The organism is Bacillus proteolyticus, from assembly GCF_001884065.1.
Classification (GTDB): domain Bacteria; phylum Bacillota; class Bacilli; order Bacillales; family Bacillaceae_G; genus Bacillus_A; species Bacillus_A proteolyticus.
In genome coordinates this window covers 115343-173013 of record NZ_MACH01000142.1, presented here as the reverse complement: position 1 = coordinate 173013, position 57671 = coordinate 115343, and the positions used below count along the sequence as shown (strand labels likewise).

At 36.0% G+C, this 57671-nt stretch carries 47 protein-coding genes and 2 pseudogenes (2 of these 49 running past the window's edge); 42 read left to right on the top strand and 7 right to left on the bottom strand.

Annotation, left to right across the window (positions count from 1 at the left end; genetic code table 11):
* The 6 genes from BAQ49_RS26095 to BAQ49_RS26070 all read left to right on the top strand — a co-directional run.
* Positions 1-219 carry the 3' end of a response regulator transcription factor gene (locus BAQ49_RS26095; protein ID WP_071747662.1) on the top strand. It extends 459 nt beyond the left edge of the window, so 219 of the gene's 678 nt are visible here — the last part of the coding sequence; its start codon lies off the left edge, out of view; it ends in the stop codon at positions 217-219.
* A gap of 205 nt (positions 220-424) precedes the next feature.
* Complete coding sequence (locus BAQ49_RS26090; protein WP_071747661.1) at positions 425-1666, top strand: S1C family serine protease; 1242 nt, start codon at positions 425-427, stop codon at positions 1664-1666.
* Between the two features lie 113 nt (positions 1667-1779).
* Complete coding sequence (locus BAQ49_RS26085) at positions 1780-2193, top strand: CoA-binding protein (protein ID WP_071747660.1); 414 nt, start codon at positions 1780-1782, stop codon at positions 2191-2193.
* Between the two features lie 371 nt (positions 2194-2564).
* Positions 2565-4529, top strand: a complete 1965-nt coding sequence (gene parE, locus BAQ49_RS26080; protein ID WP_001062211.1) for a DNA topoisomerase IV subunit B — start codon at positions 2565-2567, stop codon at positions 4527-4529.
* Position 4530: 1 nt separating this feature from the next.
* Complete coding sequence (gene parC, locus BAQ49_RS26075; protein ID WP_071747659.1) at positions 4531-6954, top strand: DNA topoisomerase IV subunit A; 2424 nt, start codon at positions 4531-4533, stop codon at positions 6952-6954.
* A 273-nt stretch (positions 6955-7227) separates the two neighbouring features.
* Positions 7228-8259: an oxidoreductase gene (locus BAQ49_RS26070; RefSeq protein WP_071747658.1), complete on the top strand. Its 1032-nt coding sequence runs from the start codon at positions 7228-7230 to the stop codon at positions 8257-8259.
* A 25-nt stretch (positions 8260-8284) separates the two neighbouring features.
* Here the strand turns inward: BAQ49_RS26070 and BAQ49_RS26065 are convergent, their stop codons facing one another.
* Positions 8285-8878, bottom strand: a complete 594-nt coding sequence (locus tag BAQ49_RS26065; RefSeq protein WP_071747657.1) for a TetR/AcrR family transcriptional regulator — start codon at positions 8876-8878, stop codon at positions 8285-8287.
* 164 nt (positions 8879-9042) lie between these two features.
* Between BAQ49_RS26065 and BAQ49_RS26060 the strand changes: the two genes are divergently transcribed.
* The 11 genes from BAQ49_RS26060 (at position 9043) to BAQ49_RS26010 (ending at position 22363) form a co-directional block, all read left to right on the top strand.
* On the top strand, positions 9043-9936 hold the full coding sequence (locus BAQ49_RS26060; RefSeq protein ID WP_071747656.1) for an ABC transporter ATP-binding protein: 894 nt from the start codon (positions 9043-9045) through the stop codon (positions 9934-9936).
* Positions 9929-10735, top strand: a complete 807-nt coding sequence (locus tag BAQ49_RS26055; RefSeq protein ID WP_071747655.1) for a DUF2705 family protein — start codon at positions 9929-9931, stop codon at positions 10733-10735. The genes BAQ49_RS26060 and BAQ49_RS26055 overlap by 8 nt, the downstream gene beginning before the upstream one ends.
* 49 nt (positions 10736-10784) lie before the next feature.
* On the top strand, positions 10785-11156 hold the full coding sequence (locus tag BAQ49_RS26050) for a VOC family protein (protein ID WP_071747654.1): 372 nt from the start codon (positions 10785-10787) through the stop codon (positions 11154-11156).
* A 127-nt stretch (positions 11157-11283) separates the two neighbouring features.
* The gene (locus BAQ49_RS26045; protein WP_071747653.1) at positions 11284-11817 is read left to right on the top strand and encodes a sigma-70 family RNA polymerase sigma factor; all 534 of its coding nucleotides are present in this window, start codon (positions 11284-11286) and stop codon (positions 11815-11817) included.
* Positions 11818-11829: 12 nt separating this feature from the next.
* Positions 11830-12828, top strand: coding sequence for an anti-sigma factor (locus BAQ49_RS26040; protein WP_071747652.1), 999 nt, complete (start codon positions 11830-11832; stop codon positions 12826-12828).
* A 15-nt stretch (positions 12829-12843) separates the two neighbouring features.
* Positions 12844-13881 (top strand): LCP family protein, encoded by a 1038-nt coding sequence (locus tag BAQ49_RS26035; RefSeq protein ID WP_071747651.1) that lies wholly within the window; start codon positions 12844-12846, stop codon positions 13879-13881.
* 203 nt (positions 13882-14084) lie between these two features.
* Positions 14085-15347, top strand: coding sequence for a dicarboxylate/amino acid:cation symporter (locus tag BAQ49_RS26030; RefSeq protein ID WP_071747650.1), 1263 nt, complete (start codon positions 14085-14087; stop codon positions 15345-15347).
* 350 nt (positions 15348-15697) lie between these two features.
* On the top strand, positions 15698-17401 hold the full coding sequence (locus tag BAQ49_RS26025; protein ID WP_071747649.1) for a peptide ABC transporter substrate-binding protein: 1704 nt from the start codon (positions 15698-15700) through the stop codon (positions 17399-17401).
* Between the two features lie 305 nt (positions 17402-17706).
* Positions 17707-19422, top strand: coding sequence for a peptide ABC transporter substrate-binding protein (locus BAQ49_RS26020; RefSeq protein WP_071747648.1), 1716 nt, complete (start codon positions 17707-17709; stop codon positions 19420-19422).
* Positions 19423-19866: 444 nt separating this feature from the next.
* The gene (locus tag BAQ49_RS26015) at positions 19867-21561 is read left to right on the top strand and encodes a peptide ABC transporter substrate-binding protein (RefSeq protein WP_071747647.1); all 1695 of its coding nucleotides are present in this window, start codon (positions 19867-19869) and stop codon (positions 21559-21561) included.
* A gap of 82 nt (positions 21562-21643) precedes the next feature.
* Entirely contained in the window at positions 21644-22363 is a 720-nt protein-coding gene (locus BAQ49_RS26010) for a class I SAM-dependent methyltransferase (RefSeq protein ID WP_071747646.1), read from the top strand.
* A gap of 40 nt (positions 22364-22403) precedes the next feature.
* Here the strand turns inward: BAQ49_RS26010 and BAQ49_RS26005 are convergent, their stop codons facing one another.
* Positions 22404-22781: a hypothetical protein gene (locus tag BAQ49_RS26005; RefSeq protein WP_071747645.1), complete on the bottom strand. Its 378-nt coding sequence runs from the start codon at positions 22779-22781 to the stop codon at positions 22404-22406.
* A gap of 144 nt (positions 22782-22925) precedes the next feature.
* Between BAQ49_RS26005 and BAQ49_RS26000 the strand changes: the two genes are divergently transcribed.
* From BAQ49_RS26000 to BAQ49_RS25960, 9 genes are all read left to right on the top strand, one after another.
* Positions 22926-23261: a hypothetical protein gene (locus BAQ49_RS26000; protein ID WP_071747644.1), complete on the top strand. Its 336-nt coding sequence runs from the start codon at positions 22926-22928 to the stop codon at positions 23259-23261.
* Positions 23262-23538: 277 nt separating this feature from the next.
* Positions 23539-25635, top strand: coding sequence for a vWA domain-containing protein (locus tag BAQ49_RS25995; RefSeq protein ID WP_071747643.1), 2097 nt, complete (start codon positions 23539-23541; stop codon positions 25633-25635).
* Between the two features lie 81 nt (positions 25636-25716).
* Positions 25717-29079 carry a tubulin-like doman-containing protein gene (locus BAQ49_RS25990; RefSeq protein ID WP_071747642.1) on the top strand — a complete coding sequence of 1121 codons (3363 nt, stop codon included), beginning with the start codon at positions 25717-25719 and terminating at the stop codon, positions 29077-29079.
* A gap of 57 nt (positions 29080-29136) precedes the next feature.
* Positions 29137-29277 (top strand): phosphonate ABC transporter permease, encoded by a 141-nt coding sequence (locus tag BAQ49_RS25985; RefSeq protein WP_071747641.1) that lies wholly within the window; start codon positions 29137-29139, stop codon positions 29275-29277.
* A 515-nt stretch (positions 29278-29792) separates the two neighbouring features.
* Positions 29793-31169: a branched-chain amino acid transporter BcaP gene (gene bcaP / locus BAQ49_RS25980; RefSeq protein ID WP_071747640.1), complete on the top strand. Its 1377-nt coding sequence runs from the start codon at positions 29793-29795 to the stop codon at positions 31167-31169.
* Positions 31170-31287: 118 nt separating this feature from the next.
* Positions 31288-31536, top strand: coding sequence for a DUF1294 domain-containing protein (locus tag BAQ49_RS25975; RefSeq protein ID WP_000871335.1), 249 nt, complete (start codon positions 31288-31290; stop codon positions 31534-31536).
* Between the two features lie 105 nt (positions 31537-31641).
* On the top strand, positions 31642-32583 hold the full coding sequence (gene rarD / locus BAQ49_RS25970) for an EamA family transporter RarD (RefSeq protein WP_071747639.1): 942 nt from the start codon (positions 31642-31644) through the stop codon (positions 32581-32583).
* Between the two features lie 80 nt (positions 32584-32663).
* Complete coding sequence (locus tag BAQ49_RS25965) at positions 32664-33089, top strand: divergent PAP2 family protein (RefSeq protein WP_071747638.1); 426 nt, start codon at positions 32664-32666, stop codon at positions 33087-33089.
* Positions 33090-33191: 102 nt separating this feature from the next.
* Positions 33192-35045, top strand: coding sequence for a terpene cyclase/mutase family protein (locus BAQ49_RS25960; protein ID WP_071747637.1), 1854 nt, complete (start codon positions 33192-33194; stop codon positions 35043-35045).
* A gap of 73 nt (positions 35046-35118) precedes the next feature.
* On the opposite strand, the gene BAQ49_RS25955 is transcribed toward BAQ49_RS25960, so the two are convergent.
* Entirely contained in the window at positions 35119-35268 is a 150-nt protein-coding gene (locus tag BAQ49_RS25955) for a YfhD family protein (RefSeq protein ID WP_071747636.1), read from the bottom strand.
* 276 nt (positions 35269-35544) lie between these two features.
* Here BAQ49_RS25955 and fabG point away from each other — a divergent pair, with 276 nt between their 5' ends.
* Positions 35545-36285, top strand: coding sequence for a 3-oxoacyl-ACP reductase FabG (fabG, locus tag BAQ49_RS25950; protein ID WP_071747635.1), 741 nt, complete (start codon positions 35545-35547; stop codon positions 36283-36285).
* Between the two features lie 50 nt (positions 36286-36335).
* Here fabG and dhaS read toward each other — a convergent pair whose 3' ends face one another.
* The gene (gene dhaS, locus BAQ49_RS25945; RefSeq protein ID WP_071747634.1) at positions 36336-37820 is read right to left on the bottom strand and encodes an aldehyde dehydrogenase DhaS; all 1485 of its coding nucleotides are present in this window, start codon (positions 37818-37820) and stop codon (positions 36336-36338) included.
* 273 nt (positions 37821-38093) lie between these two features.
* On the opposite strand from dhaS, the gene BAQ49_RS25940 reads away from it, so the two are divergent.
* From BAQ49_RS25940 to BAQ49_RS25915, 6 genes are all read left to right on the top strand, one after another.
* A complete protein-coding gene (locus BAQ49_RS25940) occupies positions 38094-38372 on the top strand; it encodes a YhdT family protein (RefSeq protein WP_071747633.1) in 279 nt (92 codons plus the stop codon).
* 3 nt (positions 38373-38375) lie between these two features.
* Positions 38376-39809, top strand: a complete 1434-nt coding sequence (panF, locus tag BAQ49_RS25935) for a sodium/pantothenate symporter (protein WP_071747632.1) — start codon at positions 38376-38378, stop codon at positions 39807-39809.
* A 122-nt stretch (positions 39810-39931) separates the two neighbouring features.
* Positions 39932-40864, top strand: a complete 933-nt coding sequence (locus tag BAQ49_RS25930) for a nucleoside hydrolase (RefSeq protein ID WP_071747631.1) — start codon at positions 39932-39934, stop codon at positions 40862-40864.
* A 117-nt stretch (positions 40865-40981) separates the two neighbouring features.
* A complete protein-coding gene (locus BAQ49_RS25925) occupies positions 40982-42091 on the top strand; it encodes a serine hydrolase (RefSeq protein ID WP_071747630.1) in 1110 nt (369 codons plus the stop codon).
* Positions 42092-42267: 176 nt separating this feature from the next.
* Positions 42268-43776: an argininosuccinate lyase gene (argH, locus tag BAQ49_RS25920; protein WP_071747629.1), complete on the top strand. Its 1509-nt coding sequence runs from the start codon at positions 42268-42270 to the stop codon at positions 43774-43776.
* Between the two features lie 66 nt (positions 43777-43842).
* Positions 43843-44670 carry a GNAT family N-acetyltransferase gene (locus BAQ49_RS25915; RefSeq protein WP_071747628.1) on the top strand — a complete coding sequence of 276 codons (828 nt, stop codon included), beginning with the start codon at positions 43843-43845 and terminating at the stop codon, positions 44668-44670.
* A 35-nt stretch (positions 44671-44705) separates the two neighbouring features.
* Here BAQ49_RS25915 and BAQ49_RS25910 read toward each other — a convergent pair whose 3' ends face one another.
* On the bottom strand, positions 44706-45455 hold the full coding sequence (locus BAQ49_RS25910; RefSeq protein WP_071747627.1) for a (S)-benzoin forming benzil reductase: 750 nt from the start codon (positions 45453-45455) through the stop codon (positions 44706-44708).
* Positions 45456-45580: 125 nt separating this feature from the next.
* Here BAQ49_RS25910 and BAQ49_RS34355 point away from each other — a divergent pair, with 125 nt between their 5' ends.
* Both BAQ49_RS34355 and BAQ49_RS25905 read left to right on the top strand, forming a co-directional pair.
* Positions 45581-45820 carry a hypothetical protein gene (locus BAQ49_RS34355; RefSeq protein ID WP_425266559.1) on the top strand — a complete coding sequence of 80 codons (240 nt, stop codon included), beginning with the start codon at positions 45581-45583 and terminating at the stop codon, positions 45818-45820.
* Positions 45821-45921: 101 nt separating this feature from the next.
* Positions 45922-51744 (top strand): annotated as a pseudogene (locus BAQ49_RS25905) (DUF7507 domain-containing protein); the annotation flags it as partial.
* A 47-nt stretch (positions 51745-51791) separates the two neighbouring features.
* On the opposite strand, the gene BAQ49_RS25900 reads toward BAQ49_RS25905, so the two are convergent.
* Entirely contained in the window at positions 51792-52349 is a 558-nt protein-coding gene (locus tag BAQ49_RS25900; RefSeq protein ID WP_071747626.1) for a CatB-related O-acetyltransferase, read from the bottom strand.
* A gap of 139 nt (positions 52350-52488) precedes the next feature.
* Here BAQ49_RS25900 and BAQ49_RS25895 point away from each other — a divergent pair.
* From BAQ49_RS25895 to BAQ49_RS25885, 3 genes and pseudogenes are all read left to right on the top strand, one after another.
* Positions 52489-52830, top strand: a pseudogene (locus tag BAQ49_RS25895) (ASCH domain-containing protein).
* A complete protein-coding gene (locus tag BAQ49_RS25890; RefSeq protein WP_071747625.1) occupies positions 52827-53222 on the top strand; it encodes an NUDIX hydrolase in 396 nt (131 codons plus the stop codon). Before BAQ49_RS25895 ends, BAQ49_RS25890 begins: the two are co-directional and overlap by 4 nt.
* 86 nt (positions 53223-53308) lie before the next feature.
* A complete protein-coding gene (locus BAQ49_RS25885) occupies positions 53309-53929 on the top strand; it encodes an acetate uptake transporter (protein ID WP_071747624.1) in 621 nt (206 codons plus the stop codon).
* Between the two features lie 39 nt (positions 53930-53968).
* Here BAQ49_RS25885 and BAQ49_RS25880 read toward each other — a convergent pair whose 3' ends face one another.
* On the bottom strand, positions 53969-55039 hold the full coding sequence (locus BAQ49_RS25880; protein WP_071747623.1) for a phosphodiester glycosidase family protein: 1071 nt from the start codon (positions 55037-55039) through the stop codon (positions 53969-53971).
* Positions 55040-55348: 309 nt separating this feature from the next.
* Between BAQ49_RS25880 and BAQ49_RS25875 the strand changes: the two genes are divergently transcribed.
* The 4 genes from BAQ49_RS25875 to BAQ49_RS25860 all read left to right on the top strand — a co-directional run.
* Entirely contained in the window at positions 55349-55792 is a 444-nt protein-coding gene (locus BAQ49_RS25875; protein ID WP_071747622.1) for a flavodoxin, read from the top strand.
* A 16-nt stretch (positions 55793-55808) separates the two neighbouring features.
* A complete protein-coding gene (locus BAQ49_RS25870) occupies positions 55809-56708 on the top strand; it encodes a WD40/YVTN/BNR-like repeat-containing protein (protein WP_071747621.1) in 900 nt (299 codons plus the stop codon).
* Positions 56709-56924: 216 nt separating this feature from the next.
* Complete coding sequence (gene cspB, locus BAQ49_RS25865; protein ID WP_001179147.1) at positions 56925-57125, top strand: cold shock-like protein CspB; 201 nt, start codon at positions 56925-56927, stop codon at positions 57123-57125.
* Positions 57126-57324: 199 nt separating this feature from the next.
* Positions 57325-57671: the beginning of an exonuclease gene (locus BAQ49_RS25860; RefSeq protein ID WP_071747620.1), read on the top strand. It continues 499 nt past the right edge of the window; the window shows 347 of its 846 coding nt (coding positions 1-347); its start codon is at positions 57325-57327; its stop codon lies off the right edge, out of view.

Below are 57671 nucleotides of genomic sequence, written 5' to 3'. Positions count from 1 at the left end.
ATATTGACACATAAGGAGTTTGAGCTTCTTGTTTATTTAATGGAGAACAAAGGAATTGTGTTGTCGCGTCAACATTTATTAGATCAGTTATGGGGATATGATTACTACGGTGATGACCGAACGGTTGATACACATATTAAAAAACTGCGAAATAAGCTAGGAGATAGAGCGAAGCATATCGGTACTGTCATTCGAGTGGGTTATAAATTTGAAGAATAACCTTTAAGTTACTCTATGCACTTTAGCTTCGGGATATAGCAAATTTATACTCTCCTTTGTAGGTGGAATGTACAAAAAATACTTTTCTTGTCTACAATGATAGATAGGAGTATTTTTTTAATTGGATTTCACGATGAGTTCACAAGAAGGACACAAAAAGTGACTATACTGAAAGTACGAGTTCACCAGAGAGGGGAAATAAAACATGGGATATTACGACGGACCGAATTTAAATGAAGAGCATAGTGAAACGAGAGAAATGAAAAAATCAGGTAGTAAAAAAGGATACTTTTTTACAGGTTTAGTTGGAGCTGTAGTCGGGGCTGTTACAATTAGTTTTGCAGCACCTTACATGCCATGGATGCAAAATAATGGCGCGGCAGTTTCATCATTCAATTCTAATCAACAAGTGGAAGGTACGCTAGCCCCTGTTGTTAATAAAGCGAAGGGCGAAACTGATTTGCCAGGTATGGTTGAAGGGGCAAAGGATGTTGTAGTTGGTGTAATTAATATGCAGAAGACTATTGATCCGTTTGCGATGCAACCGGCAGAACAAGAGCAAACAGCTGGTACAGGATCAGGTGTTATTTATAAAAAATCAGGAAATAAAGCATATATTGTAACAAATAACCACGTTGTAGATGGTGCAAATAAACTTGCTGTTAAATTGAGCGACGGAAAGCAAGTTGATGCAAAATTAGTTGGTAAGGACCCTTGGTTAGACTTAGCAGTTGTAGAGATTGATGGATCTGCTGTTAATAAAGTTGCAACTTTAGGTGACTCTAGTAAACTTCGTGCTGGAGAAAAAGCAATTGCAATCGGTAACCCACTTGGATTTGACGGTAGTGTAACGGAAGGCATTATCAGTAGTAAAGAACGTGAAATCCCAGTAGATATTGATGGGGACAAACGTCCAGACTGGCAAGCACAAGTTATTCAAACAGATGCAGCGATTAACCCTGGTAATAGTGGCGGTGCATTATTTAACCAAAACGGTGAATTAATTGGAATTAACTCAAGTAAAATTGCGCAGCAAGAAGTTGAGGGGATTGGTTTTGCAATTCCAATTAATGTCGCAAAACCAGTTATTGAATCGCTTGAAAAAGACGGAGTGGTGAAACGACCAGCTCTTGGTGTAGGTGTAGTTTCATTAGAAGATGTGCAAGCTTATGCATTAAACCAATTAAAAGTACCAAAAGAAGTAACAAATGGCGTTGTATTAGGTAAAATTTATCCAGTATCACCAGCAGAAAAAGCTGGTTTAGAGCAATATGATATTGTAGTAGCATTAGATGATCAAAAAGTAGAAAATTCACTTCAATTCCGTAAGTATTTATATGAAAAGAAAAAAGTAGGCGAAAAAGTAGAAGTTACATTCTATCGCAACGGTCAAAAAATGACGAAATCAGCTACGTTAGCAGATAATTCAGCTACTAAGAATCAGTAAGGTGAAACATTAATTAGTAAGGTTATCCGCAAATAATGGATAAAAGAAAGTCTCTTTCATGTTGAAAGAGACTTTCTTTATCGGATATACTAAGGGAATAGGAGGGATTAATTATGATAATTGAAAACCCAACCCGTACGGAAATTGGTGAAGTATTGAAGAAAAGCAAAACGATTGCAGTTGTTGGATTATCAGATAAGCCAGAACGTACATCGTATATGGTTTCAAAAACAATGCAAGATGCGGGGTACCGCATTATACCGGTAAATCCAACAGTTGATGAAGTACTTGGAGAAAAGGCAGTTCCTTCACTAAAGGATATTAAAGAACATGTGGATATCGTAAACGTATTCCGCCGTTCAGAATTTTTAATGGATGTTGCGAAAGAGTTTGTAGAGATTGATGCAGATGTTTTTTGGGCACAATTAGGAGTACAAGATGAAGGTACATATAAACTTTTACAAGAAAAAGGCTATACTGTAATAATGGATCGTTGTATTAAAGTAGAGCATGCGATGACAAAGTAGTTTATGTTTTGTTAACGGAAATGTTAATTTCGCCCCTTATATATGATGGGGTAGATGAACGAGGTGTTCATCATGAGATTTTTTAAAGGCTGTTTTTGGGGATTGTTACTTGTTATCCCGTTTTGGATATTGATCATTTGGATCATGATAAAGGTTTGGAATGTATAATCTTGGAATACATATCCATTTCTCGTTGACAAACGATTATTTTTCTGAAATAGTAGCCTAGAGGAATCCTTGTGAAAAAACAAGGATTTTTCTATTGAAAATGGTATATAAAAGAGATAAGATAACTTGCCAAAACTATAGTCGAGGCGTTATTCTATAATAGAAACATATGTTCTGATTTGATTAGGAAAGGGGCAAGGAGTTTGGCGAAGCATCAGTTCCAATACAATGAAGATGCAATTCAAGTGTTAGAAGGACTTGAAGCCGTTCGAAAACGCCCGGGTATGTATATCGGGAGTACGGATAGCCGTGGATTGCATCATTTAGTATATGAAATAGTAGATAACTCCGTTGACGAAGCGTTAGCGGGATTTGGCGACGAAATTTCTGTCGTAATACATAAAGATAATAGTATTAGTGTTATTGATAAAGGGCGAGGAATGCCTACGGGAATGCATAAACTTGGGAAACCAACACCTGAAGTTATTTTAACTGTACTTCATGCTGGTGGTAAGTTTGGTCAAGGTGGCTATAAAACAAGTGGTGGTTTACACGGTGTTGGGGCATCAGTTGTAAATGCCTTGTCAGAATGGTTAGTAGTAACGATTAAACGTGACGGAAGCATTTATGAACAACGCTTTGAAAATGGTGGTATTCCTGCAACGACGTTAGAGAAAATTGGGAAAACGAAAGAGTCTGGTACGACAATGCACTTCAAACCAGATACAACGATTTTCAGTACAACAAATTACAATTATGAAACGTTATGTGAGAGATTACGTGAATCTGCATTCTTATTAAAAGGAATGAAAATCTCGATAAAAGATGAACGTAATGATTTAGAAGATGTATTTCATTATGAAACAGGAATTGAAGCTTTCGTTTCATACTTAAACGAAGAGAAAGATTCGATTCATCCAGTTGTATACTTCACTGGTGAACAAAACGGAATTGAAGCAGAGTTAGCATTCCAGTTTAATGATGGCTATTCAGAAAACATTCTTTCGTTTGTAAATAACGTACGTACAAAAGACGGGGGAACACACGAAGCTGGATTTAAAACAGCAATGACACGTGTGTTCAATGAGTATGCTCGTAAAGTTTCACTATTAAAAGAAAAAGACAAAAATTTAGAGGGTACAGATATTCGTGAAGGTGTAGCGGCTATCGTTTCTGTACGTGTGCCAGAAGAAGTACTTCAGTTTGAAGGGCAAACGAAAGGGAAACTAGGTACAAGTGAAGCTCGTTCTTCAATTGATGCAATTGTATCTGAGCATTTAGCTTACTTTTTAGAAGAAAACCCGGATGTTGCTACACTTCTTGTGAGAAAGGCAGTTAAAGCAGCGCAGGCACGTGAGGCTGCTCGTAAAGCGAGAGAAGAAGCGCGTACTGGTAAGAAGAAGAAAAAATCAGAAGGTACTTTAAGCGGAAAGTTAACCCCTGCGCAATCGCGTAATCCGCAGAAAAATGAATTATATTTAGTAGAGGGTGACTCTGCCGGTGGTTCTGCGAAACAAGGGCGAGATCGCCGTTTTCAAGCTGTATTGCCATTACGTGGTAAAGTAATTAACACGGAAAAAGCAAAGCTTGCTGATATTTTTAAGAATGAAGAGATTAATACGATTATATACGCAATTGGCGGTGGCGTAGGGAATGAGTTCGCTGTTGAAGATATTAACTACGATAAAGTTGTTATTATGACCGATGCGGATACGGATGGAGCACATATTCAAGTGTTACTACTGACGTTCTTCTACCGCTATATGAAACCACTTATTGAAGCTGGTAAAGTATTTATCGCACTTCCACCTTTATATAAAGTAAGTAAGGGAAAAGGGAAAAGTGAAGTAATCGAATATGCATGGTCTGATGAAGAATTAGATGGTGTAACAAAAAAGGTCGGTAAAGGCTATATGTTACAGCGCTATAAAGGACTTGGTGAAATGAATGCCGACCAATTATGGGAGACAACGATGAATCCTGAAACACGTACGTTAATTCGTGTGAAAATTGACGATGCATCAAGAGCTGAGCGTCGAGTTACGACATTGATGGGTGATAAAGTAGAACCTCGCCGTAAATGGATCGAACGAAATGTACAATTTGGTATGCAAGAAGAGGGAAATATTTTAGAAAATGAAATGATTATGGAGACGGAGGTGGAATAACATGCAAGCAGAGAAGTTTCATGACCTCCCGCTTGAAGACGTGTTAGGTGATCGCTTTGCACGTTATAGTAAATATATTATTCAAGATCGCGCGCTTCCAGATGCGCGTGACGGTTTAAAACCGGTACAAAGACGTATTTTATATTCTATGTATGTAGAAGGAAATGTACATGATAAAGCGTTTCGTAAATCAGCTAAAACAGTAGGTAATGTTATTGGTAACTACCATCCACACGGTGATTCCTCTGTATATGAGGCGATGGTACGTTTAAGTCAAACTTGGAAAGTACGTAATGTTTTAGTTGAAATGCATGGTAATAATGGTAGTGTTGATGGCGATCCAGCAGCGGCAATGCGTTATACAGAAGCACGTTTATCACCAATCGCATCTGAGTTATTACGTGATCTTGATAAAGAAACAGTAGAATTTGTGTCAAACTTCGATGATACGAGTGAAGAACCAGTTGTATTACCGGCAATGTTCCCAAACTTATTAGTGAACGGATCGACAGGGATTTCAGCTGGTTATGCAACAGAAATTCCTCCGCATCACCTTGGAGAAGTAATTGATGCGACGATGATGCGTATTGATAAGCCGGATAGTACTGTTGATGATTTATTAACAGTTATTAAAGGACCAGATTTCCCGACAGGTGGTATTATTCAAGGGATTGATGGTATTAAAAAAGCGTACGAAACAGGGAAAGGTAAAATTATTATTCGCGGAAAAGCAGAAGTTGAAACGATTCGTGGTGGGAAGCAACAAATCGTTATTACAGAAATTCCGTATGAAGTAAATAAAGCGAACCTTGTTAAGAAAATGGATGAATTACGTCTAGACAAAAAGCTAGATGGAATTGCTGAAGTGCGTGATGAGACAGATCGTACAGGTCTTCGCATCGTTGTAGAATTAAAAAAAGAAGTAAATGCTGACGGTATTTTAAATTATTTATATAAAAATACAGATTTGCAAATTCCATACAACTTTAATATGGTAGCGATAAATAATCGTCGTCCGACACTTATGACATTAACTAAGATTTTGGATGCATATATTGGGCATCAGAAAGAAGTTGTTACAAGACGCTCACAATATGAATTAAGAAAAGCAGAAAATCGTCAGCATATTGTAGAAGGTTTAAAGAAAGCATTATCGATTTTAGATGAAGTGATTGAAACGATCCGTGCTTCTAAAGATAAGCGTAATGCGAAAGATAATTTAAGTGCGAAATTTGGATTTACAGAAGCACAGTCAGAAGCAATCGTATCGTTGCAACTATATCGTTTAACGAATACAGATATTACGGCGCTAGAACAAGAAGCAAATGAGCTTAATAAGAAAATTATAGAGTTACAGTCGATTTTACAAAGTGAAAAAAGACTACTTCAAGTTATTAAAACAGATTTGAAGAGAGTAAAGAAAACATATAGTGATGATCGCCGTGCTATTATTGAAGAACAAATTGAGGAAATTAAAATTGATGTGGAAGTTATGATTCCGCAAGAAGATGTCATCGTTACTGTAACGAAAGAAGGATATGTGAAACGAACAGGCTGGCGTTCACATAATGCATCGAACGGGAAAGACTTCGGTATGAAAGAGGGTGACATCTTACTTGAGCGTTTCGATACAAACACGACAGAAACCGTTCTTTTATTTACGAACAAAGGAAATTATATTTATCTTCCTGTATATGAAATGCCAGAAATTCGTTGGAAAGATTTAGGTCAACACGTTGCGAATCTCGTTTCACTCGAGCGGGATGAAATGATTATCTGGGCGACCGTCGTACCGAATTTTGAAGAAGAAAAACGATTTATCGTATTTGTTACACGAAACGGTATGATTAAGAAAACCGAATTAAACCAATATAAAGTACAGCGCTATTCAAGAGCGTTCGTCGCTGTAAACTTGAAAAAAGAAGATGAAGTTGTTGATATATTTGCGACAGATGGAACGAGTGATATTGTTCTTGCAACTCATGGTGCATATGCACTTATTTTCCATGAAGATGAAGTAAGTCCAGTTGGTGTAAGGGCCGCTGGTGTAAAAGCAATTAATTTAAAAGAAGATGATTATGTCGCTTCTGGTAAACCGTTAAATGGTGAGAAAGATCAACTTATTCTCGTGACGCAGCGAGGTGCTGTAAAACGTCTAAAAGCATCAGAGATTGAGAAATCAACGAGGGCGAAGCGAGGTCTTGTTATTTTCAAAGAGTTAAAGCGTAATCCGTACCGCATTGTCGGTATTGAAATTGTGCGAGACGATGAACTAATTTACATGAAGACAGAGAAACACATTGTAGAAGAAATTGATCCGAAAGCGTATCGAAATAAAGACCGGTATAGTAACGGTAGTTTAGTATTAGATGTTAATGATACTGGTGAAGTTGTAGAAACGTGGACGAAGAAAAGACCGGAATAAAGGAAGCATCTTGCTATGAATAGTAGCAAGATGCTTTTTTATAAGCAAATCATTATGTGTATAAAAATAATCTTGTTATAATAGTGGAATGAAATCGTTCTCATAAAGTGAAACTTTAATCAGTGGGGGTTTTCTTCATCTCCCATTGAATATTAGTCTTCACCAATCGGGCTTTTACGAGCAATTGATCCCTCACCTAACTTCTGTGCTTTCGCTGAATTTTGAGGTAGGGGTCTTACTGCCCGCAAGTAGCGGGATAAATGGAGGGGCAACATGAAAAAAATAGGTGTAGGGATTGTAGGATTTGGATTTTCTAGTACAACATTTCACATCCCGTTATTACAAACGATAGAAGAATATGATATTCGTGCTATCTTATCATCAAAAGAAGAAGTAGTGAAACAAGCATTACCAAATGCTGAAGTTATTGGCACAATTGAGGAATTAGTAAATCGTGCTGATATTGACTTAGTAGTTATTACTTCACCGAATACAACTCATTTTCCATATGTAAAAGAAGCGATTGTACATGGTAAGCATGTTGTTGTGGAAAAACCATTCGTTGTTTCAATTGAAGAAGGAGAAGAACTTATTTCATTAGCGAAGCAACATAATGTCGTTTTAAGTGTGTATCACAATCGCCGTTTTGATAATGATTTCTTAACGATAAAGAAATTGTTAGAAGAAAAAAGAATAGGGAATGTATACGCATATGAAGCGCATTTCGATCGTTTCCGCCCACATGTACGTGATCGCTGGAGAGAAAAGAATTTACCGGGATCGGGAATTTTATATGACTTAGGCTCACATTTAATTGATCAAGCATTATCATTATTTGGGAAACCAGATGCGATACATGCTGATGTAATAAAGCAACGACCAGGTGCAGAAATTGATGACTACTTCCATGTTGTACTTCACTACGGAGTAAAGCGTGTCATTTTACATAGTAGCAGTTACGTAAAGCAAGCAGGTCCACATTTTACACTGCATGGAGATAAAGGTTCTATCGTGAAGTATGGTATGGATTCACAGGAAGAACAATTAAAAAATGGAATGAAGCCAGGCGATAACGGTTATGGAGCAGACTCTGAAGAGAATTTTGCTACTATAGAAACAGAAGAAGAATTAGTACGTATGCCGACAGAAGTCGGCTGTTATGAAATGTATTATAAAGGTGTAAGAGATAGTATTGTAAATGGTGAGAAACTACCTGTAACAGCAGAAGAAGGTTTAGATGTTATTAAAGTGATTCAATTAGCTATTGAAAGTAGTGAAACGGGTAAAGTCATTTCGGTAAAGTAAAAAAGACACGAATTTCGTGTCTTTTTTATTTTTGTGGAACAGAAAGACCGTAAAAAAACATAGTGACTATATCTTGTATATGTTTTTCTCGATCTCCTTCAAGAAGTTGTGCCCCGAAATCATCGCCTAACTTAGTGAACATTTGAATGTAAAGTAACATCATTTCTTTTGAAAGGTGTGGATTAATTTCATTTTTTTGCTGTGCTTGTTCTAATATTTCTAAATACCAAGGCAGGATTTTTTCGTTTTGATAACTATAAATAAATTCTCTGAGCGCTTCGTCTCTTTGCATCATTTGTAGTAACATATCAGGCTGAAATAACCCGCCAGTATTCATTTTTCTTACAATCATTTTTTGCATCATATCATGAAAAGGTAAATTTTCTTCTGCAAGATCTTTATAATATTGAAATTCAGATATTATAAATTCTTGTATAAGCTCCCTAAATAACGCATCTTTACTTCCAAAATGATTATAAATTGTAACTTGAGAAACGTTTGCTTTTTTTGCAATATGTTCTATTTTCACTTCATTAAATCCACGTTCTGAAAATAATTTAAAGGCCGCATCTTTAATGGCACGTTTTTTCGTTTCTTTCACTTTTTCAAAGCCGTTCAAAGCAATCACCTCATTTAAAATATACAAGAAAAAATAATTGAAAACAATATTTTTGAAATATGTACATATAAATATTTCAAAAAGTTGTTGCGAATATGAAAGATGAGGAGTACAATAATTTTGAAATATCACATATTAAATATTTCAAAAAATGAGGTGGGCTTATGATTTCAGTTCAAAATGTCACAAAACAGTTTTCAAATGGGAAAGGCTTGTTTGATATTACATTTGAAGTGAAAGAAGGGGAAGTTTTTGGCTACTTAGGACCAAATGGTGCTGGGAAATCAACAACAATTCGTAATTTAATGGGATTTATAAAACCGACAGCTGGTAAAGCGACAATTTTCGGATTAGATTGTTGGGAAGATGCTGCGAAAATTCAAAGAGAAGTTGGCTATTTACCAGGAGAAATTTCTTTTATTGAAGGAATGAATGGATTAGAGTTTTTAAATTTGATGCAAGGAATGCGTGGGCTGAAGGAAACGAAGAGACGTGATGACTTGATAGAGCGTCTGCAATTCGATGTGAAAACACCAATTCGAAAAATGTCTAAAGGAATGAAACAAAAAGTAGGGATTGTTGCTGCATTTATGCATGATCCAGAAGTACTAATTTTAGATGAACCGACATCAGGACTCGATCCACTTATGCAACAAGTGTTTATAGATTTAATATTAGAGGAAAAACAAAGAGGGAAAACGATTCTTATGTCATCGCATATTTTCACTGAAATTGAGAGAACTTGTGACAGAGTAGCTATTATTAAAGATGGACGTCTTGTAACGGTAGAAGATATTCATGATTTACAAGGAATGCGAAGACAAGTAATAGATGTAACAGTATCATCTCAAGAAGAAATAGAGTCTCTTAAACAATGTGATTTGCAATTTGAAGGAGTGAAAGGTAGAGAGGCGTCAATTATTGTGCAAGGAAATTATCAAACTGTTTTACAAATAATTTCAAACTACAATGTAACTGCACTACAAACGAGAGCGACGGATTTAGAACATTTATTTATGCATTATTACGATAAGAAAGAAGGGGTAAAGCATGAATAAGCAACTATTTTTAGCTAGTTTGAAAGAAACGCAAAAAAGTATTTTGAGTTATGCTACTGGTGCAGCTCTTTATTTATGGTTATTAATTTGGATATTCCCATCGATGGTTTCAGCGAAAGGGTTAAATGAATTAATAAGTGCCATGCCTGATAGTGTGAAAAAAATTGTTGGCATGGAAAGTCCAATTCAAAATGTAATGGATTTTTTAGCTGGTGAATATTATAGCCTATTGTTTATTATCATTTTAACAATTTTTTGTGTCACGGTTGCAACGCATTTAATTGCTCGTCATGTAGATAAAGGCGCAATGGCATACTTGCTAGCAACACCTGTATCTAGAGTGAAAATTGCAATCACGCAAGCTACTGTTCTCATATTGGGGTTACTAATCATTGTAATTGTCACTTATGTAGCGGGTATATTAGGTGCAGAATGGTTTTTAAAAGATAATAACTTAAATAAAGAATTATTTTTGAAGATAAACGTAGTTGGAGGGCTAATATTTTTAGTCGTTAGTGCTTATTCATTTTTCTTTTCTTGTATATGTAATGATGAAAGAAAAGCACTAAGTTATTCAGCAAGTTTAACTATCTTATTTTTCGTATTAGATATGGTAGGTAAATTAAGCGATAAGTTAGAGTGGATGAAAAATCTATCATTATTTACGCTGTTTCGTCCGAAAGAAATTGCTGAAGGAACATATAATATATGGCCGGTAAGTATAGGCTTAACTGTTGGAGCGCTTTGTATCTTCATATTAGCAATTGTAGTGTTTAGGAAGAGGGATTTACCGTTATAGAGTAGAAAGTCCACTATATGAGTGGGCTTTTTTGATGAGGAGGAAACTAGTGGATCATTTATTCCGGGTTCAGCTAAATGTACATGATATTGAAAAGTCATTATTGTTTTATGAAGAAATATTTGGTTTAAAGTTGTATAAAAGAAGTATGAATGCAGCACGATTTAATCACGATCAGTTTTCTCTATTATTAGCTAATGATTCAACATTGAATGCAAATCACTATTTTTACAATCGAAAAGAAATGAAGGGGAATGGCTTTGAGCTAATTATTGTTGTCGACCGAATTGAAGACTTATATGAACGTTGTAAAGAGAAGCGATGCACAATACAAGAAGAGATTCAAACTTATCCATGGGAGATGAGGGGATTTAAGGTTCTGGATCCAGATGGATATTTCCTTAGGATTACATCTGAGTAAAGGTAAACATGAAGAATGTTTACCTTTTTTTATGGAAATATTCGAAAAAATGAACCTTTTTCTAGGCTCAACCGTCTAATACATGTAAAGTTAAATTTGAAGTGAGGATGAAACAGGAGGAGCAATTGTGAAAGTAATCCCTTTATATAAAATGATTGTAAAAGAAGAAACAGATGTTTCCTTAGCGAAAAAAGGTGATCATGAAGCGTTTATGGTCCTTATACATACAGAAAAATTGAAGATGTATCGTATTGCAAAGGCTATGTTACGTGATGAAACAAATATAGAGGATGCGATACAGACGACAATTTTAAAAGCCTATGAAAATATAAAAAAATTAAAAAAAGAAGAGTTTTTTCAAACTTGGTTAATTCGAATTCTAATGAACGAGTGTAACAATATTATCAGGTCGTATAAAAAGGTAATTGTGACAGAAGAGAATGATTACAATATGGGTGCATGTGATCAGTATGAAGATATAGATTTGTGTAATGCGATTCAATCGTTACATGAAGAATTAAGAGCTGTTACGGTGCTTTATTACTATGAGGATATGAATCAAGATAGTATTGCGAAGCTTTTAGAAATACCAAAAGGAACAGTGAAATCGAGATTGTCACGTGCGAGAGAACAACTGCAAAAACGATTAAAGATGGAATAGGGGGTGTATAGGATGGATAATGAAAAATTATTTGATGAGAAATTAAAAAAGAGAATAAAAGATGAGAATATTATAGTACCGCCAGAATTAAATGAAAAGATAAATGGTACAATACATAATCTTCCAGTAAAAAAGAAAGGTTACAGAGTTTATATGATGGTTATGAGTGCTGCTGTTCTAGCACTTTCAATTGTGTCTATGTCGGAGTTTTCTGATCAAATTTTTGCTCAAAACGGCGGAGTATTTGAATATGTAAAGAAAAAGGCGTTTTCAGATTATGAAAATGAAGAAGAAATAAAATTGAACGTAAATTATCCAGATAAAGAAAAGATTCATCAAAAGATGCTAGATTCCATTGATCATTTTAAAAATATTTCAGGACAATTTGAGGAATATTCTAGCTCATCAAGAATTGCTACAACATATAAGTATGCGATTGATACGGAGAAACAAAGAGGTACTTCTTCGAAAGAAGATAAACTAACGAAAAAACGAACAATTATATATAATGAGGGCACGAAAAAAGAATTTGATGATGAGAATTACACATATAAAGAGACGAAATGGAGCCCTAAAGAAAGAAACAATGAACTATTAAAATTAAATCCTACGGAAAGGTTATTGAGAAAATCAGGCGAGAAAAAAAGATATGATGATGAATATGTAGGATTCACGAAGTATAGTATTCAATCAGAATTTGCTGATCTATTAATTCGATATAAAGATTGGAATTATAAAGAAACGAAGTATCTTGGACTTGATTGCTACAAAATAGAAGGAACAATAAATATAGAAATGCCTGTAAGTACATCTGAAGATTTAAGAGGGAAATTTGAAATGGTTGTAGAGAAAAATACAGGGATTATGCTAAAGTTCCTTAGTTTCCATGAAGGTATGATTCAATATTCGATCACGACTGAATGGATACAAATAAACAAAGGATTGAAAGAGACTGCATTTCAAAAGGATAGCGCTAATTATGAAAAAATGAAAAACATTTTATCTGAATAAAAAGGGGGTAACTATATGGAGTATAACTCTTCTTCAAGAGAAAAGAAAAATAAACGAAAATATAAAAAGACAACGATAATAAGTGTATTGTTAGGAGTATTGCTATTTGGCGGAGTTGGGTACGGTGCTTATGTATATATGAAAACTTCTAATCTCGTACAAAAATCTAATTTGAACTTATCGCGTGGTGAAAAATCAAATTTACGTGAGAAAGCTGTAAAGCCAATTACACACAACGTATCAATGTTAATTATGGGAATTGATGAAAATCAAGAACGGCAAAAGGGCTATAATGGTGCATTTCATACGGATGCATTATTGTTAGCTACGTTTAATAAAGAAGATAAGACAGTGAAATTAATCAGTATACCAAGAGATACTTATACATATGTTCCAATCGAAAAGAAAAAAGATAAAATAACACACGCATATGGAAGTGGTTTCGTTAAAAACGGAAAAGATGGAGGGCCACAAGCTTCCGTTGAGGCAGTAGAGAAGTTACTGCAAGTACCGGTAGATTATTTTGTGAAATTTAATTTTGGGTCATTTATTAAAATTGTTGATGGGCTCGATGGTGTTGAGGTAGATGTCCCGGTTGAATTTACTGAACAAAATAGTAAAGATGAACCTGATACGATACACTTGAAAAAAGGGGTTCAGAAATTAACGGGGGAAGAAGCACTTGCTTTGGCGAGAACTCGTCATATTGATAGCGATGCAATGAGAGGACAGCGCCAACAACTTGTTATTGAGGCGATTTTAAGTAAATTAAAAAATGTAGGGTCTATTACAAAAGTTGAGAAAATGGTTGAGGCCGTCGAGGGTGATTTTAAAACAAATTTAGCACTGGATGATATTTTATCTTTTTATAAATATGGTTTAGATTGCTCAGTTGAGAAGATTCAGCTAAATGGTGATGATTTATATTTACCAAATGGCCCAAATGGGCAACGGGTATATTATTATAATCCTAATAAAAAAGACTTACAAAATTTGAGTAATACACTCAGAACACATCTTGGATTAAGTGAGAAACAAATTGAGGAAAATTAAAGCAGATCTTATATCTGCTTTTTTTTATTTAATAGTATATCTTTTATATTTAATTGTTATATACTATTTAAAAATTACACATAATAGTGTAACATAATGACGGGGGTTCAAGTTAAATAGCAAGGGGGCTATCACATAAAATAAATGATTGTCATCGGTAGAAATAGTATGGGGGAAATGAAAGAAACAGGGGAGTATTGAAAATGAAAATTGTAAAGAATTTAACATTCCAAGTTATTGTGGCAATTATTTGTGGTATTGCAGTAGGAGCGATTTGGCCTAGTGTTGGACAAGAAATGAAGCCAATTGGTGAGACGTTCATTAATATGATAAAAATGGTCATTGCACCAATTATCTTTTTAACAATTGTGCTTGGTATTGCAAGTATGGGAAGTATGAAAAAGGTAGGACGCGTTGGTGGGAAAGCGTTATTATATTTTGAGATTGTTACAACTTTTGCTCTTGTCATTGGTATTATCGTAGCGAATATCGTACGTCCTGGAGATGGATTAGATCCTTCAAAGTTAAAGGGCGGAGATGTTTCACAATATGTACAAAGCGGGCAAGAAATGCAATGGATGGACTTCTTTTTACATATCGTGCCTTCTAATATGTTTGAGGCATTTGCAAAAGGTGATATATTACAAGTGTTATTCTTCTCCATTTTATTTGGTGCAGGGTTAACGATGTTAGAGAAAAATGGACAACCTGTTATCGACTTTTTTGAAAGATTATCGAAAGTATTTTTTAACATTTTATCAATTGTAATGAAATTAGCACCGGTTGGAGCATTCGGTGGAATGGCGTTTACAATTGGTAAATATGGTTTAAGTACACTTATTCCACTTGGTAAATTAATGATTTGTGTATATGCGACAATGGCATTATTTGTTTTTGTTGTTTTAAATTTTATTTGTAAACTGTATAAATTTAGTTTGTGGAAATATTTAGTGCATATTAAAGAAGAATTACTTATTGTTCTGGGGACATCATCATCAGAATCAGTACTGCCGCGAATGATGACAAAGATGGAAGACTTCGGGTGTTCGAAGCCGGTAGTAGGTTTAGTCATTCCAACAGGCTATTCTTTTAACTTAGATGGAACAACGATTTATTTATCAATGGCTACTATATTTTTAGCTCAAGTCTTTCACGTCGATCTTTCACTAGGTCAACAATTAACTATAATAGCTATTTTGTTAGTTACATCTAAAGGGGCAGCAGCAGTAACGGGCGGGGGATTTATTGTACTAGCATCTACTTTATCTGCGATGAATGTTATTCCGTTAGAAGGGCTAGCACTTTTACTAGGTGTAGATCGTTTCATGTCAGAAGCACGTGCTATCGTCAATTTAATTGGTAACGGTATTGCGACTGTAGTTGTTGCAAAAAGTGAAAATGAATTTGATGATGAGAAGTATATGAAAGTAGTAGAGGAAATGAAAAGAGAGAAAATGGCCGGATAAAAAGTCAGCTTTGCTGACTTTTTTTTATTTTTGTAGGAAAAGAGTTTCTAAAAATATACATTATTTATTAACAATAATTCACAGATATTTAATGTGTAAATATAATAAAGACTATTAAAATGGCACATTTATATGAATGTGCAATAGAATTTGAACATTATATGGAATTTTTATGAATATTACTGTAAGAAAATAATTTTTTAAAAATTTTTAATAATAATACTTTACAAATTTTAAAAAATTAGTAGAATAAGAAGTAGTAAGAATCGTCTGATAAATATATAAAGAAAAACAGAATTATCAGAAAATTCTTAAATAGATATCGTTTAGAATTAGGGAGGGTACAAAAAATGAAAAAGAAAAAAATGAAAAAACTAACGGCAGTTGTAGTACCGGTTTTAGCAATGAGCATGGCACTAACAGCATGTTCTACATCAGGCGGAGATAAAAAGACAAGCACAAACTCAAACTCAAGTGGAGATAGCAAGTCAGGGGAAAAATTAGCGGCAAAACAAGTTTTAAATCGAACAGTAACACAGGAGATTCCAACGATGGATTCTTCAAAATCAACTGATACAGTATCTTCACAAATGCTAGGGAACACAATGGAAGGATTATATCGTCTTGATAAAGATAATAAGCCTATTCCAGCTGCTGCAGAATCTAGTACGAAAAGTGAAGATGGTAAAAAATATACATTTAAACTACGTAAAGATGCAAAATGGTCAAATGGTGATCCAGTAACGGCGAAAGATTTCGTATATGCTTGGCAACGTCTATTAGATCCAAAAACGGCTGCTGAGTATGCATTTATCGCTTTCCCAATTAAAAATGCAGAAGTAGTTAATAAAGGAGAAAAACCTGTAGCTGAACTAGGAGTGAAGGCGATAGATGACCTTACACTTGAAGTTGAGTTAGAGCAAGCAGTACCGTACTTCTTAAACTTAGTAGCATTCCCATCGTACTATCCATTAAATGAAAAATACGTAAAAGAAAAAGGGGAGAAGTTCGGTTTAGAGTCTGATACAACAGTTTATAATGGACCGTTCGTTCTTAAAGATTGGAAGCATGAACAAGGATGGCAATTAAAGAAAAATGATCAATATTGGGATAAAAAGACTGTAAAACTTGAAGAAGTTAACTTCAGTGTTGTTAAAGAGCCAGCAACTCTTATCAATTTATATGATAGCGGACAAGTTGATTTCGCTTTATTAAACGGAGAGTTCGTTGACAAATATAGAAATAAGAAAGATGAATTTGGCACATATTCGCAAGTAAGTACGTACTTCATTCGTATGAACCAAAAACGTGCTGGACAAGACACGCCATTAAAGAGCAAAAAATTGCGTGAAGCAATTGCACTATCAATTGATAAAAAGAATTTAGCAAACGTAATTTTAAATGATGGATCAAAAGAAGCTGACTTCTTAGTACCAAAAGGATTAGCAACTGGACCAGACGGTAAAGACTTCCAAGAAACATTTAAAAACGGCTTGAAACCAGATGCTAAAAAAGCTGCAGCAGCTTGGGAAGAAGCGAAAAAAGAGCTTGGCAAAGATCAAGTTACAATTGAATTCTTAAACTATGATACTGGTAATGCGAAAAAAGTTGGAGAATATGTAAAAGATCAAATCGAGAAAAACTTAAAAGGTGTAACAGTTAACATTAAACTTCAACCATTTAAGCAAAAACTAAAATTAGAATCTGAGCAACAATATGATATTTCATACGGTGGTTGGAATCCAGATTATGCAGATCCAATGACATTCTTAGATATGTTTGAGTCTAAGCATTCTCATAACCAAATGAGCTTCTCAGATCCTAAATATGATGCAATGGTGAAGAAAGCTGGTACTGAATTAATGGGTGATGCGAAAAAACGTTGGGAAGAGTTAGGAAAAGCTGAAAAAACATTACTTGAAGAAGATGTAGCGATTCTACCTTTATATCAACGTGGAGATTCTTATGTTTTACAACCAAATGTAAAAGGTGTAGTAAAACATAATATCAGTCCAGAATTTAGCTTTAAGTGGGCATACGTGACTGAAAAATAATAGAGTTAAAAAAGCATTTTAAAGTAGCTTAGCTACTTTGAAATGCTTTTTTTAGTGAGCTAAAAATACTAATTTTTAGTTCAGTTAAATAGAGAAGAATAAGGCGTATAGTACGTACATATAGTAGATGGGGGATAAATCATACTAATTTATGAAGATAAAAATCAGAATATTTAAAATAAAACTATTTACAAATGCGAAAAAAAGAGTAGAATAACATTAGTTATAATTTTCTGAAAAGTAAATCATTAACAAGGGGTCTCTCAAGGGTTGGTAATGTACATATAATTAGGGAGGGTATAAAAATGAAGAGAAAAAAGATGAAAAAGTTAACAGCGGTTGTAGTACCAGTTTTAGCAATGAGTGTTGCATTGACAGCGTGCTCTGGATCAGGTGGGGAGAAGAAAACGACTACTACATCTAATAGTGGGGAAGAAAAAAAATCTGATATTAAATATGCAGCGAAGCAAGTATTAAATCGTACGGAAAACCAAGAAATTCCGACGATGGATACTTCTAAATCTACTGATACGTTAGGGGCACAAATTTTAGGGAACACAATGGAAGGATTATATCGCCTTGATAAAGATAATAAGCCTATTCCGGCTGCTGCAGAATCAAGTACGAAAAGCGAAGATGGTAAAAAATATACGTTTAAACTGCGTAAAGATGCGAAATGGTCAAATGGAGATCCTGTAACAGCGAAAGATTTCGTATACGGATGGCAGCGCTTACTTGATAAAAACACAGCGGCGGAATATGCATTTATTGCTTACTATATAAAAAATGCAGAAGCGATTAATAAAGGAGAAAAACCTGTAACTGAATTAGGAGCGAAGGCGGTAGATGATTACACGCTAGAAGTAGAATTAGAAAAACCGGTACCGTACTTCTTAAATTTATTAGCATTCCCGTCATACTATCCATTAAATGAAAAGTTTGTAAAAGAAAAAGGAGATAAGTTTGGTTTAGAAGCAGATACAACGGTGTATAACGGGCCATTCGTTATGTCTTCATGGAAACATGAACAAGGATGGCAGTTGAAGAAAAATGATAAATATTGGGATAATAAGACTGTGAAATTAGAAGAAATTAATTATAGTGTAGTAAAAGAAGTTGCTACGAAAGTAAATTTATATGATACAGGATCAATTGATTTCACACTACTATCAGGAGAGTTTGTAGATAAATATAAATCGAATAAAGATGAATACGGTGAGTATGCAGAATCAAGTACATTCTTCTTACGTTTAAATCAAAAGCGTAACGGACAAGATACACCGTTAAAGAGTAAAAAACTTCGTGAAGCAATTGCATTATCAGTTGATAAAAAAGGTTTAGCAAATGTTATTTTAAATAATGGATCAAAAGCAACAGATCAATTGGTGCCAAAAGGGCTTGCGACAGGACCTGACGGTAAAGATTACCAAGACACGTTTAAAAATGGTCTGAAACAAGATACAAAAAAAGCAGCAGCTGCATGGGAAGAAGCGAAAAAGGAACTTGGAAAAGATCAAGTTACAATTGAATTACTAAGCTATGATGATGGAACTGCGAAAAAGATTGCTGATTATGTTAAAGATCAAATTGAGAAAAATTTAAAAGGTGTAACGATTAATACGAAAATTCAGCCGTTCAAACAAAAATTAAAATTAGAGTCAGCGCAAGATTATGAAATCTCTTATGCAGGCTGGAGCCCAGATTATGCGGATCCAATGACATTTATTGATATGTTTGAATCGAAGAGCCCATATAACCAAATGAGTTATTCAAACCCGAAATACGATGAAATGGTACAAAAAGCAGGTAATGAATTACTGTCTGATCCGAAGAAACGTTGGGAAGCGTTAGGGAAAGCAGAAAAATTATTCCTTGAAGAAGATGCTGGATTAGTACCTTTATATCAAACAGGAAGATCATATGTAATGAAACCGAATGTAAAAGGCATTGTGAAACACAACATCAGTCCAGAATATAGCTTTAAGTGGGCGTATGTAACTGAGGATGGCGGAAAGAAATAACATGAAAGCATTTCAAAAGTGGCTAATATGCTTTTGAAATGCTTTTTTTAGTATAAGGAGGATAAGGCTTATTGAATTTTTGAGAAACGTTGAGGACACATTTGAAAGTTTACTGTAGGATATTAGAATGAAATTCAACGGTTGGAAAGATAAATGATAGTAAAAGATTTCATATGAATAAGGAAAATATAGAAATTAGCAATAGAGAAGAATAAGGATGGGGATGTTTACATATAGTAGATGGGGGATAATTCATATAGTAGTAATAGTAAAATAACAAGTTACTATCATAAAAAAATAAATATTTAGAAAATTTATAAAACTACTTTACAAAACTCGAAAAAACAGTAGAATATTAATTAATAAGAATTTTCTGATAACGAAAGTTAATAGAGAATCTCTAACTGTTAATATCGTACATATAATTGGGGAGGGTACAAAAAAATGAAGAGAAAAAAGATGACAAAATTAACAGCGGTTGTAGCACCAGTTCTAGTAATGAGTATGGCATTAACAGCTTGCTCTGGATCAGGGGATAAAGAGAAGGCAAGCACAACGCCGAAAAGCGGCGAAAAAGAAGGCGGAAAATTAGCTGCAAAACAAGTACTTAATTTAACAGAGAGCCAAGAGATTCCATCTATGGATTCAGCAAAAGCGACAGACCAAGTATCGTTTCTTGCTTTAAACAACGTAATGGAAGGGTTATATCGACTTGATAAAGATAATAAAGCAACACCAGGGGTTGCTGAATCATATAAAAAGAGTGATGATGGTAAAAAATATACATTCACATTAAATAAAAATGCGAAATGGTCAAATGGAGAACCTGTAACGGCGAAAGATTTCGTATATGCTTGGCAACGTGCGGTAGATAAAAATACAGCAGCGGAATATGCATACATTATGTTTGATTTAAAGAACGCAAAGGCAATTAATGATGGGAAAGCACCACTTGATACGTTAGGTGTAAAAGCTGTAGATGACTACACATTAGAGGTAGAATTAGAAAATCCAGTTCCGTACTTTGTAGAATTAACTTCATTCGGAACATTCTATCCGTTAAATGAAAAATTCGTAAAAGAAAAAGGAGAAAAATACGGTTTAGAATCAGATACAACGTTATACAACGGACCATTTACATTAACAGACTGGAAACATGAAGAAGGTTGGAAGTTAAAGAAAAATGCACAATACTGGGATAATAAAACAGTTAAGTTAGATGAAATCAACTTTAACGTAGTAAAAGATAGCGGTACACGTGTAAACTTATATGAAAGTGGACAAATTGATCGTGCGGCACTTACATCTGAAATGGTTGACAAATATAAATCAAATCCAGACTTCTTTACACAAAAAACACCGTCAACGTACTTCTTACGATTAAACCAAAAACGTGGTAATCAAGATACAGTATTAAAGAGCAAAGATTTACGTTTAGCGATTGCAATGGCATATGATAAAAAAGGCTTAACGAATGTAATTTTAAATGACGGATCTACACCTGCAGATTACTTAGTACCAAAAGAATTTGCGAAGAGTCCAGATGGAAAAGACTTCCGTAAAGATAACGGAGATATTTTAAAAACAGATGTAAAAAAAGCAAAAGAGCATTGGGAAAAAGCGAAAAAAGAGCTTGGAAAAGAGCAAGTAACGATTGAGCTATTAAACTACGATAGCGATAACGCGAAAAAAGTAGGTGAGTTCTTAAAAGGAGAGCTTGAGAAGAACTTACCGGGCTTAACAGTGAACTTGAAAAACCAACCGTTTAAACAAAAATTAAAATTAGAATCAGATCTAGATTATGATTTATCTTACGCTGGTTGGGGACCTGACTACTTAGATCCAATGACATTCATTGATATGTTCGTTACAAATGGACCTCATAACCAAACTGGATATTCAAATCCGAAATATGATGAAATTGTAGAAAAAGGAAAAGGCGAGTTATTAACGAAAACGAAAGAGCGCTGGGATAGCTTACTGAAAGCTGAGAAAATGCTACTTGAAGATGCTGCAATTGCACCGTTATATCAACGTGGTGATGCTCTTGTTCAAAGAGCGAAAGTAAAAGGTATTATTCACCATCCAGTTGGTGGAGATTACAGCTACAAATGGGCATATATTTCTGAAGATAAGTAAAAGAGAGGGCGCGCGATGCGCCCTTTTTTTTATGCACTTTTCTCCCTTTCTGGAATATATAAAATAAAAAAGGGAGAATCCCATGAAACGAAACACATACATCGATTTTCTAGCTTATTACGGAATAGGGAGTGCTCATCCTGGTGGTTTTACGTTAACAAAGCAATTGCTATCTCAATTGCCACTTAGACACGGAGCAAATGTTCTTGAGATAGGTTGCGGCACGGGGAAAACAGCGGCGTATATGACAAAAGAATTGGGTTATAAAGTGACAGCGGTTGAAAAGAATGAAATTATGATTCAAAAAGCGAAAGATAGATGGTTGTTTGATGGTTTAAATATACAATTGATTCAAGGCGATGTAGAAGGATTACCGTGTTTAAATGATTCATTTGAGCTTGTACTTGGAGAATCTATACTCGCTTTTACAAATAAAGAAAAGGTTATTTCGGAATGTTATCGTGTATTACAGAAGAATGGAAAGCTTGTTGTCATTGAAATGATTACCGAAAAGCATATTGAGAAGAAAGAGGAAGAAAAGATTGGACAGTTATACGGTATGAAAGAATTATTAACTGAAAATGAGTGGATTCATTTATTTAAAGCAGCAAATTTTAAAAGAATTACAATTGCGGGCGGCGGAACTATTGCAGAAACAGTTGCAGGACATAGGGAAGAGCTGGAGTGGAATGTATCACCGTTTATTCCAGAAGAATTGTATGAGGCGTGGGTACAACACGAACAAGTACTGCTTATGTACCAACATATTTTAGGTCATCGCATTTTTATATGTGAAAAATAGAGAAAAAGAGTTGGCTAAAAATAGTCAACTCTTTACTATGTTAGATGAAAAATAATGCAGCCAAAGTAATTCCAAAAATAAAGCCAAATCCGAGTTCAACGCCCCAGCCACAACTATTGCAACCACGACCGCCGCATCCACAGCCACTAAATCCACCACTGAATCCACCACCGCATCCAAATCCACAGTTATCACATCTGCTAATACCACCGCAAATATCACATCCACCGTTTGAATATGCGTTATAGTATCCGAATCCTGTATCAAAAGCTGAGCGCTGTTGCATTGGTTCAATCCAAACAGAATCGTTTGTTACATCGATTATTTTGCCTAAGTGAATGCGACCATCACGATCTTCAATTCGAACAACTTTACCGAAATAACGTTGGCATGTATCATAACATCTTTTTCTATGCATGTTCTTTCCTCCTTCCGTATTACCGTAATACGATATGTAAGCAGGACAAGTGCGGCTTGTACGAATGACCTATCTATCATAATTGTTATACGAAAGGGGAAATATACGAACAGGATACAGGATACATAACGAGGAGGAAGAGAAATGAAATCTACAGACCAATTTCAGACGTACGAAGTTCCTTGGGAAGAATTTATTGAAGCATTGCGGGGGGAAATAAAGAAACAAGTGGGGGCGGATATTATTGATACGGTCATATGTAATTTGAAGGATGGTTTTGAAGTGTATACATATGTGCAAGGAGATTTAGATTTTGAATATAAGGAGGCGCTTGAAAGAAAATACGGAAGCGATGCGAAGATACCTAACTTACTAACTGTTATGCTGTTAGCTAGTATTTACAATACAAGTGAAGAGAATATACGTTTACATGCAGATCAAAAGGAAAATCCGATTGTTGAAGTATACGTGAAAAAATGAAGAGTGCGCTAATTATAGCGTGCTCTTTTATTTCTTGTATTGAAAAGAAAATCAAACTTTAGTGGTGGAATTTATAGTGGGAAAAGTATGAAAGCTATGTGTTATTTTAGATATATATAATAAGGAAAAAACTCAAAATATAATATGGGAGTAGTTCATTTTTGTTTACATAATGTACTTGTTGTGAACTGTTGTCCTAAAATACAAGTCATATATCTTGTTTCCTCTCATAAATTTAAACATAGGAATTTGTCTACAAAGGTGGCGAAGCCTCATCATGAAAATTCGAATTTGTGCCACGTTCATGCTGTTTCTATTTATATGTTTACCTTTTTCAGTTTTTGCAAAAGGAGAGGAGGCAAAAGAAAGGGTCGTTTCACTTGTATATGATGATTCGGGCAGCATGAGAAATAACGATCGCTGGAAGTATGCCAATTACGCCTTGCAAAGTTTAGTTGCGCTATTAGATGAGAAAGATAAATTTTCTTACGTTCCAATGAGTAAGCCAAATGATCCGTTAAACATTTCGTTAACAAAGGATCGAAAGCAAACAGAAATTGATGGGATCGGCGCGTGGAAAACATATTTAAATACTCCATTTAGCGCAGTAGAAACGGCGATGCAATCTATAAAAAAGGAAGCAGATATAGATGGAAAACGTGAATTTTGGCTTATTGTATTAACTGACGGGGCATTTAATGATTTGGAGAAAGATAAGGTTGGCGGAAAAAAACAAATTACACAGAAGTTAGCACAGTTTAAGAAAGAAATGGATTCGAAAAAGATCTCTTTACATCCAGTCTTAATCACGATGGAAGAGGATTTAGGGCAGCAAGAAAAAGAACAGCTAAATATGTTTAAAGAAATATGGAAGAAAGAGATAAATGGTGTTACGATGCCATCTAGTGGTGAGGATGGCATTGTAAAAAGTGTAAATCAAGTGGCAGCATTGGTTGCCAATCGTGACCCTTTCTCCTCGGTTGAAACAATTGTCAAAACGAAAATAGTAGGGAAAAAAATAGAAATTACAACGCCGTTCCCATTAAAGCGTATGACGCTTGTACGACAATCATCGTCTTTGTCTAAATATAAAGTTATGCAAATTTCTAAACCGTTACAAGTGCAGTCTTCTTTTTCCATACATGCACCAGGAGAAGCTAAATTATTCGGAAATATTGTGCATGTAAGTACAGCGAATCAGGAAGTGATTAAGCCAGGGACATATACGATAGAAGTGGATCAAGATATTGAGAAAGAAGGGTTACAAGTACTTGTTGAACCAGCGCTTAATTATACTCTTTCTACGTATGACAAAGATGATAAAGATAGAAAAAATGTTGAGAAAATGTACGAAGGAGTAACGGCTGTTATTGAAGCAAAACCTACGGAGCTACCAATTCAAATTTCTTATTTTGAAGCAGAAGTAGAAATAGACGGAAAGCAGTATCCGATGAAGTGGGATGATAAAAGACATTTATTTTATTATGAGACAAAAGTTGGCAAAGAGTTAGTACGCGGAAAAGTTCATATGAACATAAAGGGATTTTATAGGCAGACGAAAGAATTCAAGATTGAACCAACTGAAAAACCAAAATTAACACTTCAAACTGTTACAAAAGGTTACGAAGAAAAGGTAACGAATTTGGAAAATAGTAAACCATTTATTTTACAGCCGCAGTTAGATGGTAAACCGATGACAGAAGAGGCTGTAAAGAAACTATTAAAATCTACTGGTGTCACATCCAATCAATCAATCAACTATGAAGTAAAACAACATGATAATCAAATTTACGTTTATCCTCGACCTTATTACTCCGACACATTCAATTTTACAGATACAGGCACCGTAGAAGCTACCATCACGATTAATGATTCAAAATTACAAGAAGTAAAGGAAAAGATTGTACTTCATATAGAAAATGCGCCATTTTTTGAGAAATATGCGCTCATTTTTAAATTTGTAATTCCTATCACTTTATTACTTTTAGTAGTAGGAATTATTATTTTAGGATGGATTGTTCGTCCGAGATTTCACCGAAAAGCATTATTATATTATGAATGGGATCAAGAAGTAGCGAAAGATTGGCTTTATCAATCCGAACCAGAGTTACTTAAAAATAAATGGTGGAAGCACTATTTTGGTATTCCATTCCGAGCAGAAAGAAAGACGGTGCAATCTGTAACATTAATAGCGAAAAAAGGATCGAAATCTATATTTGTAGCGAAAGAGTCACAAGTAGTTGGGATGATTATTGATGGAATGTTTATAACAGAGGATGAGGTAGGGATGGAACATAAGACGCTGTATCCAAATGAACTTTTAGTAATTGATAGAGGGTATGGTAAGGAAATTTACAGGTACGAATGTGAATAGTGGATAGGGATAAGAGCTGGTGGGTTCTTTGCGCTCTTTCCCCTTTTATTTTAAACAAGCAAGAATAGGAAGGTGGTTCACATGACATTACAAGTTCCAACGATATTAATTGGTTTAGGTGGAATCGGTAGTACTGTGACACATCAAATATATGAAAAACTGCCTGAGGAGCGCCGAAAAAAGGTAGCAATGCACGTATTTGATACAGATGTGAATACATTGAGTAAATTTGATCATATTCGAAAGTTTAAGACGCAAACGAGCTCGAGTAAAACACCGAGGGAGTATATTGCAGGAGATCCAACGATTCCGGAGTGGTTTCCGATGGACCCGACTATACTTGATAAACCATTAACAGAAGGGGCCGGACAGTTGCGTGTCATTTCACGTTTAGCATTACGTGCAGCGATGAAAGAAGATAAGCTGACATCGTTTTGGCAAGAAATCGAGAAGATTTTTCCGGTTACAAGTGATCAGACAGAATATGGTGTACGTGTCATTATTGTAACGTCACTAGCTGGCGGAACAGGTTCAGGGATGTTTTTACAAATCGCATTATATTTGCGTGAAATGCTTCGGAAAAAATTGCAGCATCACAACATTTTAATTCGCGGTGCGTTTTTAATGCCAGACGTTTTAGTGAAGACGAGAACGGTTAGTGCGAAAGAGTTTGAAACGGTGCAAGCAAACGGCTATGCCTCGTTAAAAGAATTACATGCTATTACACTCGGCTCTACCGGTGAATTATCAAAACGAGGCGGCGTCACGATTGAATTAGAATATCGTCCTGATCAAGTGGATGAAGATGGAAGAACGAATCATACGATAAAGCAGCATCATTTACCGTACAATTATTGCTTCTTATATGATTATGAAAATTTACATGGGCACCATTTGCACAATTTATCAGATTATATGGAGCAAATGGCAAATACAATTCATTTACAGTTATTTAGTCCAATGTCTGCAAATCATTTTGCACAAGAAGATAATCAAATTCAGCAATTGGCAGAATCGAGCGGGAAAGGTAGATATTGCGGAGCAGGAACGGCAAAACTTATTTATCCGTATGAGCACGTTTTGAAATATTGTGCTTTAAAATGGGCGGTTCAAGGTTTAGATGAATCTTGGCTTCATTTAGATCAACTGTTTCAAGAAAAGAAGCAAAGATACGACCAAGATGTCAAACGTGGTATGCAGCGTGAAAAGCCAGAGCGCGGGAAAAGTTATTTAGAAGATTTAGAGCATCTTGCTACTCGTCCAGAGCAGGCCCATATTTTTTATAGACAAATGTTCAATGAGACGCGTGAAGGAGCAGAGGGCGGTAAGGTCGGTGTCGCAAAGTCTAAGTTGTTTTTAGAGGCTGTTGAAAGCTATGTACACCGTACAGTGCAAAAAGATGAGGAATTAAACCGCCTGCAGCATGAGTGCAAAATATCAGCTGCGAAACTTAAAATAATGGAACAAATGAAAGGTGAAGTAGCGAGAGTTGATCATGCAGTTCGTTTATATGCGTATGCGATTCCGAGCCGTGTACATGAACATGTAACTACCCTTTTATATGATATGATCGAATCAGATCGCTTTACACCGAGTGGCTCAGAAGGACAGTCGTATCAATTAAATACATGGTTTTTAAAGAAAACGGATCCTGTCCATCCAGTCGCATCACGTTTTATGCTGTATGAAATTCGAAAGCAGTTAGTAGAGAAGATGAATCGACTACATGAAAATAATGAACAAAAGCGTAATTTAATTCAAAACTACGATAAGAAATTTAATGTGAGTAATATTGATGGAACGGTAACGGCTGTTCGCCGCGTTGAAATTGCTCAGCAACAAGGCTGGGTAGGGAAAATGTTTTATAATCAGCAACGTTTGTTCAAAAAAGAATTTGAAGATATCGTAACGCAATATGTGCACAAATTAAGTGAGTATCGTAAAGAAATGTTGTTAGAACTCGTGTATCAATCGCTATACCAAGCAGTTGATAAAATGATTCAATATTGGGAAAGATTTTTTGATAACTTACACGAAACACGTGAAAATTTATTGTTTGAAATTCAAAAACGAAGCAAAGAATTTGAGGGGAAAACGAACCCAACGAATGTATACGTATTAGCTGAAGAGAAATTGCAAGAAAAGATTTGGCAAGATATGCAGCAACATTTAAATTTAGGTGTACTACCGAAAGATATATCAGCAGAAATTTACATGAGCTTGTACGGGGAATATTGTCGTGATGCGAAGGCCGAAGAAATTCAGTCGAAAAAGGTTGAAGACTTCTATCGTGAACATATATTGAGTTATTGTTATGACGAACTTCAAGTGCGCTATCGTGACAAATTAGAGCTTAATATCGTTGAAGCACTGCGAAAGGAAGCAGATTTCAAGAAGCGTGATCGTGATGAATACGTTCGTGAAAAAATTGAAGATCTCTTCCATTTAGCAAGTCCGTTCGTTCCGAAAGTTTCTCATCATAGAGAATTACAATATTGGGGCGTACACCCTTCTTTAAAACAAGAATTGCAAGAAGAGTTATTGCAAGAAATGTTTAAAGAAAAAGATACGGTAAACGAGGCGTTTTCACCATTTGAAGTGATTTGTTATCGTGCTCATTATGGATTATCGCTACAAGATTTTCCTAAGCTTTCATCTGGGCATATTGCAAATGGCTTTATGAACGATAAAGGTGACTACTTTCAATCGTATTATCGCCGCGTGAACAAATTAAATAGTAAAAAATCTAGTTTGACGCCGCATTTAGATAAATATTGGCACTTACCAGCCTTTATGCCAGACTTGAATGCAACGCAAACGAAGTTAGATTACGATAAATGTAATCGTGCTCTTCTATACGCGTATATGTATCGCTGGATTAGTTTAGTTGCTGTTGATGGACAATTCGTGTATCAATATAATGGTGTCGGCCGTAGCTTTTTAATCCAGTCGATGGGGAAAAATATTTCAAACGAAAGTTATAAGTTGCACAGAGCATTGCTTCATAATCCGTTTATTTATGAAAACATCTTGTCCCGGTTTGAAGAAGAACAAGAAAAGGCAATGATACAAGGTGGGCATTTATATACACATCCATTTGTATTAGGTGCTCAAGATATTAGATGGCTTCGTAAAGAGCATGTCCATAATATTTTAGATATGATTTTAATGTATGACCGTGAGGCGAAATATGACCCGACGTTAGAAGAAACATCTGACGATTTGTTAAGGCTACTCCTTGATGAAATTGAGCTGTATTTCCAAAATTACTACGGAACAGGCGCGGATATGGTTGCGAAGAAAGAAAAAGAGATGTTTATTAAGCAATTGTGGGATCGTTCGTATGCGAAAGGGTATGTAGATCCAAATAGTGCACCTTATAAAAAATGGCAAAACTTATTACATGTCCAAGATGAAGAAGAAGCACCAAAAACGAATGTATAATGAGCGAAAAGGGAATCCTTAAGAATGGCAATACAACTTTAGAAAAGAGGGATTCCGATGCCGTTTTTAGGGAGTGTATATCAAATATTTGGATTATATCCAGAAATTTATTATGGAATGACTTCAGCAGAGCTGCAAGAAGAAGCTCGAAAGGAACATATCGATAATAGTAGTACAGAAATTGAAGCGGAAGAATAAAGCGCAGATGAACATCTGCGCTTTTTTTATTGTCCTAAGTGAAAATACTGTTTGCAATTTGTAGGGAAGTTAATCGGTCTAACAAGATGAATAGTTATTTTTATATAATGAATTGACTGGTTTTATTGTGTTTACATACGGGGATTACATTGAATTCAATGTATAAAAATGAATTTTGAAATAATGAAAAGTGTATTAAAATGGGAATTGACAGTGTTTGTTATTGGGATCGTATATTTTGTAATGCTATTTTGCTTATAATTATTCAATGTTGGTGAATTAATTATATTGTTGACAATATAATTAATTGTGTGATAAATTCAATCAATCTTCTAAAAACATGACTGTTAACAAGCGTGTTTTCAGAAGATTGATTTTTCTGATTTTAAACCATTTAATGTGTGGAGTTTATATAGGGAGTGAAAGTAAAACATGAATATTATTAATGTGTAATAGCAACAGTAATAAAGATTGTAATGAGTAAGGGATAATTTTGAAAAAAGAGGTTTCTACGAATGAGTTTATTTATAAAGAAAGCAATGAATGAAGAAAAGAAAAAAGTGTTAAAACAAACTTTAGGAGCAATTGATTTAACGCTTTTAGGAATTGGAGCAATTATTGGTACAGGCATTTTTGTATTAACAGGTATTGTAGCAGCGAAACATGCTGGTCCAGCAATTGTATTATCTTTTATGTTAGCTGCAATTGTATGTGCTTGTGTAGCCTTTTGTTATGCTGAATTTGCATCTACAGTCCCGGTCTCAGGAAGTGTGTATTCGTATACATATATGACATTAGGTGAGATTTTTGCTTTTATAGTTGGCTGGTGTGTCATGTTAGAGTACTTATTAGCTACTTCTGCGGTGGCGGCGGGATGGTCAGCCTATTTTCAGTCATTGCTACTAGGGTTTAATATTCATATTCCGGCAATCATTGCTTCTGCACCAGGGATGGGGAATGGCGGAATTATTGACTTGCCAGCGGTTATTATTATTTTAGTTGTTACATTTTTACTAAGTCGTGGTGTGAAAGAAAGCGCACGTATAAATAATATAATGGTTATTATTAAACTGGCTGTTATTTTAGTATTTATTATTGTAGGAGCAAAATATGTAAAGCCAGAGAATTGGCAGCCTTTTCTTCCTTTTGGATACCATGGTGTTATTGGAGGAGCTGCTACTGTATTTTTTGCCTTTTTAGGTTTCGATGCAGTTGCAACAGCAGCAGAGGAAGTGAAACGCCCACAACGTAACGTTCCAATCGGATTACTGGTCTCTTTATGCATTTGTACAATTCTTTATGTTGGTGTTTCATTTGTGTTAACTGGAATGGTGCCATTTACGGATCTGAATGTAGCTGATCCAGTTGCGTATGCACTGCGTATTGTAGGAGAGGATAGAATTGCTGGTCTATTATCAGTTGGAGCGATAGCTGGTTTAACAACAGTTCTGTTAGTTGCTATGTTCGCATTTGTTCGAGTATCATACTCGATGAGCCGAGATGGCTTGTTACCAAAAAGATTTTCGAGTGTTCATAAACGTTATCAAACACCATTTTTTAATACATGGATTACGGGTATTATTGCGGCTGTATTAGCAGGTTTATTGGACTTGAATTTGTTGGCGAATTTAGTGAATGTGGGAACGATAACAGCGTTTATATTTGTGTCTATTGCTGTAATTGTATTAAGGAAGACACATCCTAATTTGGAAAGACCGTTCCGAGCTCCGTTAGTTCCATTCTTACCTATACTTGCGATAGTAAGTTGTTTATATTTAGCATTAAATCTTTCTAAGACTACTTTAATCAGTTTTGCAATTTGGGTTATTGTAGGTATTTTTATCTATTTTATATACGCGAAAAAGCATAGTAAGATTAGAAATAGAGTATAAGGTATTACAATGATGGTTGTAGGCTAAAAAGATTTATTTTTAACCTATAGCCATTTTTATTTGTACGCACCTTATTTTCGTGTTAACATAAAGCGAATTTTTTAAGGGAGAGAAAGAGATGAAATGGATTTATTTTATTATTATCAACGTTATAGCATTTAGTATGATGGGGCTTGATAAGCGAAAAGCAAAGAAAAAGCAGTGGAGAACGCCAGAAAGTACGTTATTTTTATCAGCTGCAGCTGGAGGGGCGGTTGGAGCTTGGATTGGTATGTATATGTTTCATCATAAGACACATAAAAGTAAATTTGTCTTCGGTATTCCAGTGCTCGTGATTATAACAGTAGGAGTGTTTTTATACATATAAGGGATTTGTAAGAGGAATGTCGAAAGAAATGCAGATTGAATATTGGTAAAGTAAGTATATGAGACCTTATAATGAAGAAAAAAAGAGAAGAGGAGAACAGGGAAGATGGGGAGTCAAACAGCAGAGCAAAAGCAGGGGATTATATATGCGGCGGGTGCGTATACGATGTGGGGAGTCCTTCCGATTTATTGGAAATGGGTGGAGGAAGTACCGGCAGATGAAATATTAGCGCATCGCATCGTTTGGGCATTTGTTTTTATGTTGTTAGTTTTAGGAGTAACGAAGAGGTTTCGTCAGTTTGGTGGGGAGTTAGTGGCCCTTTTTAAACGACCTAAATTATTAATGTCATTAACAATTGCTTCGGTACTTATTAGTGGAAACTGGTTTGTATACATATGGGCAGTAAATCATAACCATGTAATCGAAGCGAGTCTTGGGTATTATATTAATCCACTTATAAGTATTTTACTTGGTACAGTTGTTTTAAAAGAGAAGCTTAATTTTTGGCAATATGTTGCGGTTGGTTTAGCTGGATTAGGTGTTGTTATTTTAACGGTACGTTTCGGATCAATTCCATGGGTTTCTCTTTCACTTGCTTTTTTATTTGGATTATATGGATTAACGAAAAAATTATTAAATTACGACGCAACAATCGGGCTTACGATGGAAACGATGTTAGTGACGCCATTTGCACTTATATATTTGTTTATGACAGGAGTGCATGGTTTCGGTTCGTTCGGTTCTATTTCGGCAATATCAACGTTTCTTTTAATAGGTGCGGGTATTGTTACAGCATTACCACTCTTTTATTTTGCTAAAGGGGCACAACTTATTCCGCTCTATATGATAGGATTTTTACAATACATCGCACCGACTATTAGTTTAATTTTAGGTGTGTTCGTTTTTGGTGAACATTTCACATCTACTCATATGATTGCGTTTTTCTGTATATGGATTGCTTTATTGGTCTTTTCAATGGCGAAAACAAAGTTTCTACTACAGAAACAACCAAAATTTATTAAAAATAAATCAGCAAAAGTATCATAATGCGTAGTATTTTCTACGCATTTTTCTTTATACTTATATTATATAGAAATTCCATTATAGTCAGTGAGGAGCTGAAAAACATGGAAACAATTTTACATAATGATCCACTTATAGCAGCTATAATTTCTTGGTTTTTAGCACAGTTAACGAAAGTCGTTTTTAAATTAATAAAAACAGGCGAGTTTGATTTTGCTAAGTTCTTTGCTTCAGGTGGAATGCCAAGTTCGCATGCTTCGACTGTTACTGCACTTGCTACAGGTGTCGGAGTGGTGGAAGGTGTGGAGAGTCCAATATTTGCGGTTGCCACTATTTTTGCCATTATTGTTATGTACGATGCTTCAGGAGTAAGGCTTGCGGTAAGTAAGCAAGCGAAAATATTGAATGATTTTTTTCATGGTAGACAAACAGAATATAAAAAGTTAAATGAGCTCGTTGGACATACACCGTATCAAGTTGTTGTGGGTGCACTATTAGGAATTGTTGTCGGGGTTGGGTATTGTTTGTAAGCAGAATGTGTGTAATACACGTTCTGCTTTTCTTTGTTTTCATACATATTTATCTAGCTTTTCGAATATCGTATACGGACTTAGAAAGGGTGGGTGAGCGGTGTGCTACTATATGACAAAGTGCGTGAGGAGATAGAGCGGAGAACGACTGCACTTCAAACGATGCAAAGGCAAGACGGAACGTGGTCATTTTGTTTTGAAGGAGCATTGCTAACGGATTGTCACATGATTTTTTTACTCAAATTATTAGGGCGAAATGACGAAATAGAACCGTTTGTGAAAAGGTTGGTATCTCTTCAAACAAATGAAGGGACTTGGAAATTATACGAAGATGAAAAAGGAGGGAATTTATCCGCGACGATTCAAGCATATGCTGCTTTACTTGCTTCGGAAAAATATTCGAAAGAAGATATGAATATGAGGCGAGCTGAAACGTTTATTAAGGAACACGGGGGAGTTTCTCGTGCTCATTTTATGACGAAATTTTTATTAGCGATTCATGGAGAATATGAATTTCCTGCGCTTTTTCACTTTCCAACACCAATATTATTTTTACAAGATGACTCCCCCCTCAGTATATTTGGGCTAAGCAGCTCAGCACGTATACATTTAATTCCGATGATGATTTGTATGAATAAGAGATTCCGTGTAGAGAAAAAGTTATTGCCAAATTTAAATCATATTGCAGGTGGGGGTGGGCAATGGTTTCGAGAGGAGCGGTCTCTGCTGTTTCAATCGTTTTTAGGTGATGTGAAAAAGGTAATATCTTATCCATTATCGTTACATCATAAAGGATACGAAGAAGTAGAGCGCTTTATGAAGGAGCGTATAGATGAAAATGGAACATTATATAGTTACGCCAGTGCTACGTTTTATATGATTTATGCTTTGCTTGCACTAGGGCACTCTATTCAGTCTCCAATTATTGAGAAAGCTGTGATAGGATTAAAATCTTATATATGGAAGATGGACAGAGGAAGTCATTTGCAAAATTCTCCTTCTACCGTATGGGATACCGCTTTACTTAGCTATTCATTGCAAGAAGCTAATGTAATAAAAGAAAATAAGATAATTCAAAAGGCGACGGAATATTTACTACAAAGACAACAGACTAAGAAAATGGATTGGAGTGTACACGCACCGTCCATTATAGCTGGCGGCTGGGGATTTTCAGATGTGAATACAACGATTCCTGATATAGACGATACAACGGCTGCTCTTAGAGCCTTAGCGCGAAGTAGAGGGAATAGTAAAGTAGATGGTGCATGGGATAGAGGCGTCGGATGGATAAAAGGATTGCAAAACAATGATGGAGGCTGGGGAGCTTTTGAACGAGGTGTAACGAGCCAGTTACTAGCGAATTTACCGATTGAAAATGCGATTGATATGATAACTGATCCGTCTACACCAGATATTACAGGTAGGGTGTTAGAATTATTCGGAACGTATGCACCGAATGAATTGCCTGAAGAGCAAAAAAAGAAAGCAGTCAAATGGTTAATGGATGTACAGGAACAGAATGGATCATGGTATGGAAAATGGGGGATATGCTATATATACGGTACATGGGCAGCAATGACAGGCTTACGTGCATTAGGAGTGCCTTCTACTCATCCATCGTTGAAAAAAGCAGCTTCATGGCTCGAGCATTTGCAGCATGAAGACGGAGGGTGGGGAGAATCCTGTCAAAGTAGTGTAGAGAAAAAATTTATTTCTTTACCTTTTAGCACGCCGTCACAAACAGCGTGGGCGCTTGATGCACTCATTTCTTACTATGATCAAGAAACACCAATTATTCGAAAAGGGATTTCATATTTGCTCGCGCAGTCTACTATGAATGAAGAATATCCTACTGGTACCGGGTTACCGGGTGGCTTTTATATTCGGTATCATAGTTACGGACATATATATCCATTGCTCGCTTTGGCACATTATATAAAAAAATATAAAAAATAAACCGAGAGTGGCTCTCGGTTTATTTTTCGGGTAGTAGGTCCCTGTTGAAAAGAATAAGGAACGTTGTAGTGCCTTATTTTTCTGATGACTGGCGTTTTTGACGTGCATCAGCGGCATTTGCACGTGCGTTTGCTTCTAAGTCATTGTGGTCAGCGAGTTCGCGAGAGAACTCAACATCAATGCCATCAGCAGATTTGTTTCGGTTTACATTCTTTTTTTTCATTCGACACAATCTCCTTGTGTTTTATCCCGCATAAATGGTTAGTAAAACTCCCACCTCAAAATTCAGATGGAACAAAGAAGCTAGGTGGGAGATTAACTGCCCGATTGGTGAAGGCTAATAATCAGTGGGGGATGAACAAACTCCCCACTGATTAAAGTTTCACTTTATGCGACGTTGCAAAGTTAGTTTGACACAAATAGACTTTTTTATACAAAGAGGATTTGGAAAGCATAGAGCCGAAATATACAGTATAGCTAATAGAAATGGGGGATAGGGATGGACTTGTTAAATGGAAAAACAGCAGTTGTAACAGGTGCTGCGCAGGGGATTGGAAAAGAAATCGCACGGGTTTTTGCAAAATTAGGAGCTAAAGTATTAATTAGTGATGTAAATGAAGAGAAGCTACAAAAAACGACACGTGAGTTATCGGATGAAGGATATGAAGTGAGCTTATATCGATGTGATGTGAGCAATCAAAATGAAGCGAAGTCGTTAATTGAATATGCGGTTCAAAAATTTGGTACACTACATATTTTAGTGAATAACGCTGGGGTTACAAGAGATGCAATGTTACATAAGATGGAGAAGTCTGCTTGGGAGCAAGTATTACAAGTGAATTTAACTGGCGTTTTTTATTGTATGCAGCCAGCACTTCTTTATATGAGACAACAAGGATATGGACGTGTTATTAATATATCTTCAATTAGTAGAGAAGGAAACATAGGGCAGGCAAATTATGCAGCTACAAAAGCAGGGGTTGTAGGTTTAACAAAAACAGCAGCGAAAGAGGTTGGGAGTTTTGGTATTACGTGTAATGCGATTTGTCCAGGATTTATGGATACTGATATGACAAAAACAATACCAGATAAAGTGAAAGAGAAAATGGTTGGAGCGATTCCAGTTGGAAGAATTGGAACACCGGAAGACATTGCAAACGCAGCTGCCTTTTTAGCGTCAGATTATGCATCTTATATTACGGGAGAAGTATTAAACGTGAGCGGGGGACTGCAGGTTTAAAGGAATACATAATGAAAAGAACCTGATCGGATAGATCAGGTTCTTTCTCATTAGTTTAAGTTGAGCCAAACACTCTTCACTTCTGTATAGTTATTTAATGCGTAAGATCCCATTTCACGGCCAAGGCCGGATTGTTTAAATCCTCCAAATGGAGATGCTGCATCAAAGACGTTATAACAGTTTATCCATACTGTACCAGCACGTACTTTACTCGCAACATAATGTGCTGTTTTAACATTTTCTGTCCAGACACCAGCAGCTAAACCGAACTGTGATTTATTCGCACGTTCAATTACTTCATCAATATCATTAAACGGCAATGCGGAAATAACTGGACCGAAAATTTCTTCCTTAGCAATTGTCATTTCATCATTTACATCAGCAAATACTGTTGGAGAAACGAAATATCCTTGATCGAATGGTTTGTTGCCTCCGCAAAGTACTTCGGCACCTTCTGCAATGCCTTTTTCGATATAGCCCATTACACGCTTTTGCTGTTCTTCAGAAACGAGAGGTCCGATTGTAGTTTCTGGATTTAGACCAGCGCCTTGATTTAATTTTTTTGAATATAGAACGAGATCAGCCATGACATTATCGTACATTTTCTTTGGAATAAATAAGCGTGACCCAGCAGTGCATACTTGCCCTTGGTTAAACATAACGCCAGAAAGCGCACCTGGAATCGCTCGAGATAAGTCAGCGTCAGGTAAAATAATGTTTGGTGATTTACCACCAAGTTCTAATGTAACGCGTTTTAATGATTCAGATGCTTGTCTCATAATTTGTTTACCGACTGGAGTAGAACCTGTAAATGCAATTTTATCAACGAGTGGATGATTAACGAGAGCTTGTCCAGCTGATTCACCGAATCCAGGAACGATATTAATAACGCCTTTCGGGAATCCAGCTTCTTCAATTAATTCAGCTAAGTATAGGGCGGATAGTGGAGTTTGTTCTGCAGGTTTTAAAACGATTGTACATCCTGTTGCAAGGGCTGCACCCATTTTCCACATTGCCATAAGAAGTGGGAAGTTCCAAGGGATAATTTGACCGACAACACCAACGGCTTCATGGCGTGTATAGTTAAAATATTCACCAGAAACAGGGATTGTTTGACCAACGATTTTTGTAGCCCAGCCAGCGTAATAGCGCATATGCTCAATTGCAAGTGGTACGTCTGCTGCCATTGTTTCACGGATTGGCTTTCCGTTATCTAACGTTTCGAGCTGTGCAAGCTCTTCTTTATGTTCTTCCATTAAATCGGCAAGCTTGTACATAAGACGGCTTCGCTCAGCAGTGCTCATGCGAGACCAAGGACCTTCGTCAAAAGCCATGCGAGCTGCAACTACAGCTTTATGAATATCTTCGCGACCAGCTTCAGAAACGACAGCAAGTGTTTCGCCAGTTGCAGGGTTAGGTGTTTTAAATGTTTTACCGGAAGCGCTTTCAACGAAAGATCCATTTACATATAACTTTTTCGTGCCTTGAAGAAATTTCTCTACCTTTTCATGAAGATTTACAGCTAGTTGACTCATTGTATAACCCCCTTGAAAATATAATGTAAACGCAGTACGAGACGGCGTTTATTCCGAAATCAAGGATGTGGGAACTAGATGAAAAGCCTCTAATTAAAATCATAAATAATAAACACTGAAAATTCAAATTTCAATTGTGTTACAATTGTAAAAAATATGTAATGATACATGGTATTTCTATACAATTACAAAAAATCCTGCGCGTTTTTGTTTTCTAGTAGGAAAAACTAGAAGAACAGTGGTACAATTATACATCGTGAGAGGAGGGAGAAAATGAAGAATTATCATGATGATCCGCGCTTTCGAATTGCTCATAGAGAAGCGTTAATTGGTCTTGGATTAGCTATTATTAATTTTATAATATGGTATGGATTTGCTTATGGGCTTGGTAGCAAGGATCCAAGTGAATATACATATGTATTAGGTTTTCCATCATGGTTTTTTTATAGCTGTATCGTTGGATTTATCGTAATGGTTATTTTGCTTAGTTTAGTTGTTCGTTTTGTATTTAAAGATATTTCACTCGATGAGGAAGAAAAAAGTGAGGAATAAGAGATGAATTGGTATGTAATCATTCCAATGATAATTTCATTTATCATTGTGTTTTTAATTGGTGTATACGCATCAAGACGTGTACAAGCAACTGCTAATAATAAATTTTTACAAGAATATTTTCTTGGTGGACGTGAGCTTGGCGGCTTATTATTAGCTATGACAATGATTGCTACGTACGGTAGTGCAAGTAGCTTTATCGGTGGGCCTGGTATTGCTTACAATATGGGACTTGGATGGGTGCTATTATCAGCGATTCAAGTTGTAACAGGATATATCGTTTTAACGGTTATCGGTAAAAAGTTTGCGATTATCGCAAGGAAGATGGAAGCGATTACGCTTATTGATTATTTAAAGGGAAGGTACAATAATAAAGCGGTAGTTGTTCTTTCTGCGTTATGTATTATAATCTTTTTGTTCTCAGCAACAGTAGCCCAGTGGGTTGGCGGCGGACGATTAATTGAGTCACTAACAGGACTTTCTTATACAACAGCACTATTTTTATTTACATTTTCTGTACTTGTGTACGTGCTAATTGGTGGATTTCGTGCAGTTGCTTTATCAGATACGTTATTAGGAATCATTATGTTAGTCGGAACAACAATCATTTTAATTGCTACTGTCATTGCTGGTGGTGGAGTTGAAAAGATTATGCAGGAACTCATTCAAATTAATCCGAATTTAATCACACCATTTGGAGCAGATGGCAGTTTAACGAAATCATATGTGACATCGTTTTGGATTTTAATTGGAATCGGAGTCGTTGGATTACCACAAATTAGTGTGCGTGCTATGTCTTATAAAAATTCAAAAGCTATGCATCAAGCGCTTATCATTGGGACGATTGTCGTTGGTACAATTATGATTGGTATGCATTTAACTGGTGTATTTGCACGAGTAGTACTTCCTGGTATAACGGTACCAGATAAAGTGATGCCGCTACTCGCGATGGAAGTGTTACCACCTTGGCTAGCTGGAGTTTTCTTGGCTGCACCAATGGCAGCGATAATGTCTACAGTAAACTCATTACTTTTACTTGTAAGTTCGTCAATTATTAAGGACATATATGTGAATTACATAAATAAAGATGCAGCAGATAGTACGATAAAGAAAGGTAGTCTTTTGATTACTGGTATCGTAGGATTACTCGTATATGCTGCAGCTATTAAGCCGCCAGATTTTTTAATATGGTTAAATTTATTTTCCTTCGGTGGTTTAGAAGCGGCGTTCATTTGGCCGATTGTACTAGGTTTATATTGGAGAAAGGGAAATGCAACTGGAGCACTCGCTTCCATTTTAGTTGGGGTAGGCTCATATATGTGTATTCATCTTTTCTATCCAAACCCGTTCGGTATACATACAGTTGTCTTCCCAATCTGCTTTGCATTTATTGCTTACATCATTGGCAGTATGGTTACTATGAAGAAAAACGTCTAGATAAGATGGAGAACGCAGTCCGTATAGGGCTGCGTTTTTTCGTATGAATTTATTCTTTTTTATTCTGTATATCCATGACTATTCATAAATTAATAACAACTGAGGGGATGGAGTTGAGGTCGATGAAAAAAGTGTTGTTTTTGGGAGACCCGGGAATTGATGACTCTTTAGCCATCATGTATGGAATTATGCATCCTGATGTTGATATTGTTGGTGTTGTAACAGGATACGGGAATGTAACGCAAGAAAAAGCAACGACTAATGCGGCATATTTATTGCAAATGGCGGGAAGGGAAGATATACCTGTTATTAATGGTGCGAAAATCCCTTTATCCGGGGATTTTGTGACGTATTACCCGGAGATTCATGGGGCAGATGGCTTAGGTCCTATTAAACCGCCAAAAGCATTTTCACCTAATATAAAACCTTTTTGTGCATTTTTTGATATTCTTGAAAAGTATAAAGGTGAATTAATCATTGTTGATGCTGGCAGATCAACGACACTAGCGACAGCATTTATTTTAGAAAAACCGATGATGAAGTATGTGAAAGAGTATTATATAATGGGCGGTGCTTTCTTAATGCCTGGTAATGTTACACCAGTCGCGGAGGCGAATTTTCATGGTGATCCCATTGCGTCGCAATTAGTTATGCAAAATGCCAAGAATGTGACATTAGTGCCACTTAACGTTACATCTGAAGCTATTATTACGCCGGAGATGGTAAAGTATATTACGAAACACTCTAAAACAAGTTTTAATAAGTTAATTGAACCGATATTTACGTATTATTATAAAGCTTATAAAAAGTTAAATCCAAAAATAACAGGTAGTCCAGTACATGACGTTGTTACAATGATGGTAGCGGCAAATCCATCTCTTTTAGATTACGTGTATCGCCGTGTTGATGTCGATACGGTTGGAGTTGCAAAAGGAGAAAGTATCGCTGATTTTCGCCCGCAACCTGATGCGAAAGCATTGAAAAATTGGGTGAGAATTGGTTGGTCATTACATTATAAAAAGTTTCTTGAAGATTTTGTGAAAATTATGACGTAGACATAATAGGAGCATACAAGTTAAAATAATGGAGATGATTATTTAAATAATCATCTCCATTATTTTGTTTTTAAGAGATAAATAGAGAAGAGTTACACAATAGGAGAGGAATTTTACTTGAAAAAAACTATAGTATGCGCAGTGATTGTGGGTATTTTCGTTTTGCTAATCTCGGGTAACTTTTTAGTGAAAAAAGTGTGGAGTTCAAATAATGATGATGCGCAGTATATAGCATCTTTTATTGAAGAACATAAAGATGAAAAAAATAGCGCTCTTCTAGTAAAGAGAAATGATAAAGTTGTGTATTCTGTAAATCCAGATGTTGTATTGCCAGTTGCTAGTACGATGAAGTTAATTGTGGCGCTTGAATATACGAAACAAGTTACAGAGGGGAAAATCGACCCGTCTAGTTTCGTTTCAATTAATGATGTGAATCGTTATTATGTGCCGAATACAGATGGTGGTGCACAAGACAGATGGCAAAGTTATTTGCAAAAAAAAGAAAAAATAACTGAAGGAGCAGTCTCTTTAGAGGAAGTTGCAAAAGGTATGGTTAAGTTCAGTTCAAATGCGAATACTGAGTACTTAATGGAAGTGTTAGGATTAGATAACATTAATCGTAATTTACAAAGTTTATCGCTTCCTGCACATCAACCACTATTTCCGATCGTTTCATCTTTATACATTCCGGGATATTTGCATAAAGAACTACATGTTCCAAAATATAAAATAGAGAAAAAGCTAAAAGAAATGTCTCAAGAGCAATATCGTCAATATGCGATGATTATTCATGAACGCTTAAAAAAGAAGGGCCCATTATTACAGAAGGAAATTCCTCTTTATTTGGAAGAACGTTACGATAAAATTTGGTCGGATAGATTGCCGGCTGCTTCTGCAAACGATTATATGGTATTGCTTCAAAAGGCAAATCATAAAGGTGGCTTGACAGAAGCAGAAGAAAAAGTGTGGGCGGATATCGTTGAAACGGATATGAGTGCCAAGAAATATCGTAAAACATTTAGACACGCGGGGCAAAAGAATGGTTATACACCATGGACAGTTACAAAAGCGGTTTATGCAATGGATAAACGCGGGAACTGTACAGAAATTGTATTTTTAGCGAATAATTTAAATGAAGATGACAGTGCTGAAATACGTAAACATTTAGCAAATTTACACTTCCAAGTGTTGCAAAGTGATAAGTATGATGCGACTTTTATTAAATAAACTCGGTGCTATGAGCGCCGAGTTTATTTTTATTCCGTAAACGACCGATTGGTGAAGGTTAATAATCAGTGGGGGATGAACCACCCACTGATTAAAGTTTCACTTTATGTACAAGCACTTTTTAGCTATCGCTGGGTATGATGGGTAGTAATACTTAGGCGAAAGGGGAAAAGGTGATGAAACAGAGTAAAGAAGAGTTTATTAAAAATGAAGGCGCTGATTTCCCTGGGAAAACATATGTAGACTGTGTACTACAGCATGTATTTGATTTTCAGCGTAATTATTTATTGAAAGATATGTTTCAAGTGCATAGGGCACATATTATTATGTTAACTGAAGAAAAGCTAATGAAAAGAGAAGAAGCGAAAGCTATATTAACAGCACTTAAAAAGGTAGGGGCAATTCCAAAGGATCAGTTGCTATATACAGAGCAACATGAAGATCTTTTTTTCTTAGTTGAACATTTACTTTCTCAAGAAGCAAAGTGTGAATTTGTCAGTAATATGCATATCGGTAGGAGTAGAAATGATATGGGTGTAACGATGTATCGCATGAGTTTGCGGCAATATGTATTACGGTTAATGGAACATCATTTATTGCTGCAAGAAAGTATGCTGGAGCTCGCTGAGGAACATATGGGAACAATTATGCCTGCGTATACACATACACAACCAGCGCAACCAACAACATTTGGTCATTATGTTTTAGCAATTTACGATACGATGCAAAGAGACTTGGAACGAACGAGAAAAGCGTATCATTTTGTAAATCATTCTCCAATGGGGGCAGCTGCCCTTTCTACAACAAGTTTCCCGATTAAGCGAGAGCGAGTGGCACAGCTACTGGGATTTACAAATGTAATTGAGAACTCATATGATGCTGTCGCTGGAGCGGATTATTTATTAGAAGTTAGTTCGTTGCTAATGGTTATTATGACGAACACAAGTAGATGGATTCATGATTTTTTACTATTAGCGACGAAAGAATACGATGGGATTACTGTAGCGAAGCCATATGTACAAATAAGTAGCATTATGCCGCAAAAACGAAATCCTGTTTCAATTGAACATGCACGCGCTATTACGAGTACTGCTTTAGGGGAAGCCTTTACTGTATTTCAAATGATTCATAATACACCATTTGGCGATATTGTCGATACGGAGGATGACTTGCAGCCGTATTTATATAAAGGAATCGAAAAGGCGATTCGTGTTTTTTGTATTATGAACGCAGTTATTCGAACGATGAAGGTAGAAGCGGAAACGTTAAAAAGTCGTTCATATAAACACGCGATTACGATTACAGATTTCGCAGATGTTTTAACAAAGAACTATGAAATACCATTCCGGCATGCACATCATGCAGCAAGTACGATTGCGAATATGTCTATGCAGCAGAAGAAAGAATTACATGAATTACATTTCAAAGAAGTAAATATGTACTTGCAAGAAAAGTTAAGAGTAACTTTATTAGAAGAAGAGTGGAAAGAAATTATATCACCAGAAGCTTTTATTCAAAAAAGAAATGTATATGGTGGTCCGAGTAAAAAAGAGATGGAGCGTATGATTCAAAAACGCAAAGAATCTTTTCGAAAAGAAGAAGAGATATTTGAGAAGGAAAAGAAGAGAGTTTTGCATGCTGAAAATGATTTGAACACATTAGTTTCAAATATTATTGAATCGTAAAAGGAGGATTTAATGAATTAATCGCCAATACTTAATTAAAATATAAATCGAGGGAAGAGATTGTCGATGATTCAATTACACGTATATGAAGAGGTTCTCCGTTTTAAAGAAGATGTTACATCATTTTTAGAAAAGAATGAGCAGGCAAATAATTTAATATTAGGCGTTTTACAAGTTGTTCAAGAACCGATATTTATGGCGGTAGCGAAACGTGGAGAAGAGGTTACGATTGTATTTCTTCAAACTGTGGAAAGACAAATGATTGTTGCAACTTCTGAAATTGCGGAAGAGGATATAGTGGAACTTGCAAAGGAGTTAACGAAAGTATATCCGGATATTCCTGGTTTCATTGGCAATAAGAAAGTCATAAAGAAGTTAGCTGAAGAGATTGCGATATTAGAACAGAAAAAAATTGTAGTTGGAATGGAGCAAGGTGTATATGAATTAAAACGAGTAAAGAAGAAGTGGAACGATGGGATTTTTCGTACGATAAATAGTGATGAGCTACCATTAATAGAAAAATGGATATATCAATTTTGTGAAGACGTGAAGTTACCTACTACGAAAGAGGAAGCGAAACAAACCGCACATACATTAATAACTACCAACCGTCTATTTGGTCTGGAGGTTGGCGGGAAATTAGTCTCTGTAGCTGCAAAAACAAGACCAACTACAAATAATATAACAGTTAATTTCGTATATACGCCGAAAGAAGAACGGAAAAAAGGGTACGCATCAAATTGTGTAGCTGCACTTAGTCAACGTATGTTAGATGAAGGTTACAGAACAACGACATTATATACTGATCTGGCAAATCCAACATCAAATAAAATTTATCAAGAAATTGGTTATGAAGAGATTATGGAGTCTGTACTTATATTCTTAGAGAAGTAGAATGAAAAGGCACACTAGTATAGCGTGCCTTTTTGTTATTCATCAATTCGAATTACCTCACCTTGCGGGAAGTCCTCTGTTTCTAGTAAGCTACGAATTGCCTTCGCAACATATTCGGGTAACAGTAGCTTTCCTTCTTCTTTTAATGCGATGAATCGATCTAAATTTATGAAGTCTTCTTTATTTGTTTCACGAATTTGAGCTTGCATATTTGTATCAACAACACCAGGTGCAAAAGCGACGATTTTTACTGGATATTCTTTTTCTTTTTCTTCGGTCGCTACACACTGTGTAAACATATTTACGCCAGCTTTCGTTGTACAATAAGCTCCCCATCCGAAATAAGGATTTTTTCCTGCGCCAGATGAAATGTTTATAACACGTTTATCTACTTTCCAATCTTTCGTATGTTTCATGAAAGTGGAGGTAAGAATCATAGGTGCAAGTAAATTAATTTGAACGTTCGTAATGAACAGTCCGCTCTCAGCTTTTTCAATTGGTTTCATAGGTGCAACTGTGCCCGCATTATTAATTAAATGAATAGATGATACAGCCTCTTCATTAATAGATGAAATGATTTCGTTAAAGTTAGTTTCTAAATTATGTACATCTTGAAGATCTAAGGAATGGAAAATGCAATTGCTGTTATTTTGCTCTGCGAGTTTAGTAAGCTCTTTATTTTCTCTTCTAGAAATAGAGATGACCGTTGTATTTTCTTCTAACAATTGCGTGGCAATCGCCTCACCTAAACCTTGTGAAGTTCCTGTTATGATTACGTAGCGCATAATTTTATAAACCCCTCTCGTATGTGCGGAATTTTGTTGGACAACGTACACTCTATAGTTTGTCTACATTTTATAGTATAGAGCACTTTTTACTATAAATGAAATGAGATGATTATGTGCCTTTTATGAATCGCTTTACAACGACAGTAACTGGTGCCGTCACGTTCACTGGGAACACGTTGGGACTCAGTCCTACATCTCCTGCACCAGGCAATAACTTCGGTACGATTGATGTATTTACTACAGTAAATACATCGCTTCAAGTGCCAGGGTTCCCAGCAGGAACGACAAATGATTGGCCATTAAATTCTTCAAGTGCAATTTTAAACCTTCCAGCAGGGAGTAGTTTTTATACGCAGAACTAGTGTGGGCTGGCACATACAGGACTGATACTGAGGATGTTACTGCATTTTTAAATGATAATATTTCGTTTACAACACCAGCAGGAACATTTTCAGTTGCACCAGATCCTGCAACTGCTCAACAAGGATCAGTTGGGAATCAGTTTTATTACGTTAGATCTGCCAATGTAACAAACTTTGTTAATGGAGGAGGAGCGGGGACATATACAACTGGGAGTGTTCCTGCTGCGAGAACTGCTGCCAATTCAACTATTAGTCGATCGGTAGGCTGGACACTTGAGGTAGTTTATCAAAATGCGAGTTTACCACTTCGAAATTTATCAGTGTATGCAGGTCAAGAAATCATCGATGCTTCATCGCCACCAGTTGATGCTATTATTTCTGGTTTTGCAACGCCGTCTACGGGGACAGTTACAGGAAGAGTACTTGTAACTGCTCAAGAAGGTGATTCTAACATTGTTGGAGATCAACTTCGTTTTGGGCCGAACGCTAATGCTACAGTTGCATTATTCGGACCGAGAAATCCCGCAAATAATTTCTTTCAATCACAAATTTGTAATGACAATGGGAATTTAGATACGAGCGGCACGTTTGGAAATTTGAATCAGCCGCCAGTAACGATTAATAGACAAACGAATACAGTTGTAACACAAGTTAATACAGGTGGTTTAAATGTAATAAAAGAAGTAAATACAGCTCAAGCGGCAGTAGGAGATACTTTAACGTACACGATTGCCGTTCAAAATACAGGAAACGTTCCGTTAACAAATGTGTTTTTCCAAGACACTATTTCTTCCGCTGTTTCATTTGTTGCAAATTCTGTAACGATTAATGGAGTACCGCAAAGTGGATTGAATCCGAATACAGGATTTTCTCTTCAAAATATTCCTGCGGCTCAAACCGTTGTAGTCACATTTGACGTATTAATTGTACAGGATCCAGAAAATGAAGATATTTTAAATAGTGCAACTGTATCCGCAAGTTTTCAAGTGAATCCGAGTGAACCACCAGTTACTATTACTGTTCCGAGTAACGTCGTGAATACGACAGTACAAACAGGGAGCTTTGAAGTTATAAAATCTGTGAATACGAGTGTTGCAACGGTAGGGGATGTTTTAGTATATACAATCGAAATAATTAATGCAGGTAGTGTACCAGCTACAAATGTATTTTTCCAAGATTCAATTCCGCAAGGGACATTATTTATTGAAAATAGTGTATTGGTTAATGGTGTTTTACAAGAAGGGGCTGACCCAGAACTTGGATTCCCATTAAATAATTTGCCTACTGGTGCGAGTGTAATTGTTACGTTTGAAGTATTAATTGATGAAATTCCCCAAGGAAATAATGTCGTAAATAATGCGAATGTAACTGGAGATTTCCTTGTAAATCCAACAGAGCCACCGATTACTGTAACAGTACCAAGTAATACTGTTATGACAGTGGTGAATTCTTCAGGGTTAAATGTGAGGAAAAATGTAAATGCAAGTGAAGCTGGTAAAGGAGATACGCTAACATATACAGTTACTATACAAAATAGTGGAACAGTAGCAGCGACAAATGTATCATTCCTTGATCCGATTCCATCTGGAACAACGTTTGTAGCGAATAGTGTAACGATAAATGGAACGCCCCAACCAGGTTTAAACCCAACAACTGGATTTCCACTTGCTAATATTCCAGTAGGAGGGATGGTAACGGTCACTTTTCAAGTGTCAATCACAAGTGTGCCAATGAATAGAGTACTTCCGAATAATGCAAATGTAACTGCAGATTTTCAAGTAAGTCCTTTGCAGCCACCGATTACAATTGTAACGATTAGTAATATAGTCGTGACGCGAGTGAATGTAGGTTCAGTTAATGTAATAAAGAGTGTAAATACATCACAAGCAGGTATAGGAGATACGTTAACATATACGATTCGTGTTCAAAATACAGGAACTGTTCCTGCCACAAATATTATTTTTCAAGATCCAATCCCATCTGGAGCTACATTTGTAGCGAATAGTGTCACGATAAATGGAGTCGTTCAGCAAGGTGCGGACCCTATGAAAGGTTTTCCAGTTACAAATATTCCAGTCGGGCAAACCGCTACAATTACGTTTCAAGTTAAAGTGACGATTGTTCCAAGCGGAGGGAATATAAGAAATCAATCGAATGTTACTGCAAGTTTCCTTATAAATCCGGCAGGGCCTCCTATAACGAATGTTACGAATAGTAACTTTGTAGTGACACAAGTAAATACGGCACAGTTAAATATACAAAAATCTTCATCTGTACAACAAGCTGCACTTGGAGAAACTTACACGTATTCTGTTGTCATTCGGAATAACGGCACAGTACTAGCGACGAATGTTTCTTTCATTGATCCAATTGCTCTAGAAACAACATTTGTAGCAAATAGTGTAACGATAAATGGAACGCCACAACCTGGGTTTGATCCAAATGTTGGTTTTCTGATTCCTAATATTGCAGCTGGGACATCATTGACTGTAACGTTCCAAGTTACAGTAGTTGCGCCATCCCCGCGCGGAGCAGTATTAAATACGGCATCTGCTACAGCCACGTTCTTATTAAATCCTTTACAACCACCTGTAACAACGACAAATTCAAGTAATACGACAGTAGTTACAATACCGTTACCTCCTCCTGGTGAAGTAACAGCAACAAAAACAGTTGACGTTGCAACTGGAACAGTTGGGGATGTATTAACGTATACCGTGTTAATTTCAAATGTAGGAATTATACCTGTTACAGATGTGTTCTTCCAAGATGTCATACCAGAAGGGACGACATTTGTAGAAGATAGTGTAACGATAGATGGGGTGCAGCAACTGGATGTAAATCCAGAAATAGGATTTACAGTTACGCCATTATTAATTAATGGCGGAAGTATTGAGGTAACGTTCCAAGTGACGATTACAGAAATTCCAGATAATGAAGTCATATTAAATGATGCAGACGTTACATTTACTTCGCAACCAAACCCGCAAGAACCACCGATTACGGAAACGATATTAACAAATTTAGTCGTTACGACGATTAATATAGCGTTTATTTTTCCGTTAAAACTAGTAGATAAAGAAGTAGCGACTGTAGGAGAAATTTTAACGTATGATGTATTGATTTTTAATCTCGGAACAGTGCCAGCGACGAATGTTCAATTTATCGATACGACTTCTTCTGGTGTAAAATTTGTACCGGGAAGTGTGAGCATAAATGGAGTACCAGAACCAGGATTAGATCCTTTTATCGGTTTTACAGTTCCAAATATACCTGTAGATGATTTTGTGCTTGTCACATACCAAGAGATGGTAACGATCATCCCTCAAGGTGGAACAGTTGTAAACTTTGTAGATGTTACAGCGACATTTGTTGTAAGTGAGACAGAGCCGCCTATTACTGAGACAACGACAAGTAACACGACATTAACAGAAATAAATGAAACTGGTTTGAATGTTTTAAAATCAGTAAGTCAGCCAATTGTTGCAATAGGCGATACAATCACATATACAACAGTAGTTCAAAATACAGGGACAATGGTAGCAACGAATGTTCAATATAGTGATATATTACCTTCGTCTATAATGTTTGTACCGAACAGTGTAGCGATAGATGGTGTGTCACAACCTGGATTCAATCCTAATAATGGATTCTCGCTTCCAGATATAAATCCAGGGGAAAGTGTAGAAGTCACATTCCAAGTAACAGTTGTCAGTGTTCCATCAAACGGAACGATTGCCAATACGGCAAATGTGACTGGAAGCTTTATATTAGTACCAGGAGAACCACCAGTTGTAGTAAATCAGCCAAGCAATACAACACTCATAACTGTAAATAGAGGACGATTTAATGTTATAAAACAGGTGAACAGGGCTGCGACTCTCGTTGGCGATGTATTAACGTATACAGTGCAAATAACGAATACGGGAACAGTAACAGCTAACAATGTTCAGTTTATTGATATGATTTCAGCAGGAGCGTCATTTGTTCCAAATAGTGTAACGATAAATGGAGCCCTGCAACCAAACTTAAATCCGATTACTGGCTTTGGAGTTGGAGATATACTCGTTGGAGAAACGGTAATAGTGACGTTTCAAGCGACAGTTACAAACATCCCGTCATCAGGAACAATTACGAACGTTGCAAATATAACAGGGAGTTTTACTTTAGTACCAGGAGAACCACCAGTTGTAGTAAATCAGCCAAGTAATACGACAATAACGAGGGTGAATAGAGGAAGATTTAGCGTTATAAAATCTGTAAATAAACAAGCAACGCGATTAGGAGATACGTTAATTTATAGTGTGCAAGTTACGAATACAGGAACGGTACTGGCGACGAATGTTCAGTTTATCGATGTTCCATCCGCTAGTTTAGAATTTGTTCTTGGAAGTGTACAGATAAATGGGATTCCACAAGTAGGTTTAGATCCTTTTGTAGGCTTTTCATTACCAAATCTTGCAGTAGGGGATAGCGTATTAATCACATTTGAAGTAAATGTAATCGCAATTCCACCTTCTAGTAGCATTATGAATACAGCGAGAGTAACTGGTGATTTCGAATTGATTCCAGGAGAACCACCGTTTACAATTACGAATTCAAGTAATACGACAGTCACACCAGTAAATAGAGGCAGTTTAGATATGCTGAAAGAAGTAGATCATTCAATTGTTGGAGTAGGAGAAACGGTAACGTATCGTGTTCGCATATTAAATACTGGTACGGCTGATGCAATGAATGTTCAATTTATTGATGTGCTATCTCCGGAAGCGGCTTTTGTACCAAATAGTGTAACGGTAAATGGAGTAGCGCGTCCAGGAGTAAATCCGCAGGTTGGATTTACGATTTTAGACATTCCAGTCGGTGAGACGGCGATAGTAACATATGAAGCTACAATTACGAGTTTTCCAGATGGTGGTACAGTAGTGAACGTCGCTGGAGTGTTAGCAGAATATATTTTAGTACCAGGAGAGCCGCCAGTTACAGTGATGGACACGAGTAATACAGTTATTGTAACGGTAAACACTGCAATCTTATTTGTTGCAAAAGGAGCAAACTTTGAAGTAGCAATGGTAGGAGATGTTGTCACTTACGGCATTGCCGTTATAAATGATAGTACAGTTCCTGTGACGAATATTGTTTTAACAGATATCATTGATCCAAATACGTTATTTATAAATGGCACGGTAACGGTAAATGATGTACCTCTTCCATTTGCCAATCCGAATACGGGTATTCCGTTAGGTGATTTTCAGCCGAATGATGCGGCAATTATTAATTTCCAAGTTGTAATAACGGGAGGACAAATAAATAATTTAGTTACAAATACTGCTACAGCGACTGGGCTCGCAACTGTAAATCCGAATGAGCCGCCTGTAGTAGTTGAAGGCGATAGTAATACAGTCGTTATCCCATTTATTCCTCAAAATGTCTCAACGACAGTCGTAAAAACGGCAGATCTTCAAACAGCAACGATAGGCGATGTTATTACGTTTACCACAGTTATTACGAATACGGGGGATACAGCGATACAAAATATTCGTTTTCAAGATATGTTAGATGGGAGTTTTCGATTTGTTCCTGGAAGTGTAATGGTTGATAATACGCCAGTGCCCAATGTAAGCCCAGTATCAGGATTTCTTATAGGAAATTTAAACCCTGGTGAAGCACGGACAGTTTCGTTTCAAGTAGTAGTTGAGAGTGCACCAAGTGGTTCAGGAAATTATATTAATGAAGCGAGTATTCGGTTTGAACATCAAGTAGGCACAGTATTGCCACCTGTTACACAAATAATAGATAGTAACATAATTGTCATTCCATTCGTTCCAACGATAGAACAAATTTGCGAAACAAACTTTAATTGTTTAGACAAAATTCCATTTCACTGTTCTCCGTGTAATCAGTTGCAAATAAATAAAAAATAAACACAAAAAGAGCATCCTGAAAGAATAGGATGCTCTTTTTGTTTGGATCAAGTAGCTTCTTCTTCGGGAGAAGTGAAAAATTCGTTGACTTTGTTGGAGAGTAGAAATGGAATAGCTCCTTTTATAACGGAAATGTCCCAGTCCCACCATGCAAGGTTTTCTAGTTTTTCAATGATTTCTTGCGGGAAACGATATCGAACTAGTTTGGCAGGATTACCAGCGACGATTACATATGGAGGTACGTCTTTTGTAACAACACTCTTGGCCCCGATAATGGCCCCGTTACCAATTGCAACACCAGATAAAATGCAGGATTGATAACCAATCCATACATCATTGCCGACTACGATATCACCTTTTGAAGAAGGATGACCAGTAATGTGTGCTCCTTCTTCGAAGAGGACATTAAATGGATAAGTTGTTATCCAATCAGCACGATGTTCACCGCCAAGTACGAAAACGACTTCTTCTCCTAATGAACAAAACTTACCTATTTTTAATTTTGTTTCATCATTCCAAGAAAAAATAATAGGGCCTACTTTACTGTAAGTATAATCACCGATATCATATTTATTATATTCAGGTTTTTGATTTAAATATAACATACCAATTTTAGCATCCTCTCTAAAGAAAGTAATGGATATGGAACATTATATGCAAGGTGAAGTAAGGCGAACTATGTTGTATGAAATAGTAATGTGCAAAAATGTTAGTAGGCAAGATGAATAAAAGGGAGTGGAATGTATGAGATACGAAATGGGATTATATAATAAACCTTTTCAGTCAATTTAATTAGGGAAAAAAGTATATGAAGTACGCTTATACGATAAAAAACGTCAACTTATAAAACAAGACGATGAAATTGTATTTACGAACCCTACGACAGCAGAAACGATGGCTGTAAAAGTAACGGAGATAAAACGATACGAAAGCTTTAAAGCAATGTACGAACAAATTGATAAAAAATTATTTGACTGTGAAGAACTTAGTATAAAAGAAATGTTAGAAAGTACATACGAAATATATACGAAAGAACAAGAAAATGAATGGGGAACAGTTGCGATTGGTGTTGAGGTAATAAAGTGAGAAGAAATCGTGGTGCAGCTATTATTGTACAGGACGGTAAAATCGCTCTTATAAAACGTGTTCGAGAAGATGAAATGTATTTTGTTTTTCCGGGCGGGGGAATTGAAAAAGGAGAAACACCTGAAGAAGCAACGAAGCGAGAGATCTATGAAGAATTAGGGGTACATATACAAGTGGAGCATCTGATTGCAAAGGTGGAGTATAAAGGTACGGAGTATTATTATAATGCCCATATTATAGGTGGAGTTTTCGGAAGTGGTAAAGGCGAGGAGTTCGAGCTGAAAGATAGAGGGAGTTATATTCCTTTATGGATGCCGGTAAATGAGTTGCCAAATGTAAATATAAAACCGTATGAAATGGCCCAAAGTGTATTCGATTATTATAGGGAATAAGGTCTGACAACATACAAAAAAAACCATTGACATAGCCTTCTGATTTAAGTATTGTATTCGAGTATGTTTATAATCAGGAGGTTTATATGAGCAATCAAACTACTACACATCATGTGAAAATGACAACAGCAGATCCATCTGGAATTGGTCTATTTGGATTAGCGATGGTAACACTTGTAGCATCATCTCAAAAGTTAGGCTTAACAGATGGCGTTTCACTTGTATTACCATGGGCAATCTTTTTAGGAGGATTTGCACAAATCTTTGCATGCATTCACGATGCAAAGCATAATAATACGTTCGGTACAACAGCATTTGGTGCGTACGGCCTATTTTGGTTAGGTGTTGGAATGACTTGGTTAATTCAACTTGGAGTATTTGGCGAAAAATTAGCCCAAACTGCAGATTCAAAACAGCTTGGTATAGCCTTTATCGGATACTTGATTTTCACGATCTTTATGACAATTGGTGCAATGGAAACACATAAAGTATTATTTATGATTTTCGTCCTTATTGATTTCTTATTTATCGGTCTTTCATTAAGTACTTTAGGTGTTATGCCGCACGCAATGCATAATTTAGCAGCGTATTCTGAACTATGTATTTCATTATTATCTTTCTATGGTTCAGCAGCAGCCGTGTTAAATACACACTTCGGAAAAGTTGTATTACCAGTTGGAAAACCATTTGGTATTTTTAAAAAGTAATAAAAAAGAACGGATGATTGTATAGTCATCCGTTCTTTTTTATTTATTTATAGCTACAGCAGTAGATCCTGTCATTTCGGAAATCTTTTGAGAGCTTGCTGGGCTGCCATCTATCGTTACATGAACTTGTTGTTTAGGGTTCGCGGTAACAATCCAGGCGTTTGGTAAATAGCGTGATTTATGAGATAAGGTTGAAGGGATGTTTAAAATGTCTCCCATTGCGTACAATGTTGCTGACGAGCCCCCGTCCATTGCCATTGCATTTATGGCCCCTTTTTCATAAAGAATATCTTGGCAGTCTCTTAAAGAAGCTCCGATACTATGAGGTTGTCTTCCATCAATGGTGAAAAACATAATTGATCCATCTTTTTTCTGAGCCATAATACTGCGGGGACCATAGCCCCATCCGCCATCATTTGTAATCATTTTTTCGCCATTTACAATTAGTTGAGGCATAAAGCCAGCAGCGGAAACGACATTCTTATTTAACAGTTGATTAGCAGAAAACTCTCCTGAAACCATTTGTCCGTATTTTGTAAGTCCACTGACGAGAGTAGGGGTATTAATGTCTTGCGGTGTGTTTATGACCTTCCCGTTTTCCATAACAATACCGATGCCTGTTTTACCACCACCATGCCCCGTTTCATCCCAGAACCCACTAGCATTTACAGCAGCAAGTGCATGGTTTCGTTTTGCCATGACATATATTTTTTCCCCAACGTCTTTTCCTTGTGAACCTTGTTGTGTAACGAGCTTTACATTTAATGGATTATTAATAGTCATTAATTTACCACTAACTGTTTCAATCGAAACAGTTAGTGGTAAATTTTTCTTTCGTTCTAATTCTTGTTTTGAAAGTTTTGTATTGGCAAACTCGCTATTTTTCCATTTTGGATTTGTAATGGATTGAGAAATATCATTTAACTCGTTATCAGACAGTAATGTAATTTTTGCGTATTGCGGATGTTGAGACGTTAAAATACTTTCCGCTGCGATGACACGTAAATTATGGCCGTATGAAGTGCCAAATAGAATACTGGCACCCACTGTTAATAATAGTGCTGTCAAAAGGGATGATATTTTTAAAAGTCTAATAAAAATTTTTTTCATTATAAAGACTCCTCTTTTTGTAAAGTCGAAATTGTTTGTTACCTGAAAAAAATGAAATGTGTAAATGGCCTTTCGCATTATATATGCAACATATTAAATGTGAAAGGATGTATATACAATAAGTTGAGAAACTAGATTTGGCAATAGACGAATATGAATGTTAATACTCAAAATGAAAAAGTAATAGTCAGATGTACGATTTCTTTTAACATAAATGAAAAGGATATAAATCGGATGAAAATAATAATTGAAATTGATTCTCATTATTAATATAATGAGAATCATTTATTGTAAGAGGGGGATGCCAAAGTGGCGAAAATTTTAATAGCGTATGCAAGTATGTCAGGGAATACAGAGAGTATTGCTGATTTAATTAAAGTAAGTTTAGATGCCTTTAATCATGAAGTAGTATTACAAGAGATGGAAGGTATGGATGCTGAAGAATTATTAGCTTATGATGGAATCATTTTAGGATCTTATACGTGGGGTGATGGTGAATTACCATTTGAAGCGGAAGATTTCCATGATAAGTTAGAAAATATAGATTTAACGGGTAAAAAAGTGGCTGTTTTTGGATCAGGTGATACGGCGTATGAACTGTTTTGTGAAGCGGTAACGATATTTGAAGAACGTCTTGTAAAATGCGGAGCAGAGCTTGTACAAGAAGGATTGAAAATTGAATTAGCTCCAGAAGATGAAGAGGACGTTGAAAAATGCAGTAATTTTGCAATTGCTTTTGCTAAGAAGTTCTAGGAATGGGAGTGTCAACGTGGAAACAGAGTTCAGTGCAACCGCTATTACAAAGTTAAGAGATGGAAAGCTTTTGTTAGCTACTACATATAATGGTTTATTCATTGAAAAAGATGGAGAATGGAAACAGATTTTAACTGGGTTCCAAAAACGAATTCGAGATTTACATAGTGAAGGTAATGTAGTTTACGGGGTAGGAGATGAAGGAGTTTTTATTCGTAGTATGAATTGTGGAGAAACGTGGACAATCCAGCGCTTTCCAACAAAAGCAACGAGTTGGAATGTGTGTAGTAATGTACAAGGAACTGTCATTGCTCATGGAGATAAAACACTGTATCTTTCCAATAATTTCGGTTCTACATGGGAGACCATTCATCCATTTCTTGATTATGGTAGTGATGCACCGTCTATTCGTTCGTTATTCTTATATAAACATTACTTATTTATCGGTACGAAAATACATGCGAAATATGGTGGTGTTTGGTTTTTTGATTTAGAGAAACGTAAATTAAGAAGAATTAAAATAGCGATGAATCAAATGATTTCTGCGTTGACTATACATAATTCTTATTTAGTAGCAGCAAGTGGATCGTGTAAAGGAATTGGCGGTAATATTTCTTTTCGTAAAATAGATGAAAGTATTGAGAATGAAAAACTATATTGGCATACATGTCAAAGTGAGCAGAAAGCTAGTAGCTATTTAGATTTAAGTGTAGATCAACATGTGTTATATACGACTTCAACGCAAAATAAGGCGGGCGTTAGCACGGTTTGCCGAGTGCATCTTAATGAAGGAATTGTTACAGTATGTGACTCGGTTAAAGGGCATGGTTGGCGCATTGTGAATGAAAAAGAAGACTATGTTGTAGCTGGATCAGGTGAATTAAAAGCGATGCAATGGGAGAAAGAAGTTATTTAGTAAAAAAACTTTGCTTTTATTATATTGATATGATATAGTTACTTTAAACCATTTTACTTTTAATAATATAGAGATTTAAATGAGCTGTAACTTCCAAGGGGGTAGCAATGTTAAATCTCCTTCGGGGGGTTGCAGTTTTTTAATTTATGACGTATTATTGTAAAGTGGTTGAAAATGAATATGTACATATAGGTACATTGTAGGAGGATTTTTTAAATGCAAAACGGTAAAGTAAAATGGTTTAACGCAGAAAAAGGTTTCGGTTTCATCGAAGTTGAAGGCGGAGAAGACGTATTCGTTCATTTCTCAGCTATCCAAGGCGACGGCTTCAAATCTTTAGAAGAAGGTCAAGAAGTTACTTTCGAAGTAGAACAAGGTAACCGTGGACCTCAAGCTACAAACGTAAACAAGAAGTAATTATGAAAAAAAGAAGGGCTTGCCCTTCTTTTTTTTGCGTTTTTTTGATGGGTGTCCTACTATGTATATTTATAAAAAAGACTGAATTTTTAGTTTATAATTAAATGTATAAACTGCATGTATAAATAGATACTGAAAATAAAGTAAAGCTGTTAAATAGGCTTCTCGTATTAATAGGAATTAGAAAGAGGTATACAAATTGAAAAACGCTACACATTTTATTGTGTTTGATATTGAAAGGAATTTTAGGCCGTATAAATCGGAAGATCCGTCAGAAATAGTTGATATTGGAGCTGTAAAAATAGATGTGAGTACAATGAAGATTATTGGAGAATTTTCAGAGTTAGTAAAACCAAGTGCCCCATTAACTCGTCATACAACAAAATTAACTGGAATTACAAAGAAAGATTTAATTGGTGTAGAAAAGTTCCCTCAAATTATAGAGAAATTTATTAAGTTTATCGGAGAAGATTCTATATTTATTTCATGGGGAAAAGAAGATTATCGTTTTCTATCTCACGATTGTACATTACATGGTGTAGAATG

Bases quoted from the DNA above. Each gene is read 5' to 3' on its own strand.
- BAQ49_RS25940 (WP_071747633.1), top strand. From the start codon at position 38,094: ATGAAGAATTATCATGATGATCCGCGCTTTCGAATTGCTCATAGAGAA.
- BAQ49_RS26060 (WP_071747656.1), top strand. From the start codon at position 9,043: ATGATTTCAGTTCAAAATGTCACAAAACAGTTTTCAAATGGGAAAGGC.
- BAQ49_RS26010 (WP_071747646.1), top strand. From the start codon at position 21,644: ATGAAACGAAACACATACATCGATTTTCTAGCTTATTACGGAATAGGG.
- BAQ49_RS26000 (WP_071747644.1), top strand. From the start codon at position 22,926: ATGAAATCTACAGACCAATTTCAGACGTACGAAGTTCCTTGGGAAGAA.
- BAQ49_RS26070 (WP_071747658.1), top strand. From the start codon at position 7,228: ATGAAAAAAATAGGTGTAGGGATTGTAGGATTTGGATTTTCTAGTACA.
- BAQ49_RS25880 (WP_071747623.1), bottom strand. From the start codon at position 55,039: ATGAAAAAAATTTTTATTAGACTTTTAAAAATATCATCCCTTTTGACA.
- BAQ49_RS25930 (WP_071747631.1), top strand. From the start codon at position 39,932: ATGAAAAAAGTGTTGTTTTTGGGAGACCCGGGAATTGATGACTCTTTA.
- BAQ49_RS26005 (WP_071747645.1), bottom strand. From the start codon at position 22,781: ATGCATAGAAAAAGATGTTATGATACATGCCAACGTTATTTCGGTAAA.
- BAQ49_RS26040 (WP_071747652.1), top strand. From the start codon at position 11,830: ATGGATAATGAAAAATTATTTGATGAGAAATTAAAAAAGAGAATAAAA.
- BAQ49_RS25915 (WP_071747628.1), top strand. From the start codon at position 43,843: ATGATTCAATTACACGTATATGAAGAGGTTCTCCGTTTTAAAGAAGAT.
- panF (WP_071747632.1), top strand. From the start codon at position 38,376: ATGAATTGGTATGTAATCATTCCAATGATAATTTCATTTATCATTGTG.
- BAQ49_RS26025 (WP_071747649.1), top strand. From the start codon at position 15,698: ATGAAAAAGAAAAAAATGAAAAAACTAACGGCAGTTGTAGTACCGGTT.
- BAQ49_RS26015 (WP_071747647.1), top strand. From the start codon at position 19,867: ATGAAGAGAAAAAAGATGACAAAATTAACAGCGGTTGTAGCACCAGTT.
- BAQ49_RS25975 (WP_000871335.1), top strand. From the start codon at position 31,288: ATGAAATGGATTTATTTTATTATTATCAACGTTATAGCATTTAGTATG.
- BAQ49_RS25985 (WP_071747641.1), top strand. From the start codon at position 29,137: ATGCCGTTTTTAGGGAGTGTATATCAAATATTTGGATTATATCCAGAA.
- BAQ49_RS25885 (WP_071747624.1), top strand. From the start codon at position 53,309: ATGAGCAATCAAACTACTACACATCATGTGAAAATGACAACAGCAGAT.
- BAQ49_RS25955 (WP_071747636.1), bottom strand. From the start codon at position 35,268: ATGAAAAAAAAGAATGTAAACCGAAACAAATCTGCTGATGGCATTGAT.
- BAQ49_RS25995 (WP_071747643.1), top strand. From the start codon at position 23,539: ATGAAAATTCGAATTTGTGCCACGTTCATGCTGTTTCTATTTATATGT.
- fabG (WP_071747635.1), top strand. From the start codon at position 35,545: ATGGACTTGTTAAATGGAAAAACAGCAGTTGTAACAGGTGCTGCGCAG.
- bcaP (WP_071747640.1), top strand. From the start codon at position 29,793: ATGAGTTTATTTATAAAGAAAGCAATGAATGAAGAAAAGAAAAAAGTG.
- BAQ49_RS26020 (WP_071747648.1), top strand. From the start codon at position 17,707: ATGAAGAGAAAAAAGATGAAAAAGTTAACAGCGGTTGTAGTACCAGTT.
- BAQ49_RS26085 (WP_071747660.1), top strand. From the start codon at position 1,780: ATGATAATTGAAAACCCAACCCGTACGGAAATTGGTGAAGTATTGAAG.
- BAQ49_RS25900 (WP_071747626.1), bottom strand. From the start codon at position 52,349: ATGTTATATTTAAATCAAAAACCTGAATATAATAAATATGATATCGGT.
- cspB (WP_001179147.1), top strand. From the start codon at position 56,925: ATGCAAAACGGTAAAGTAAAATGGTTTAACGCAGAAAAAGGTTTCGGT.
- BAQ49_RS25990 (WP_071747642.1), top strand. From the start codon at position 25,717: ATGACATTACAAGTTCCAACGATATTAATTGGTTTAGGTGGAATCGGT.
- BAQ49_RS25910 (WP_071747627.1), bottom strand. From the start codon at position 45,455: ATGCGCTACGTAATCATAACAGGAACTTCACAAGGTTTAGGTGAGGCG.
- BAQ49_RS26035 (WP_071747651.1), top strand. From the start codon at position 12,844: ATGGAGTATAACTCTTCTTCAAGAGAAAAGAAAAATAAACGAAAATAT.
- parC (WP_071747659.1), top strand. From the start codon at position 4,531: ATGCAAGCAGAGAAGTTTCATGACCTCCCGCTTGAAGACGTGTTAGGT.
- rarD (WP_071747639.1), top strand. From the start codon at position 31,642: ATGGGGAGTCAAACAGCAGAGCAAAAGCAGGGGATTATATATGCGGCG.
- BAQ49_RS26055 (WP_071747655.1), top strand. From the start codon at position 9,929: ATGAATAAGCAACTATTTTTAGCTAGTTTGAAAGAAACGCAAAAAAGT.
- argH (WP_071747629.1), top strand. From the start codon at position 42,268: ATGAAACAGAGTAAAGAAGAGTTTATTAAAAATGAAGGCGCTGATTTC.
- BAQ49_RS26090 (WP_071747661.1), top strand. From the start codon at position 425: ATGGGATATTACGACGGACCGAATTTAAATGAAGAGCATAGTGAAACG.
- dhaS (WP_071747634.1), bottom strand. From the start codon at position 37,820: ATGAGTCAACTAGCTGTAAATCTTCATGAAAAGGTAGAGAAATTTCTT.
- BAQ49_RS26030 (WP_071747650.1), top strand. From the start codon at position 14,085: ATGAAAATTGTAAAGAATTTAACATTCCAAGTTATTGTGGCAATTATT.
- BAQ49_RS34355 (WP_425266559.1), top strand. From the start codon at position 45,581: ATGAATCGCTTTACAACGACAGTAACTGGTGCCGTCACGTTCACTGGG.
- BAQ49_RS25965 (WP_071747638.1), top strand. From the start codon at position 32,664: ATGGAAACAATTTTACATAATGATCCACTTATAGCAGCTATAATTTCT.